Annotated in this window: 52 protein-coding genes and 1 tRNA gene; 5 read left to right on the top strand and 48 right to left on the bottom strand. The window is 35.5% G+C overall.

The window, feature by feature from the left end; genetic code table 11:
- Positions 1–469: 469 nt before the first annotated feature.
- From lysS to D1606_RS10955, 13 genes are all read right to left on the bottom strand, one after another.
- On the bottom strand, positions 470–1,960 hold the full coding sequence (gene lysS, locus D1606_RS11015; protein WP_119416061.1) for a lysine--tRNA ligase: 1,491 nt from the start codon (positions 1,958–1,960) through the stop codon (positions 470–472).
- A 262-nt stretch (positions 1,961–2,222) separates the two neighbouring features.
- Positions 2,223–3,251, bottom strand: coding sequence for a tRNA dihydrouridine synthase DusB (gene dusB, locus D1606_RS11010; protein WP_119416060.1), 1,029 nt, complete (start codon positions 3,249–3,251; stop codon positions 2,223–2,225).
- Positions 3,252–3,277: 26 nt separating this feature from the next.
- Positions 3,278–3,484 carry a helix-turn-helix domain-containing protein gene (locus D1606_RS11005; protein WP_119416059.1) on the bottom strand — a complete coding sequence of 69 codons (207 nt, stop codon included), beginning with the start codon at positions 3,482–3,484 and terminating at the stop codon, positions 3,278–3,280.
- On the bottom strand, positions 3,427–3,957 hold the full coding sequence (gene folK, locus D1606_RS11000; RefSeq protein WP_119416058.1) for a 2-amino-4-hydroxy-6-hydroxymethyldihydropteridine diphosphokinase: 531 nt from the start codon (positions 3,955–3,957) through the stop codon (positions 3,427–3,429). The genes D1606_RS11005 and folK overlap by 58 nt, the downstream gene beginning before the upstream one ends.
- Complete coding sequence (gene folB / locus D1606_RS10995; protein ID WP_119416057.1) at positions 3,954–4,322, bottom strand: dihydroneopterin aldolase; 369 nt, start codon at positions 4,320–4,322, stop codon at positions 3,954–3,956. The genes folK and folB overlap by 4 nt, the downstream gene beginning before the upstream one ends.
- A 49-nt stretch (positions 4,323–4,371) precedes the next feature.
- On the bottom strand, positions 4,372–5,199 hold the full coding sequence (folP, locus tag D1606_RS10990) for a dihydropteroate synthase (RefSeq protein ID WP_119416056.1): 828 nt from the start codon (positions 5,197–5,199) through the stop codon (positions 4,372–4,374).
- A gap of 472 nt (positions 5,200–5,671) precedes the next feature.
- Entirely contained in the window at positions 5,672–6,601 is a 930-nt protein-coding gene (gene cysK, locus D1606_RS10985) for a cysteine synthase A (protein ID WP_119416055.1), read from the bottom strand.
- A gap of 169 nt (positions 6,602–6,770) precedes the next feature.
- Positions 6,771–7,661 (bottom strand): Hsp33 family molecular chaperone HslO, encoded by an 891-nt coding sequence (gene hslO, locus D1606_RS10980; protein WP_119416054.1) that lies wholly within the window; start codon positions 7,659–7,661, stop codon positions 6,771–6,773.
- A complete protein-coding gene (locus tag D1606_RS10975) occupies positions 7,654–8,442 on the bottom strand; it encodes a type III pantothenate kinase (protein ID WP_119416053.1) in 789 nt (262 codons plus the stop codon). Before D1606_RS10975 ends, hslO begins: the two co-directional genes overlap by 8 nt.
- A gap of 114 nt (positions 8,443–8,556) precedes the next feature.
- Positions 8,557–10,578 (bottom strand): ATP-dependent zinc metalloprotease FtsH, encoded by a 2,022-nt coding sequence (ftsH, locus tag D1606_RS10970; RefSeq protein ID WP_119416052.1) that lies wholly within the window; start codon positions 10,576–10,578, stop codon positions 8,557–8,559.
- A gap of 131 nt (positions 10,579–10,709) precedes the next feature.
- Positions 10,710–11,252, bottom strand: a complete 543-nt coding sequence (hpt, locus tag D1606_RS10965) for a hypoxanthine phosphoribosyltransferase (protein WP_119416051.1) — start codon at positions 11,250–11,252, stop codon at positions 10,710–10,712.
- A gap of 30 nt (positions 11,253–11,282) precedes the next feature.
- Positions 11,283–12,695, bottom strand: a complete 1,413-nt coding sequence (gene tilS / locus D1606_RS10960; RefSeq protein WP_119416050.1) for a tRNA lysidine(34) synthetase TilS — start codon at positions 12,693–12,695, stop codon at positions 11,283–11,285.
- Positions 12,696–12,728: 33 nt separating this feature from the next.
- Positions 12,729–15,119: a SpoIIE family protein phosphatase gene (locus D1606_RS10955; RefSeq protein ID WP_119416049.1), complete on the bottom strand. Its 2,391-nt coding sequence runs from the start codon at positions 15,117–15,119 to the stop codon at positions 12,729–12,731.
- A gap of 186 nt (positions 15,120–15,305) precedes the next feature.
- Between D1606_RS10955 and D1606_RS10950 the strand changes: the two genes are divergently transcribed.
- Positions 15,306–15,379: transfer RNA gene (locus D1606_RS10950), tRNA-Met, on the top strand.
- 266 nt (positions 15,380–15,645) lie between these two features.
- Here D1606_RS10950 and D1606_RS10945 read toward each other — a convergent pair.
- The 7 genes from D1606_RS10945 to D1606_RS10915 form a co-directional block, all read right to left on the bottom strand.
- Entirely contained in the window at positions 15,646–16,077 is a 432-nt protein-coding gene (locus tag D1606_RS10945) for a S1 domain-containing RNA-binding protein (RefSeq protein ID WP_119416048.1), read from the bottom strand.
- 115 nt (positions 16,078–16,192) lie between these two features.
- On the bottom strand, positions 16,193–16,609 hold the full coding sequence (locus D1606_RS10940) for an FtsB family cell division protein (RefSeq protein WP_119416047.1): 417 nt from the start codon (positions 16,607–16,609) through the stop codon (positions 16,193–16,195).
- An 86-nt stretch (positions 16,610–16,695) separates the two neighbouring features.
- Positions 16,696–17,154, bottom strand: a complete 459-nt coding sequence (gene yabQ, locus D1606_RS10935) for a spore cortex biosynthesis protein YabQ (RefSeq protein WP_119416046.1) — start codon at positions 17,152–17,154, stop codon at positions 16,696–16,698.
- Entirely contained in the window at positions 17,151–17,450 is a 300-nt protein-coding gene (yabP, locus tag D1606_RS10930) for a sporulation protein YabP (protein WP_119416045.1), read from the bottom strand. Before yabP ends, yabQ begins: the two co-directional genes overlap by 4 nt.
- A gap of 176 nt (positions 17,451–17,626) precedes the next feature.
- The gene (locus D1606_RS10925) at positions 17,627–17,917 is read right to left on the bottom strand and encodes an RNA-binding S4 domain-containing protein (protein WP_119416044.1); all 291 of its coding nucleotides are present in this window, start codon (positions 17,915–17,917) and stop codon (positions 17,627–17,629) included.
- A 17-nt stretch (positions 17,918–17,934) separates the two neighbouring features.
- On the bottom strand, positions 17,935–19,392 hold the full coding sequence (yabN, locus tag D1606_RS10920) for a bifunctional methyltransferase/pyrophosphohydrolase YabN (RefSeq protein ID WP_119416043.1): 1,458 nt from the start codon (positions 19,390–19,392) through the stop codon (positions 17,935–17,937).
- 9 nt (positions 19,393–19,401) lie between these two features.
- A complete protein-coding gene (locus D1606_RS10915; RefSeq protein ID WP_119416042.1) occupies positions 19,402–21,024 on the bottom strand; it encodes a putative polysaccharide biosynthesis protein in 1,623 nt (540 codons plus the stop codon).
- Positions 21,025–21,236: 212 nt separating this feature from the next.
- On the opposite strand from D1606_RS10915, the gene D1606_RS10910 reads away from it, so the two are divergent.
- Complete coding sequence (locus tag D1606_RS10910) at positions 21,237–21,554, top strand: hypothetical protein (protein WP_119416041.1); 318 nt, start codon at positions 21,237–21,239, stop codon at positions 21,552–21,554.
- A gap of 62 nt (positions 21,555–21,616) precedes the next feature.
- On the opposite strand, the gene spoVT is transcribed toward D1606_RS10910, so the two are convergent.
- From spoVT to D1606_RS10870, 8 genes are all read right to left on the bottom strand, one after another.
- Positions 21,617–22,153 carry a stage V sporulation protein T gene (gene spoVT, locus D1606_RS10905; protein WP_119416040.1) on the bottom strand — a complete coding sequence of 179 codons (537 nt, stop codon included), beginning with the start codon at positions 22,151–22,153 and terminating at the stop codon, positions 21,617–21,619.
- Positions 22,154–22,239: 86 nt separating this feature from the next.
- Positions 22,240–25,767 (bottom strand): transcription-repair coupling factor, encoded by a 3,528-nt coding sequence (mfd, locus tag D1606_RS10900; RefSeq protein WP_119416039.1) that lies wholly within the window; start codon positions 25,765–25,767, stop codon positions 22,240–22,242.
- A gap of 83 nt (positions 25,768–25,850) precedes the next feature.
- On the bottom strand, positions 25,851–26,078 hold the full coding sequence (locus D1606_RS10895) for an anti-sigma-F factor Fin (protein ID WP_102693377.1): 228 nt from the start codon (positions 26,076–26,078) through the stop codon (positions 25,851–25,853).
- A gap of 60 nt (positions 26,079–26,138) precedes the next feature.
- The gene (gene pth / locus D1606_RS10890; protein ID WP_119416038.1) at positions 26,139–26,696 is read right to left on the bottom strand and encodes an aminoacyl-tRNA hydrolase; all 558 of its coding nucleotides are present in this window, start codon (positions 26,694–26,696) and stop codon (positions 26,139–26,141) included.
- Positions 26,697–26,899: 203 nt separating this feature from the next.
- Positions 26,900–27,499, bottom strand: coding sequence for a 50S ribosomal protein L25 (locus tag D1606_RS10885; protein ID WP_119416037.1), 600 nt, complete (start codon positions 27,497–27,499; stop codon positions 26,900–26,902).
- 230 nt (positions 27,500–27,729) lie between these two features.
- Positions 27,730–28,689 carry a ribose-phosphate diphosphokinase gene (locus tag D1606_RS10880; RefSeq protein WP_119416036.1) on the bottom strand — a complete coding sequence of 320 codons (960 nt, stop codon included), beginning with the start codon at positions 28,687–28,689 and terminating at the stop codon, positions 27,730–27,732.
- A 23-nt stretch (positions 28,690–28,712) separates the two neighbouring features.
- On the bottom strand, positions 28,713–30,083 hold the full coding sequence (glmU, locus tag D1606_RS10875; RefSeq protein ID WP_119416035.1) for a bifunctional UDP-N-acetylglucosamine diphosphorylase/glucosamine-1-phosphate N-acetyltransferase GlmU: 1,371 nt from the start codon (positions 30,081–30,083) through the stop codon (positions 28,713–28,715).
- A gap of 158 nt (positions 30,084–30,241) precedes the next feature.
- Complete coding sequence (locus D1606_RS10870) at positions 30,242–31,375, bottom strand: cysteine desulfurase family protein (protein ID WP_119416034.1); 1,134 nt, start codon at positions 31,373–31,375, stop codon at positions 30,242–30,244.
- 255 nt (positions 31,376–31,630) lie between these two features.
- Between D1606_RS10870 and nadC the strand changes: the two genes are divergently transcribed.
- Positions 31,631–32,488: a carboxylating nicotinate-nucleotide diphosphorylase gene (nadC, locus tag D1606_RS10865; RefSeq protein WP_119416033.1), complete on the top strand. Its 858-nt coding sequence runs from the start codon at positions 31,631–31,633 to the stop codon at positions 32,486–32,488.
- Positions 32,489–32,507: 19 nt separating this feature from the next.
- Positions 32,508–33,587 (top strand): quinolinate synthase NadA, encoded by a 1,080-nt coding sequence (nadA, locus tag D1606_RS10860; RefSeq protein ID WP_119416063.1) that lies wholly within the window; start codon positions 32,508–32,510, stop codon positions 33,585–33,587.
- Between the two features lie 79 nt (positions 33,588–33,666).
- Here the strand turns inward: nadA and spoVG are convergent, their stop codons facing one another.
- From spoVG to metG, 11 genes are all read right to left on the bottom strand, one after another.
- Positions 33,667–33,954: a septation regulator SpoVG gene (gene spoVG, locus D1606_RS10855; protein WP_119416032.1), complete on the bottom strand. Its 288-nt coding sequence runs from the start codon at positions 33,952–33,954 to the stop codon at positions 33,667–33,669.
- 244 nt (positions 33,955–34,198) lie between these two features.
- Positions 34,199–34,570 carry a RidA family protein gene (locus tag D1606_RS10850; protein WP_119416031.1) on the bottom strand — a complete coding sequence of 124 codons (372 nt, stop codon included), beginning with the start codon at positions 34,568–34,570 and terminating at the stop codon, positions 34,199–34,201.
- 2 nt (positions 34,571–34,572) lie between these two features.
- Positions 34,573–35,400 carry a pur operon repressor gene (purR, locus tag D1606_RS10845; protein ID WP_119416030.1) on the bottom strand — a complete coding sequence of 276 codons (828 nt, stop codon included), beginning with the start codon at positions 35,398–35,400 and terminating at the stop codon, positions 34,573–34,575.
- Between the two features lie 56 nt (positions 35,401–35,456).
- Complete coding sequence (gene ispE / locus D1606_RS10840; protein WP_119416029.1) at positions 35,457–36,323, bottom strand: 4-(cytidine 5'-diphospho)-2-C-methyl-D-erythritol kinase; 867 nt, start codon at positions 36,321–36,323, stop codon at positions 35,457–35,459.
- A 223-nt stretch (positions 36,324–36,546) separates the two neighbouring features.
- A complete protein-coding gene (locus D1606_RS10835) occupies positions 36,547–36,711 on the bottom strand; it encodes a small, acid-soluble spore protein, alpha/beta type (protein WP_255416313.1) in 165 nt (54 codons plus the stop codon).
- 152 nt (positions 36,712–36,863) lie between these two features.
- Positions 36,864–37,127, bottom strand: coding sequence for a biofilm formation stimulator Veg (gene veg, locus D1606_RS10830; RefSeq protein WP_119416027.1), 264 nt, complete (start codon positions 37,125–37,127; stop codon positions 36,864–36,866).
- A 147-nt stretch (positions 37,128–37,274) separates the two neighbouring features.
- Positions 37,275–38,156 carry a 16S rRNA (adenine(1518)-N(6)/adenine(1519)-N(6))-dimethyltransferase RsmA gene (gene rsmA, locus D1606_RS10825; RefSeq protein WP_119416026.1) on the bottom strand — a complete coding sequence of 294 codons (882 nt, stop codon included), beginning with the start codon at positions 38,154–38,156 and terminating at the stop codon, positions 37,275–37,277.
- Positions 38,149–38,718, bottom strand: coding sequence for a ribonuclease M5 (gene rnmV, locus D1606_RS10820; protein ID WP_119416025.1), 570 nt, complete (start codon positions 38,716–38,718; stop codon positions 38,149–38,151). Before rnmV ends, rsmA begins: the two co-directional genes overlap by 8 nt.
- Before the next feature lie 171 nt (positions 38,719–38,889).
- Positions 38,890–39,861, bottom strand: coding sequence for a 3D domain-containing protein (locus D1606_RS19245; protein ID WP_199670735.1), 972 nt, complete (start codon positions 39,859–39,861; stop codon positions 38,890–38,892).
- A 138-nt stretch (positions 39,862–39,999) separates the two neighbouring features.
- Entirely contained in the window at positions 40,000–40,770 is a 771-nt protein-coding gene (locus tag D1606_RS10810) for a TatD family hydrolase (RefSeq protein ID WP_119416024.1), read from the bottom strand.
- Between the two features lie 387 nt (positions 40,771–41,157).
- Positions 41,158–43,116, bottom strand: a complete 1,959-nt coding sequence (gene metG, locus D1606_RS10805; protein ID WP_119416023.1) for a methionine--tRNA ligase — start codon at positions 43,114–43,116, stop codon at positions 41,158–41,160.
- Between the two features lie 355 nt (positions 43,117–43,471).
- Here metG and D1606_RS10800 point away from each other — a divergent pair, with 355 nt between their 5' ends.
- Positions 43,472–43,750 (top strand): transition state genes transcriptional regulator AbrB, encoded by a 279-nt coding sequence (locus tag D1606_RS10800; RefSeq protein WP_102693395.1) that lies wholly within the window; start codon positions 43,472–43,474, stop codon positions 43,748–43,750.
- Between the two features lie 173 nt (positions 43,751–43,923).
- On the opposite strand, the gene rsmI is transcribed toward D1606_RS10800, so the two are convergent.
- The 9 genes from rsmI to tmk all read right to left on the bottom strand — a co-directional run bounded on the left by rsmI (position 43,924) and on the right by tmk (position 49,603).
- Positions 43,924–44,799, bottom strand: a complete 876-nt coding sequence (gene rsmI, locus D1606_RS10795; RefSeq protein WP_119416022.1) for a 16S rRNA (cytidine(1402)-2'-O)-methyltransferase — start codon at positions 44,797–44,799, stop codon at positions 43,924–43,926.
- The gene (locus D1606_RS10790) at positions 44,796–45,065 is read right to left on the bottom strand and encodes a GIY-YIG nuclease family protein (protein ID WP_119416021.1); all 270 of its coding nucleotides are present in this window, start codon (positions 45,063–45,065) and stop codon (positions 44,796–44,798) included. Before D1606_RS10790 ends, rsmI begins: the two co-directional genes overlap by 4 nt.
- Positions 45,049–45,798 carry a tRNA1(Val) (adenine(37)-N6)-methyltransferase gene (locus D1606_RS10785; RefSeq protein ID WP_119416020.1) on the bottom strand — a complete coding sequence of 250 codons (750 nt, stop codon included), beginning with the start codon at positions 45,796–45,798 and terminating at the stop codon, positions 45,049–45,051. Before D1606_RS10785 ends, D1606_RS10790 begins: the two co-directional genes overlap by 17 nt.
- A 65-nt stretch (positions 45,799–45,863) precedes the next feature.
- On the bottom strand, positions 45,864–46,223 hold the full coding sequence (yabA, locus tag D1606_RS10780; RefSeq protein ID WP_119416019.1) for a DNA replication initiation control protein YabA: 360 nt from the start codon (positions 46,221–46,223) through the stop codon (positions 45,864–45,866).
- Positions 46,224–46,245: 22 nt separating this feature from the next.
- Entirely contained in the window at positions 46,246–47,064 is an 819-nt protein-coding gene (locus D1606_RS10775; RefSeq protein ID WP_119416018.1) for a PSP1 domain-containing protein, read from the bottom strand.
- Complete coding sequence (gene holB, locus D1606_RS10770) at positions 47,057–48,061, bottom strand: DNA polymerase III subunit delta' (protein ID WP_119416017.1); 1,005 nt, start codon at positions 48,059–48,061, stop codon at positions 47,057–47,059. Before holB ends, D1606_RS10775 begins: the two co-directional genes overlap by 8 nt.
- 60 nt (positions 48,062–48,121) lie before the next feature.
- Positions 48,122–48,559 (bottom strand): YaaR family protein, encoded by a 438-nt coding sequence (locus D1606_RS10765; protein WP_119416016.1) that lies wholly within the window; start codon positions 48,557–48,559, stop codon positions 48,122–48,124.
- A gap of 17 nt (positions 48,560–48,576) precedes the next feature.
- Positions 48,577–48,906, bottom strand: coding sequence for a cyclic-di-AMP receptor (locus tag D1606_RS10760; RefSeq protein ID WP_119416015.1), 330 nt, complete (start codon positions 48,904–48,906; stop codon positions 48,577–48,579).
- Between the two features lie 70 nt (positions 48,907–48,976).
- On the bottom strand, positions 48,977–49,603 hold the full coding sequence (gene tmk / locus D1606_RS10755; protein ID WP_119416014.1) for a dTMP kinase: 627 nt from the start codon (positions 49,601–49,603) through the stop codon (positions 48,977–48,979).
- Positions 49,604–49,710: the final 107 nt, after the last annotated feature.

The following is a 49,710-nucleotide window of genomic DNA, read 5'->3' as shown; positions in this document are numbered from 1 at the left end:
TTTTGTCTTTGTTAAAAAAACAAAGTTTATTGATTAACATCTTGCTTGTTCAGTTTTCAAGGTTCATGTTCAATCGCTGTCAGCGACTTAATTATTATATCAAACAACTTATTTTTTGTCAAGAACTTTTTTTAAAAAGTCTTTGCTAATCTATAGTTGTCATTGATTAATTTTCATCGTTTCTAAACGACTTATATATTATATCAAAATGATTTTTATTTGTCAAGATTTTTTAAATCTTTTCTAAAAGAAATGTGTTAATTAAATTAACAGCTCAATTAATATAACACAATATCATTGTATGTACAAGCTATTTCAGAAAAATAAACTTAGCTTTTCTAAAATAATATTTATTCACAATCTAATATTCATCAATATAATGATATTAGAACATTTTATATGCTAGGAAAGTAAACAAAAGCGACGTTCTCTTTGTCCAAGTGAACGTCGCTTAAGGTATTCTTATAAATTAGTCACGTGCTCGCATTAATGGGAATAATAATACATCACGAATAGATTGAGAGTTTGTCAAAAGCATAATCATACGGTCAATACCAATACCTAAGCCACCAGTAGGTGCCATACCATATTCTAAAGCTTCTAAGAAATCTTCATCCATTTCATGAGCTTCATCATTACCTAGCTCTTTTTCACGCATTTGCGCTTCAAATCGTTGACGTTGATCGATAGGATCATTTAGTTCAGTAAATGCATTTGCATGTTCGCGACGTACGATAAATAATTCGAAACGGTCAGTGAATCGTGGATCTTCAGCATTTTTCTTAGCAAGTGGAGAAATCTCAACTGGATGTCCATAAACAAAAGTTGGTTGGATTAATGTTTCTTCAACTTTTTGCTCGAAGAATTCATTGATGATATGTCCCACTTCCATACTATCTTTAATATCAACGTGATGTTCACGAGCAAGAATTTGCGCTTCTTCTTTCGTCATTTCTTTCCAGAAGTCTACTCCTGTAGCTTCTTTAACTGCATCTACCATGTGTAGACGTTTCCAGCCTTTAGAAAGATCAATTGTATTTTCACCATATTGAACTTGAGTTGTTCCAAGCACTTCTTGAGCAACATGTCCAAATAAGTCTTCAGTAAGGTCCATTATGTCATGGAAATCTGCATATGCTTCGTATAATTCAAGAAGTGTAAACTCTGGGTTATGACGAGTAGAAACACCTTCATTACGGAAAACACGTCCGATTTCATATACCTTTTCAAGACCGCCTACAATTAAGCGTTTTAAGTATAGTTCAATTGCAATACGCATATACATTGTTGCATCTAATGCGTTATGATGTGTAACGAATGGACGAGCTGCTGCTCCTCCTGCTACAGAGTTTAACATTGGAGTTTCAACTTCAAGGTAACCCTTGTTATCTAAGAAATTGCGGATAGAACGAATGATTTGACTACGTGTAATAAATGTTTGTTTACTATCTTCATTCGTAATTAAATCTAAATAACGTTGACGGTAACGTTGTTCTACATCTTGTAAGCCATGGAATTTCTCAGGTAATGGTCGTAAAGACTTAGATAGGAAAGTGAATTCTAATGCTTTAACAGTTAGTTCACCTACATGTGTTTTAAAGATTGTACCTTTAATACCTACGATATCTCCAAGATCAGCGTGTTTAAAGATATCATACGCTTCTTCACCAATTGCATCTTTTCGTACGTAAATTTGGATTTGACCACCAAGATCTTGGATATTAGCAAATCCAACTTTGCCTTTACTACGTTTTGTCATAATACGTCCAGCAATGATCACTTGTTCTAGATGATCATTTTCTTCTAACTCTTCTTTTGATAAGTCAGCATATTGTTCTTTTAATTTGTTGGAAAGATGTGTGCGTTCAAAACGTTGACCGAATGGGTCTAAGCCTTGTTCTCTTATAGAATCCATTTTTTGGCGTCTCACCAAAAGTTGGTCATTTAATTCTTCTGCCACGATTTTCACTCCTTATATTTGTTCCGCTAAGCAGTCCATAATGTATTTATTGTACACAATTTTCTGTGATGAATCACGTCTTTCTACTCATTTCTCTGCTAAATCTAATATTATATATGACATAGAGAATAAGAAGTGATTCAAAACTACGTGTAAATAGTATTAAAAAAAATAATACCTTAAGTTGTTATAAAGTAAGCATTAGAGGGTGTCTTAAAGCACTTTCCACTTGTAAGACACTCTCTAAAGGCATTTATCTCTATCACACGATTTCAATTGATTGAGCAGTTTCTTCGCGTCCTTCAACTTCCTCAACAAGTTCGTTCAAAATTGCATGTAGCTCTAATGCAGATTCTGCCTGATTGATAAGGTTTCTTGCCTTGCCATTTCCACGTACCCCTTTTAAATACCAAGAGGCATGTTTGCGCATTTCACGCACAGCAATTTTTTCTCCTTTAAGTTTCATCAAACGATCAAAGTGTAAGAGGCAGACATCTATCTTCTCACGAATTGGTGGTTCAGGCATAAGTTTTCCTGATTTTAAATATTCAACCGTACGATAGATCATCCATGGATTTCCAAGCGCTGCACGACCAATCATAACACCATCAGCACCTGTATATTCTAAAAGGCGTTTAGCATCTTCTGGTGTTTCAACATCACCATTCCCGATAAATGGAATATTAATGTTTTCTTTTACTTCTTTTAAAATATCCCAATTCGCTTTTCCTTCATACATTTGAAGGCGTGTGCGACCATGCATTGCAATGGCAGAAGCCCCTGCACGTTCTGCAGCCTGTGCATTTTTTACGGCGAAGACATGATCTTCGTCCCAACCAATACGCATTTTACAACTTACAGGTTTATCGACAGCATCTACAACTGCTGAAACCATTTCATAGATTTTATTTGGATCTAGCAACCATTTAGCTCCCGCTTCACATTTGATAATCTTATTAACTGGACATCCCATATTGATATCAATAATATCAGCTGTCGTATATTTATCTACATATTGCGCAGCTTCAACTAATGTTTCCTTGTTACCGCCAAAGATTTGAAGCGAAAGAGGGTTTTCACGTTCATCAATATAAAGCATATTCATCGTTTTACTATTACGTTGTACAATCCCTTTATCGGATATCATTTCAGCATATACTAAACCTGCTCCAAATTCTTTAACTGTAAGGCGAAATGCTGAATTACAGACACCTGCCATGGGAGCAAGTACAACACGGTTGTCCATGATTATATCGCCAATTTTAAACGGTTTGTCGTTAGTTAATGTCACCGTTTATCCTCCTTCGTAGGCGAATATTAAATTTCACCTTTAAGTTCGTTTATATTTATCTTAAGATTTTTTGCTATAATTTTTAGTTCATCTTCAGTTGCCTGGCGTTCTCCCCTTTCGATTTTCCCTAAAATCGAAAGGGGTATACCTGTTAATTTAGCAAATTCGTCTTGATTTATCCTTTTGAGTTTTCTGAAAGCACGAATTCTGATACCCCAGTGACTGTTTTCCATCGTCTAACGCCTTCTTTTCCAACTAGTTCAAGCATCGTTCTTAATGCCAGGCCTGTAGGAGGGTATATTAGATTTGGATCAATCTCAAGTAAAGGTACAAGAACAAAGGCACGTTCATGCATACGAGGATGCGGAACGATCAGTGTCTCCGTCTCAATATTGTCATGATTATAGAACAAAATGTCAAGGTCTATCGTTCGTGGCCCCCAACGAATAATTCTCACTCTTTTTAATGCCTGTTCAATTTTTTGACATTCCTCCAACATCTCTTGAGCAGGTAATGTAGTGCGCACCTGAACTACCATATTCAAAAATAAATCTTGATTCGTATATCCTACGGGGTCGGTTTCATAAATTGATGAAAGTTTAACAACTTCAATTTCCTTCTGTTGTTGCAATAGTTGCACAGCATGACGCAATGTTTCCTCTTTATCCCCCATATTGGATCCTAATGAGATATAGACTTCGTTCATGCAAACACTCCTCTAGTTATTTCAACAGATACTTCTCTGTAATGACCAGGAATAGGCGGATCTGGTTTAATTATTTCTACTCTAATCCCTTTCACACTATCAGGATAAGCATCTCTTATTTCTTTTGCAACCGTTTCTGCAACAGTTTCAATTAATTTATATGGTTTACCTTCAACAACTTTTTTGCAAATATCATAAACCTCTGCATAACTTACTGTATGTTCAAGGTTGTCCGTTTCACCTGCATGTTGTAAATCTGTAGCTATAGCTAATGTGACACGGAATCTTTGGCCAAGCTTCGTTTCTTCTGGTAACACTCCATGATAACCGTAGAATTCCATATCTTTAACATGAATATAATCCATTACGTTCCTCCTCGTAACATTTCAATAACATTTCAAACTTTAACCATAATTACTTTAATGCATCCATCATTTTCATCATTCTTGCAATTGGTTTTACATCATGAACGCGTACCATATGACAGCCTTTGTCGACTCCATAACAACATGTAGCTCCAGTACCTTCCATACGCTCTTCTACTGGAAGATCAAGTACTGTTCCAATCATACGCTTACGAGATGTTGCTAGTAATACTGGGTACCCCATATCTACAAGGTTCGGTAATGCCTTCATCATTTCAATATTTTGCTCATGCGATTTCGCAAAACCAATACCAGGATCTAACCAAATATATTCATCTTTGACGCCAGCTTCACTTGCAATTTGAATACTTTTTTCTAAATCACTTTTGGCATCCGCCCAAAAATTATTGCTGTAAGCCTCATCTTTACGATTATGCATTAAGATAATTGGTACGTTAAGTTCTGCAGCTACTTTAGCAATTTCCGGGTCATATTGAGCACCCCAAATATCATTGATAATATGTGCACCTGCTTCAATAGCAGCACGTGCAACTTCCGATTTAAATGTATCAACTGAAATTAATACATCCACTTCGGAGCGAATTGCTTTAATAGCAGGAATAACACGTTTTAACTCTTCCTCTGCAGAAATAGGTGTATGACCTGGTCGTGTAGATTCACCACCAATATCTATAATATTAGCACCATCGGCAACCATTTCTTTTGCATGTTTAACCGCATTATCGACAGAGTTATACTTACCACCATCCGAAAAAGAGTCAGGTGTAACATTTAAAATACCCATAACAAACGTTTTTTTAGCAAAATCCAATCTATGACCATCTATTGTTAGTACTTTATACTTTTCAAGATTCATTTTCCTACTCCCTTTCAAATTAGATAATATATCCTTTTTATAAATACGCTTTACCCTTTATAGCTAATTTTCTTCTTACCATTATTCCTTTTATATCTAGCAAAGCTAGCTATCGTAATCGTTGGAGCGACCATTGATGTAAATAAACCATCTATTATTCCCCAGAAAATAAAGAAAGCTCCCCCTATTCTTAAATAGCTTGTCGCTAAAGTAGAAACTGTGCTCTATACAATCTTTTTTATCTCTATTATAGCATTCTTACATATGCTGAAAATGTACATAAGAATTCTAAACACACTAATCTTTCTTCAGTATAACAACACCTATTCATGAAACATAGATATAGAATTTATCAAAAGTACTCCCTAAGAATGTCCAATTTGAATATATTTACATTAACAAGCTAAATTCATCTCAACAAAAAGAGCATCCGATATTTTCGGATGCTCACTTTAAATATATAAATTTATGATTAATCGTCGTAACGATATAATGGTGTACTAAAGTAACGTTCACCAGTATCAGGAAGAAGCGCTAAAACATTTTTGCCTTTTCCAAGACGTTTTGCTGTTTCAATTGCTGCATACATAGCTGCACCTGCAGAAATACCAGCTAATACACCTTCTTCTCTTGCTACTTTACGAGCTGTTTCAAATGCATCTTCATTTTCAACTGGGAAAATAGAAGTGTAAGCTTCAGTGTTTAATACTTCTGGTACAAATCCAGCACCAATACCTTGGATTTTATGTGGACCTGGTTTACCACCTGAAAGAACAGGAGAATCTTTTGGTTCTACCGCGATTACTTCAATGTCAGGGAATTTTTCTTTTAGTACTTCACCAGTACCTGTTACTGTACCACCAGTACCAACTCCTGCGATAAATGCATCTAAGCTTAAACCATCAAATGCTTCAATAATTTCAGGACCAGTAGTTAAACGGTGTGCTTCAACATTTGCTGGATTTTCAAATTGTTGAGGTACGAACCAACCATTCTCGTTTGATAACTCTTCCGCTTTAGCAATTGCACCTTTCATGCCATCTGCTCCTGGAGTTAAAACTAATTCTGCACCATAAGCACGTAATAAATTTCGGCGTTCAACACTCATTGTATCAGGCATTACAATTACTGTTTTATATCCTTTTGCAGCTGCAACCATAGCAAGACCGATACCAGTGTTTCCACTTGTTGGTTCAATAATTGTACTACCAGGTTTTAATTTACCTTCTTTTTCAGCCGCTTCGATCATGGCTGCTGCAATACGATCTTTAACACTACTTCCTGGATTAAAATATTCTAGTTTTACATATACATTAGCATCATTAGGACCTGTTACATGATTCAACTTTACAATCGGTGTATTACCAATCAATTCTACTACTGAGTTTACAATTTTACTCATTTACCATTCCACTCCTAATCCCTAGTAATTTAATAAGCTTTATAGTTTTTATATTACAACTTTTAAAAATAGTTTGTCAATAAAAAAACAGCTTATATTCCAAATAAATATAAGCCGTTCTTTCTACTCAATTGTATCAAAGATTTTGGTATCCCTGTATCAAATTGAATTACTTATTTTGAGCATGAATTTCGTCGATAAAGCCTTCTAATTCTTCTTTAGAATAAAGGTATTTTTCTTCACAGAAATGACAATGTGCCTCTGCCATGCCATCTTCGTCGATCATATCTTGGATTTCTTTTACACCTAGACTAAGAATTGCAGCTCCAAAACGTTCTTTAGAACATGTGCATTGGAATCTCACTGGCATTGTATCTAAAACTTGTACATTTTCTTCGCCAAGCACCGCTTCTAAAATTTGTTCTGGTGTATATCCTTTTTGAATCATCTTAGACACTGGTTCAATTTTTGATAAATGTTCTTCAATCTCTGTAATAGTTTCATCATCTACTCCAGGCATTACTTGAATAACAAAACCACCTGCTGCAAGAATTGTATTATCTGTATTCACTAATACCCCTAATCCGACAGATGATGGGACTTGTTCAGATTTTGCAAAGTAATATGTGAAATCTTCAGCGATTTCTCCAGATACAATTGGTACCTGTCCTGTAAAATGATCACGTAAACCAAGGTCTTTCACAACTGTTAAAGTACCTTCCGTACCTACTGCACGTCGAACATCCAGTTTACCTTGTGGATTTAAATCAAAATGAACTTGAGGATGTGTAACATATCCGCGCACTTCCCCATTTGCATTTGCACAAACAACCATAGGACCGATTGGACCATTTCCATCTACTTTAACAGTAATTGAATTGTCACCTTTTAACATAGCACCCATCATAACAGATGCAGTCATTGTACGACCAAGTGCTGCTGAGGTTGTAGGCCATGTATTGTGACGACGTTGTGCCTCACCTATTGTATCCGTTGTACAAACAGCAAACGCACGAACACTACCATTAAATCCAAGTCCTCTTACTAAATAATCAGCCATTTTTCTTCCCCTTTTCTTCCTGATTTCGTTTATAAATTAGATATAATCCTTTTAATGTTAAGAATGGATCAGTAATATCGATTACGGTTGATTCTTTCGCAACCATATTCGCTAAACCTCCTGTTGCAATAACTAGTGCCTCTTCTCTACCTTGTTTACGCATTCGGCTAACAATTCCTTCTACTTGCCCAACATAGCCATAAACGATTCCAGCTTGCATAGACGAAATTGTATTCTTACCTATAACATTTTGAGGTGTGGCAATTTCTATTCTTGGTAACTTAGAACAATGTGTGAAAAGGGCCTCCATAGATATTGAAATTCCTGGGGCAATTGCACCCCCCATATAATCACCATTCTCATTAATATAACAATATGTTGTTGCTGTACCAAAATCGACAACTATTAATGGCGAGCCATACTCTTGTATCGCTGCAACTGCATTTACAATACGATCAGCACCGATTTCTCTTGGGTTTTCACATTTTATGTTAAGCCCTGTTTTTACTCCTGGACCAACTACAACTGGTTCGATTGAGAAATATTTACGACACATCATTTCAAGTGAGAACATGATTGGCGGAACTACGGATGAAATAATAATTCCTTTGATATCTTTAAAGGATAGACCTTTATGTAAAAACAGAGTATTGAGTTGCATAGCATATTCATCTTCTGTTTTTAATGTGTCTGTTTTCATTCGCCAATGGTGTTCAAGATGTTCTGTATTATAAATTCCTATTGAGATGTTCGTATTCCCTACATCCATCACTAAAATCATAAATATTATCCTCACTTATATGTAATTTCTCCATGAATCATAACATATATGCATAGATGAAAAAAGCCGACTACCTTACATAGAGTGAGGAGTCAGCTTTTACTTTTACATTGCTTAACGTTCTTCTTGAATACCGTTGTTTCTTTGTTCGCCGTTTGAATCTTTAGGTAAATCACTAGCTGTTGGATCAGCATTACCTGTCATATCCACTTTTGTTTCTTGAACAATCTTAGCATCTGTAGATTCACTTACATTTGCATCGGCTTCACTTCCAGCTTTATGGTTCTTTTTGTCATAAGAACGTTCTGGTAGTTTACCGTACTTTTCTAAGTGTTCGATTTGTTCGGCATCTAAAGTTTCTTCTTCAAGTAAAGTTGTTGCAATGAGGTTTAGAAGATCACGACGTTCTGTCAAAATTTTCTTCGTACGTTCATATTGTTCTTTGACCATTTGTTGCATTTCTTGGTCTATTTCATAAGCAATTCGATCTGAATAATTTTGTTCAGAGTTCAAATCACGTCCTAAGAATACATTTCCACCTTGGCTAGAGCCAAATTGCAATTGTCCAAGTTTATCACTCATACCGTATTCAGTAACCATAGAACGCACAATACTTGTTACACGTTGGAAGTCATTGTGAGCACCTGTTGAGACTTCACCGAAGACAATATCTTCTGCTACACGACCACCAAGTAAACCGGAAACTTTATCAAGTAATTCTGGTTTTGTCATGAAATAACGATCTTCTTTAGGAAGCATAACCGCATATCCACCAGCTTGACCACGAGGTACAATTGTTACTTTATGAACTTTTTCAGCTTCATCTAGTGTAAGACCTACAACTACGTGTCCAGCTTCATGGAATGCCACAATTTTACGTTCTTTTTCTGAAATGACACGACTTGTTTTAGCAACCCCTGCAATAACACGGTCAGTTGCTTCATCAATATCGCCCATATCAATTTTCTTCTTATTTTCACGAGCTGCAACTAATGCCGCTTCGTTTAATAAGTTTTCTAAATCTGCACCAGAAAATCCTGGCGTACGTTGTGCAATTGCTTTTAAGTCTACTGTTTCATCTAATGGTTTTTTACGAGCGTGTACTTTAAGTACAGCTTCACGACCTTTTACATCTGGACGACCTACAGTAATTTGTCGGTCAAAACGGCCTGGACGTAATAACGCAGGGTCTAGAATATCTGGTCGGTTTGTTGCGGCGATAATAATAATTCCTTCATTTCCACTGAAACCATCCATTTCAACAAGTAATTGGTTCAATGTTTGTTCACGTTCATCATGACCGCCACCTAAGCCTGCACCACGTTGACGACCAACTGCATCAATTTCATCGATGAAGATGATACATGGAGCATTTTTCTTAGCATTTTCAAATAGGTCACGTACACGAGAAGCACCGACACCGACAAACATTTCAACGAAATCAGAACCACTAATTGAGAAGAATGGAACGCCAGCTTCACCAGCTACCGCACGGGCTAATAAAGTTTTACCGGTACCTGGAGGTCCTACTAATAGGATACCTTTTGGAATACGTGCGCCAATCTCATCAAACTTCGTATGATCTTTTAAGAAATCTACAACCTCTACAAGTTCTTGTTTCTCTTCATCGGCACCTGCAACATCTGTAAAACGAATTTTTTTCTTTTGGTCATCGTACAATTTTGCTTTGCTCTTACCAAAGCTCATCATACGGTTACCGCCACCTTGAGCCTGATTCAACAAGAAGAAGAACAGGATGAAAATGACTACAAAAGGAATAATTCCAGTAAAGAATTGAATCCAGCCATTCGATTCAGGAGCCTTTAAAAAACTAATGTTTGAATTTTTCTTGGCCTCATCACGAATTTCATCCATCAATCCTTGGTCTTCACGGGGTATATTCGTAACGAATTCTTCGCCTTTTTTATACCCTTCCATCTTACCCTTTACGACAAATACTAACTGATCAGGTTGAATACTTGCTTCAGTAATTTTGCCATTCTCTAATGCTTTAACGAACTCGTGATATTGTATCTCTTTAGTAGGTTGGTTCGCATTATTAAACGTACCAAAAATCCCGATAATCACGAGGAAAATTAATAAATAGAATATGGTGTATCGAAATATTCGATTCATCCCCAGCCTCCTCACAAGATAAACAGAAAAACTATAGTAAATCTTAACATATGAATTTTTTATCGTACAATGAAAAGCTTCTCATTCAAAATGTTTCCTGCTAATAATTGTCTAAAAATTAAACACTTATCTTAAAATGAGTAAACGGATGGCTTTAAGACGCCAATGTACGGTAAGTTTCTATATTTTTCTGCGTAGTCTAAGCCATAACCTACTACAAATGCATCTGGAACTTCAAAACCTACATAATCTGCTTTTAAATCTACTTTACGACCAGATGGTTTGTCTAATAAAGTAACGATTTTAATAGATTTTGCTTTACGATATTTAAATAAATCTACAAGATAGCTTAAAGTTAAACCACTATCAATAATATCTTCGATGATAACGATATCACGACCTTCAACACTTGTGTTTAAATCTTTTAAGATTTTCACTTCACCTGAAGAAACTGTTGCATTACCATAACTTGTAACGTCCATAAAATCGATTTCAACATAAGAATCAATTCGTTTCATCAAGTCTGCCATAAATGGCATTGCACCTTTTAGTACCCCAATAAGCAATGGAAATTTATCTTGGTATTCTGTAGTTAGAGATTCCCCAAGCTCTTGAATCTTATTTTGTAACTCTTCTTCTGAAATTAATACTTTCTCGATGTCCTTCTGAAGCATCTTTAGTTCCTCCTTGATTGTATATAGACACTACAAAGTTTGTTGATCAATAATGAATATCATATCATCATTTAATCGTTTGCTATTCGAAAAATAGCTACTTACACGGAGCCCTGGGACGGCAATGACCTCATTATCATTTGTCACAATAATTGGCCATTCTTCTCTAAGCGCCATTGGAATTTTTTCATCAATAAAAAGACGGGAGATTCGTTTTTGTATATTTGCTCCAAACAATTGGATGCGATCTCCATCCATTCTGCCACGAATATGTAGTGGTAATGCAAAACATGTTGTATTTACAAAGTAGCATTTAGCGTTTGATGATAAATCTGACGGAATTTCCCCATCAACTTTTCCTATATAAACTCGTAAATAGTTTGGTAACTCATTCCATTGTTCAAATTGTAATGTCTTTGGCATTGTTTGAGTCGTATTTACTTGCTGCTTAACTAGGATTAAATCACCGTATTGACGAATTGCCTTTGCTCCTTTAGGTAAATCTATGGTCGCATTTCCATCTGTTGTTTGTACCAGTTTTAGAATAGAATTCCAAAGGGTGTAACTTTGTATAATGATTGTATCTTTATAAAGATATTTTAATAGTAGTAGAATGATTCTTCTTTGTAAAGCAAGCGGTTTATTTTGGAATGTATTTATATTTATTTTCCATAAATCACTTTGTTTTTCAACTAATACATCTTGTAATGCTTTCTCCGCTAATGAATCTAATAATTCTTCATCTGCTTGTACTTTTTCAGTGTAGTGCATAACTGCTTCCGCTATCTTTGGATTTTCATTTCTTAAAAGCGGAACAACATGATGTCTCATACGGTTTCGAGTGTAGGAATCCTTTTTATTACTAGAATCCTCTCTATATTCTTGTTTATTGGCTTGTAAATACTCTAGAATATCAGCTCTAGTTATCGAAAGAAACGGTCGGATTAATAGTCCATTTCCAAATGGACGACATCGAATAATACCTTGCATTCCCGTATCGTGCGATCCTCGGATTAATGCCATTAAAATACTTTCAACTTGATCATCCGCATGATGCGCCACGACTAATTTTGAACTTTTTGATTCTAACATAGCTTCCTTAAAGTAGGCGTAGCGCTCTCTTCTACAAACTGCCTGCATATTGCCCTGTTCCGCTTCTAAAATTTCTGGAATTGGAATATTAGTGGCATATACCGGAATACTACGTTCCTTACAAAATGATTCTACAAAGAGCCGATCACCATCTGCATCTTCTCCTCTTAACATGTGATTAACATGCACTGCTGCAACCGAAACGCCCAATCTTTTTTGCTCGTGATGCAGAAAATGGAGTAAGGCCATGGAATCAGCTCCTCCAGAACAAGCTACAAGAAGACGATCTCCCGCATGACACAACTCATATTGTTGTATATATTCATATACTTTTTGTTCGAGTTTTGTCATTATCTCACCTCATCATTATTTTACCATTCTTTCTTAAGCATTTTCCTGTAAAGTAGGCTTAAATAATGACCAATTTACTGTTTTATGTTGAATCTCAATACACACGATCGTACAATCGTCCATTGGCTGGCTATTATTACGGAATGTATTTAATATTTGTGGACAAATTTCTTGAATAGGAAGACTTCTATGTTGTAATAAGCTATTACGTAGAAGCTGTTCTTGTTGTTCCCATGGCATATTCTCGAAGAACAAACCATCTGTACACATGAAGATAATATCCCCTGCCTTTAATGACCGCTGTTCAGCTTCAACCGAAAATGACGTAAACAATCCGAACGGTTCACTGGCGCTTTCAACCCTGGTCACTTTCTTTCCTCTCACTAAATAAGTTGCCATACTTCCTGCTTTCCATGACCAAAGTTTTCCGTGTTGTAAATCGATTAAAGCAAAGTCCATTGTTGCATACATCTCTTCATCTTGCTTTAATGACATAACATAATGAAGCGTATGCATGGCAGTTTCCGGTGACATTTGGTGATTCAAACATTCACGCATTAAGCGTATTAACTTTCTACTTTCCTTATGTGCTCGTTTATTATGTCCCATTCCATCGGATAACATAATGGCAGTTAACCCCGGATTAAGTGAAAATACAGCATGTGAATCTCCTGAATACATCGTATTATTTTTTGACATTGATAATACATCGTATTGCATCTCAAATCGTATAGCTGATTGGAATGTAATTTGCAAATGTGCATAAGGCTTTGTTTTCTTAATCGTTTGGTGAATTTCAAAAGGCTCTTTAAATACTTCTTGAAGAACAGGTAATATCAACCGTTCTGCAACCATTTGGTCTGTTTCCCATTGTGATTTTTTATATGGAATACAACATACTACCTTTCGATTGCCAGGATCATTCGTCAAAATATCAATTTGGAAGAAGTCAATTCCAATATCTTTAAAACGGTTTGCTAATATTTCTTCTTGCTGTTGAAAAGAAACGGTATCATTTGTCATATCCTTCATCACTTGATCAATATGTGTAGACATGTCCTTTAACTGTAAGGCGATCATTTTCTTTCCATGGTGAAATTGGCCACTCAATTGTTGTTTTGAAACATGCTCTGCTAATGCATTTAAAAATAGCGATGAACGCACACACTTATTACGAATCTTTTCATCATATTGTATTCTAGAACCATTATTACCAACTGTTTGCGTCATTAACCATTGTTTCATCAATGGTTCCATTTCCATTCTTCCTTCTCCCCAACATTTTTCAAATCGATAGCAACTTTCACAAGGTGATAATGGTTTGGCTTCTAATTCGACTTCTTGTTGTTGGTCAGCCACGCTAAGACGATCATTTACGAGCTCTTTCATAAAAACAACAAAGTCATTAAAATTCGTTAGTTTCGTAGTCACTTTTTCAGTGAGCCAACGTTGTCTTTCCAAAAGCACTTCTTCATGATTCGGATAAAGTTGTCGTTGCCAATATTGCAACCAACTTCTAGGCATCGTAAAGAATAGAATAGATGCGATGCCTAATGCAACATAATATGTCTTATCAATTGGTAATGTCGCATCATAGAGTACAAAAAATGCTGTTGCAATTGCACTTCCTATTACGATTCCAAAACGTCCTAGTTTTCTACATATTCCTGCGCATAAACCTGTTAAGGCATATACAGCAATCATTCCACTAAAAGATAGATGAGCGAGACTAATGATTGTTCCCATTAAGACTGCAATAGCAGTTGATAGCGTAACCCCTCCCACAAAAGCTGATGCTAATATCACAAACTGTAACGCTATATAAGTTGGGGATAATACCTCCCAAACAACGTTACTTGTAGCTGTAAGCATAATGGCAAGTACAATTAACGCTGCCCCCATTCTTTCTAAAGACCATGACGCTTTCCATAAAGCCGGCATTGGCAATAACAGCTGCATTAAAAATAAAGTCATGAAAATCGATAATATACTTTCATAACCAACATATACTAGAATCATGGTTGGTAGCTCACCATGATACGAAATAAGTTGCCATACAAATTGAGAAACAAATACTGACATTCCAACTACTATTGAAATAGACCATTTACGTATAAACGTCTTCATAAGCAATAAAAAGAGTAATAATTCTATACTATGGATAGACAAATCGCCTAGCCCTAATGTAAAACTGCCAATTGTACCTCCAATAAGTGCCCATACAAAATACTCTCGATGATTTACAAACACTACTGCCATCATTGGCAAAAAGAATGGAACAATTGCTTCAAAAAGAACAGCTTTTGATAAGAAAAATGCGGCGAAACATAACATCATTGAAAAGATTACAGGATATTTCTGTTGTAAATTTACAGTTACTTTTGGCATTAATAGTTTGTTTGGTTGGTCGAACGCTTTTCTCATGGGACAGAACCTCCAATTTATAGCATTTCTGCTAGTATACCTAGAAATTTGTGTAAAGTTTGTCTGTTCCTGAAGGTTCGTTCGAAAAATCGTTCGACGATAAATCACATAGTTTATAATTTTTTAACAAAAATCGCTTGACACCTCAATCTATCATCTTGTAATATGAATTGTGTTGTTCAAAAAGGCGGCGTAGCTCAGCTGGCTAGAGCGTACGGTTCATACCCGTGAGGTCGGGGGTTCGATCCCCTCTGCCGCCATACATTGTATGATTATAAGATTTCGGGCTATTTGTAGAACAAACACTAAAAGAAGCTATCAATTATGATAGCTTCTTTTTATTTGTCGATATTTCATCATTATATTCCTAATATACTTGTTTAACATGGATAACACTATTTACTATGTCTTGTTTACGGTGATTTCTACCAATACAAAAGAGACTGTTATAAAGTATAGCTACACTTTATAACAGTCTCTTAATTATTAACAAAACACTTTTTCTACGATTAAAATAGCCAGCAAGTTATCCTCTTCTTGCGCCACGGCCACCGCGTTTAGAATCTTGTGCACGTTTTAATGTTGCAAGACGATCTTCACTGTCTTTTAGGAATCGCGCCATTTTTTGTTCAAAGTTTTCTTTAGGTTGACGATGTTCACCACGGTCATTTGAACGATGGTTGTTATGGCGTGGACGTTGAGGACGCTCTGGTCGTTCAGCTTGAGGTTTTGCTTTACGGATTGATAAACCAATTTTACCGTCAGCTCCAACGTTCATAATTTTTACTTCAACCATTTCCCCAACTTTCAAATGGTCATTAATATCTTTTACATAGTTGTCAGCAACCTCGCTAATATGAACAAGACCTGTTGAGCCATTTGGCAGCTCCACGAATGCTCCAAAATTTGTGATACCTGTTACTTTACCTTGTACCTTGCTGCCTACTTCAATTGACATAAAAAAAATGCTCCTCCTTAAAATTTAAGCGACTTATAAGTCTTAAAATCAATTTGTAAAACTTTAGTGATTCTTACCTTTTATTATAGCCAACAAAAAAAGAGTGTCAATAAGACTACTCTTTTGAATCTGTTTTTTTCTTATCTTTTTCTGATGCTTTAGGAATTGAAAAAATAATCTCTCCATCCTCAGATAAGAATAAATCCTTTCGTGCAAGCTTAGCGATGTAGTCGTCGTCTTTTAATTTAGCAATTTGAATTTTTAGATCATCCTGTTTTTCTTTTTGCTTTGCTAAATCATGTTGCAATTCAATTTTTTGTTTTTCTTTATCTGCCAATACGCTCTTTTGTTTAATCAACATAACCATGAGGGAACCTGCAATTAGAGCAAATATTATTGTCATTACTGTAAGTCTACGACGTAAGCGAATTTTACGTTTGCTATTAATCATATTTTTACGTATTTCAGTTTTTGCATAATCAGTTGGCATTTGTGTAGTCTTTTTAGAAAGTTGCTTAGATGTTAGTGGCATGTTAGGTACCCTCCTTTGAGTATGATTAAATGCAACGTTTAACTAATTACCATTTACATATCAATCCTATTATATCTAACTTTTACCTATTTTTTAAGCTTTATCTTTCTAATTTTTTCGACAGCAAATCGAATAGGAAATGTAAAAAATCTGAAAATAGAAGTAATTAACCGCATGATTTGTCGTATTAATTTCAGTAAAAGATGAAATATAAAAAATATAGGTTGTATGATTAATCTATCAATCATTCGCCCTGCAAAACGAAATACATCCTGTAGAAACAATTGATAAAGACAAAATCCTAGTAATTGGGATAGGAAATCAACAAAATGCCATTCCCCATCCCTTACAATCATTAATAATAGAAATGTACCAATTCCTAATAGAACCCATGTAGATAATTCAAATATGATGTAGCCTTTTCGCCAAAATGATTTCGGTGGCGCATAATGACTGAATGTACGTACTAAATCAATACAAGCTGCTCCTATAACACCACTAGCAATTAGTGTTGCTATACTGAGGAATTGTTCAGAAACTGTCATCCAAATAATTTATGCAAAATACTGCGGGATAGTCCACTGTCCTCTTCATCATATTGAAGATTCTTCACTGTACCTTCTAAAGTGAGTAATCCCTTATCTACATCTAAATGGACAATTCTTAAATCTTCCCCACGAATTTGCAAATGACCTTGAGAGGTGAGTACAAAAAACTCCTCTTGATCAAAGCGTTCAATTGATTTTACAGATGTAACATCCATTCTTTTGCGATTACGAACCGTTAATAAATGATCTCCTGTTGGAATTGTATAAGTGGCATTATCCTGTTGGAATGTCATCTTCTATTCCCCTCCTTGTCCTGTCTATTAATCTATATGTTTGGACAATCTAATATATGAAGATAAATATAAAAATAAAACCACTATCAATTAATATTTTGATAGTGGTTTTATTTTAGACTACAAAAGCTTTCGAATTTTAAAATGTACTATAAACTAAAAACAGCCGCTATTACTTAGGCCTCATCATCGATAAATTGAGGTTCGACTCTATCTAGTTTTTCCTCTTTTAAGATGGTAAACATTTTAGCAGCCTCTTCTTTACGGACGACGTCTTTTAATTCTTCAATTCGAACAGTTACTATTTTTTGACCAAAACGAATAGCTAACTCGTCGCCCACTTTTACAGCACTACTAGCTTTGACAACTTTACCATTAATGGTAATGCGTCCTTGATCAGCTACTTCTTTAGCTAATGTTCGTCTTTTTATTAATCGAGATATTTTAAGAAATTTATCTAATCGCATTCGTATACTCCCTTTTCTTATTGTTTTGCATCTTGCCAAAACTTATCTAATTCTTCGAGTGAATAGTCTTTAAAATCCTTTCGGCCAGCTATAACTTGTTGTTCTACATAGCCAAATCTCTTTGCAAATTTTGCATTTGCGTGAAGCATCGCATCTTCTGCAGAGATTTTATATACTCGCGCCAAGTTTACAAGTGTAAACAATACGTCGCCAAATTCATCTAGTCTAGTTTCTTGTGTGCCATTTTCTATTTCTTGGCGGAATTCTTGCCATTCCTCAGCTACCTTTTCCCAAACTCCATCAATATTAGGCCATTCAAACCCCACTTTAGCTGCTCTACGTTGATAGTTATAGGATGTTTGCAACGAAGAAGTTGCACGATATTCACCTTTTAATAACGGTTCTGCATGATCATCATTTTGATGTTCTTTTTTCTTTATTTTTTCCCAGTTGGCATTGACATCTTCTACACTTTCAACCTGTACATCACTAAAGACATGAGGATGGCGGCGTATCATTTTCCCTGCTACCCCAGCCAAAATATCTTCTAAATTCCAGTACCCATCATCTTCTGCAATTTGTGCTTGCATAAATACTTGAAGTAATACATCGCCAAGTTCTTCAATCATATGCTCATCATCTTGTTCATCAATAGCTTGTAAAAATTCATGTACTTCTTCTAACATATAACGTTTTAGACTTTCATGCGTTTGAGCTCGATCCCAAGGGCAACCACCATCAGGACTTCTTAATGTTTTGATAATTTCACGGAATGTTGACCATTCACGAAGCGCATCCTTTTTATCTTTCACAGGTGGAACATACACTGTTGTTAAATTATTTATTTCTGCAACATGATCTAACTCATGTAAAGGTACAGTACGAATCATTTCATCTTTTGATCCTGCAGCAGTTACAATTTTGATAGGATAATCTGGATGATACTTTTCCAATAAAGTTAATTTTACTTCTGAAGCGCTGAATTGATCATATACTTGTGCAATTAATAAATGCTTGTACATGTTCACTTGATGGATAGAAAAAGTTGTACCATTAACAAGTTCAAACCCATCAATTGGATCAATACGAAGAGCTCCGAAAACGGCATCTAAGAAACTTTGTCCACCTTCAATTTTAAGTTGGACTTGACCTTTCTTTTCGGCTTCAATCAAAAGTTGTACAGTCATTTCAGCCATCAAAGGGTGCCCAGGAACGGCATATATTACATCTTCAGATTCTATATATTTTAATAATGTCTCTACAATTTCTTCATATACCGGTAAAAAATCTTCATGTTTTTCATACATTGCATCGAAACTTTCAAATTGAATACCTTCGTTTGCTAATTCATCTAATACAGCATGTTCTTTAGTACGTACACATATTTTCTTTGCTTGTTTTAACTTTCTATAGACACCTATTGGGAGTTGTTCAAAATCTCCTGCGCCTAGTCCAATGATTGTAAGTTGATGCATATTCTTCACCTAATTTTGTTTATTTTTTCGTTGTAAAGCAAGTTGATAGCTTGCCATACGACGTCCGAAAGGTAATAGATACCAATCTCTTATAGATAATATTTTCAGCTTGGCAAGCATTGTTAAAAATACAAATGCACCTATTGCAGCTTTAGAAATACAAAGTACCAACGCTCGTGCGCGCCCCGCTATGGAAGGAAAAATCATTGGTTCTGCAAGTATTGTAAATAGCACTACAACTAATATCATCGCGAGCAAAGCGAGCGACGCACCAAAATAAAACCGCGGCAGCGCTAATTGAATTTTTTCCTCTTTTTTAAAATACCATATAAGACCAATTACTGTTATAAAAAGCGCTAAATTTCCTGTCCAAGCAGCTCCAGCTATTCCAAATTGCAAAATGAATAATTTATTAAAAAACAGTTTAACGAATACACCTAGAACTAATAAGAGAGCGGGTATTTTCAAATAATCTAAACCTTGTAGCATCGCTGTTAATGTCAGAATAAGTGATAACCAAATGATTTGTAATACAAATACAGATAGAACATTTGACAAATCTGTTGTTTCAAACAAGGTCATGTTAATATTCGGCATAACAAGTATTAAACCAACAGCTGCTGCAAGACCAAATAAGAGAGCTGTACGGTATGTTAGCTGTATATAACGTTCAGCATTGTGCCCTTGGTTTCGTTTAGAAGCATGTGCAACTAATGGAACAATTGCAAGTGAAAGAGACGACGCTATCACTAAACCAACTTGTACTAACGGTTGGCCTCGATCATAAATCCCTTTCGTTTCCATTGCCCGAAGAGGATTCATTCCACTTTCTTTTAACGTACTATAAATTGTAAATGAATCGATTAATTGAAATACTAGTAAGACTAAACTGCTCATACTAACACTTATACTTAATACGATTAATTTTTTTAATATTCCCCAAGTGGCCAGCTTCCTTTTTCCGACTCTACCCAATTTAATATCGGTTGACTGTTTCTTTATATATACAGCTAATAATAGTATTCCTGCAAATTCCCCTACAACTGTCCCCAATAAGGCTATTTTCCCCGCACCATATAAAGATTCAGTGGTAGACATGATGATATACGTACCACCTAAAATAACTGCTACTCGCACTGTTTGCTCAACAATTTGTGCATATGCAACTGGCTGCATAATACCTACTGATTGGAATACCCCTTTATAAATTGCTAATAGTGGCATACTAAAGGCAACAAATGATCCGATTCTAAGTAAACCAGCTAGTTTTATATCGCCCATCCAATATGCAAAAAATCGTGCACCAAAGTATAAAATACTAAAACAGACTATTGATAGAACCACTAAAAAGATGAAAATAATCAGTAATACTGTACTTCTTTCACCTTCATCACTAGTATCCTCTATATCTGCAAGGATTTTAGAAATTGCCACTGCTAAGCCACTAGCCGTCCATGTAACGAAAATTGCTATAAACGGATAAACTTGCTGATAAATATAAAAGCCATGATCCCCGACTAAATTTTGAAAAGGCACACGGTATACCATGCTCAATATCTTAACAACAAGGGCTGCTATAGTAAGAAGAGCAACGCCTTTTAAATACGCTTTCATCCCCCATTTTTCGGACATGATAATCCTCTTTCCTTTAATTCATCAATTCATTTTCTTTACAAGATTTTAGAACAGTATAGCATATTTATCCTATACTTCGATATTTCCACAGCGTTATAGCAAAGGAATTGATTATTAATAAATAGTGTTGGATATTCAATCTATTAATATTAAATTCCAGAAAATTCAGTCGATAAAAATGGTATAGATAGCAACGAGGAGGGGTTTCTATGAAATTCTCTGTTTCAAAAATAGATACATTCCAAAATACTGCTAAATTCAAACAGTCACCTTTTACACAAGAAAACTACCTAAAAGTTGAAGGAAGATTTAAATACAAGTATCCTCGTATGATAATGGAAAGAAAAAATGGTTTTGTTCGTAAATACTTATTAAAGGCAAATGGTACGAAAACTTTAATCTCCGAATTACGGATAAGTGAAGCGGAATCTTCTCTAATACCCTCCTCACCTAAAAATAATACGAGGGAAATGTTAGATCTTCTTAATGCATCATCTGCTCTAAAATCGATTCGTTTAAAGGATTAACTTTTCCTATATAAAAAACCATCCCCTATTGAGATCCTTCAATAGTCGAATGGCTTTTATTTTTAATCTTCCATTTGTTTTGCTAAAAAATGTGCTGCTGTTTCAGCTACCTTTTGTTCAGTATCACCGATAAAATGCATCTTAGACAAAATATAAACAGCACCTATTGCATCCCCACTAACTACAATTGGAGCTATACAATAAGATTTAATCTGCTCAATTTGCCCAGGTACAATTTCAACAGAGTTTTCATGTTTTTCAACAATAACAGTTCTTTGTAGAATACAATCTTCTGCAAAAGTAGATATTTGGCGATTCAAATACTCTTTTTTAGATACACCTGCTGCAGCAATAATTTCATCTCGATCACTAATGAGTGCACTCGTGCCCAATGTTTCAAATAATGTCTCAACATAAGATAAAGCAAAATCACTCAACTCATTAATAGGAGAATATTTTTTTAATATAATTTCCCCTTCACGATCGGTAAATATTTCTAATGGGTCACCTTCACGAATGCGTAAAGTTCTTCGTATCTCTTTCGGGATAACTACGCGTCCTAAATCATCGATTCGGCGCACAATGCCTGTTGCTTTCATTCGTGTTGCCTCACTTTCGACAAATTTTCAATATTGTACTTGCCGTTAGTATGGAGCAATCAAATAAAAAATATACATAACAAAAATTAGTCTCTTATCTCTACCTTTTGATGAATGGCTGTTGGTAATAACTTCATCAATGTTTCTAGAATATCAAATGGAGATTGTCTCTCTGCCTTTTTCTCATCAATGGTTAAGACTAATCGTTGTCCTTCTAATTGGAACCCTACCGCACGCCCAAATTGCATAGATTCTGAAACGACTTTACCTCCATCTAGACTAGCTGTTCCTTCTTCAGAAATATCAATAATTATTATTTTATTTTTTGTTTTAATCGAATCGACACCAACCCTTTTAGCCCATACTTTTATCCGTGCAATTCGAAGTAATCGCTCAGTTTCAGTTGGTAAATCTCCAAAACGATCTTGTAATTCTTCTAAAATTTCGTAGTAGTCTTCCTCTTCATCCATTCCTTTAATACGTTTGTACATTTGTATTTTTTGATAACCATCTGGAATATAAGCATCAGGTATATATGCATCGTAAGGGATTAAAATTTCAATATCTTTTTCTTCCTCTTTCTTCACACCTGTTTGACGCTCAGAAATTGCTTCCTCTAGCATTTGAGAATACAGATCAAACCCAACTGAATCGATAAAGCCATGTTGTTGCGAACCAAGTAAGTTTCCTGCTCCACGAATAGATAAATCGCGCATAGCAATTTTGAAGCCTGAACCAAGCTCTGTAAACTCTTTCACCGCTTGTAAGCGTTGTTCTGCTACCTCTGTTAATACTTTATCTCTTTGATACATGAAATAAGCATATGCTATACGATTAGAACGCCCAACTCGCCCTCTTAATTGATAAAGTTGTGAAAGGCCCATCCTGTCCGCATTGTTTACAATTAATGTATTTACATTTGGAATATCAATACCTGTTTCGATAATTGTTGTTGTTACTAAAACATCATAGTCACCATCTAAAAAACGTAGGATTACAGATTCTAATTCAGACTCTGTCATTCGCCCATGGGCAAACCCTACTCGAGCATCTGGTACAAGCATTTGAATTTCTTCTACTTTACGGGCCATATCGTCAACACGATTGTGTAAATAGAATATTTGCCCTCCTCGGGACATTTCACGTTCAATTGCTTCACGTACAAGGGCTCCATTATGCTCCATAACATACGTTTGTACGGGGAATCGATTAGCAGGTGGCGTTTCGATAACAGATAAATCTCTCACTCCTACCATTGACATATGCAATGTACGAGGTATCGGAGTTGCTGTTAACGTTAATACATCTACATTTGTCTTTAAATGCTTAATCTTTTCCTTATGGGTAACACCAAAACGTTGTTCCTCATCGACTACTAATAATCCAAGGTCTTTATAAACAACGTCTTTTGATAACAATCGATGTGTTCCAATAACAATATCTACAGATCCATCTTTTAGCCCTTTTAATGTTTCATTTTGTTGTTTACGTGTGCGGAAACGACTCAAAAGGCCAATTGAAATAGCTTGATCTTGGAATCTTTCCTGGAAAGTTTCAAAATGTTGTTGAGCTAAAATGGTTGTTGGTACTAAAAAGGCTACTTGTTTACCATCCATAACAGCTTTGAATGCAGCACGAATAGCGACTTCAGTTTTCCCGTATCCAACGTCCCCACAAACAAGACGATCCATAGGACGCTCTCTTTCCATATCTATCTTCACTTCTTGGATTGTCCTCAGTTGATCTTCTGTTTCTTCATAAGGGAATGCCTCTTCAAATGCACGTTGTTCATCACCATCAGGAGAGAATGCATAACCTTTTTCCGCCTCACGTTTTGCATATAGTTTGATTAAATCATCTGCAATATCTTGTACTGCTGATGATACCTTACTCTTTGTTTTTTTCCATTCTGTTCCGCCTAATTTGTGAAGTTTTGGCTCTTTATCTTCTGATCCAACGTATTTTTGGATTAAATCGATTTGATCGACAGGAACATAAAGCTTATCGTCCGCACGATATCGGATATGTAGATAATCCTTATGCTTGCCATTGACCTCTAGCGTTTCAATGCCGATATATTTCCCTATACCATGATGAATATGCACCACATAATCGCCAGGTTTTATCTCTGTGTAACTTTTTATTCTTTCAGCATTGGTCATTTTTTGAGGTCGACTTTTTTTCTTCTTCGTCTTTTGTTTAAAAAGCTCTTCCTCAGTGACAATAGCTAAACGTTGCAAAGGTAATTCAAAGCCTGCAGATAATTGGCCAGAAATAGCAAAGATACCTTCTTTTCTAGGTTCACCAATCTGTATATGAATATCGTAATCTGCTAAAGTTGTTTGTATGTTTGATAGACGTTCTTCATTTTCTGTTACAAATAGGACAGTGAATTTTCCTAGTTGCCAACGTTCTACTTCATTTTTCAACAAAGGCATTTGACTATGGAAATGTTGCATAGGTTTACATGAAAAACTTGTCGTCTTTTTAAAACGAATTCCTGAAAATGATCTCGCAAATAAAGCGAAATAAATTGACGGTAAATGTATCATTGCAATGATTTCTTTTAAAGAATATGAAGGTTTAACAGCATGCACTAATTTTCCTTCTTCAATTAGGGATAGATACCATTCTTTCTCTTCCTTTTCCCAAGCTTCCATAACTTCTTGAATACGTCCTAGCTCATCATATACAACAAGACCATCTTGAGCAAAGTAGTCCCCTAGAAACGAAGGTTGGTCATATAATAACGAACCATATCTATTTATAAATTCAGGCAATTCTCCTTGTTTGAGTAGCTCTATATCCGCTTGAATGTGTTGATAGAGTTGTTCTTGTATTTCCTTCTTTTTCACCTTTTTTAGACTATCTGCTAAAGCCTCATCCAACTTTTGCGCAACATGTAGCCGCTGTTCTCTCGTCAATACAAACTCTGAGGCAGGTAAAATATGAATCTGATCTAACTTTTCAATTGAACGTTGGTCATCCGCTGAAAATGTTCGAATCGAATCAACCTCTGTATCAAATAATTCAACACGAATTGGATTTTCAATATATGGAGGATAAATATCTAAAATACCTCCACGTAAAGCAAACTCACCAGGCGTTGTTACCATGTGGCTTCTTGTATACCCCATAGTCACTAGATTTTGAAGCCACTCTTCTACTATCAGTTCTTCTCCGACAGTTGCATTTAAATGTAAATTTAACCATTCCTCTTTCGGAGGCAAAACTTTACGCATACCTGCTACAGGAATTATATAGATACCTTTTTGTTGATGTAACATATGGTCCAATGTTTCAATACGCTGGGCACGTAATTCTGGGCTCGCTGTTGCCATATCAGCAGCGATAAACTCATCGGCTGGATAATAGTGAACATAATCTTCACCTACAAGTTTCACTAAATCATCAAAGTTTTTTTGTGCTTGCAGTAAGTTTGGTGAAATTATGTAAATAGGTTTTTGAATATAATCATAAATTGTATCTAAAAATGCAGGTCTTGCACTCCCCGAGAGACCAGTAATCAGTTGTGCATCTTGACCACTTTTAATCTCTTCTAACAACCGTTGTACATGTGGGTCTTGCATTAACAATTGACGTAATATCTTCATAACGTCCTCCCTTCTTTGGTAAATACAATATATATTGTAAAATCTACAGAAAAAGGCCTTGGACGCCTAAGCGCCAAAGCGATTTACTGTAACCAATTTTTTAATGCATAATAATTTGGGAACTTCTTCAGTGAGTCTTCGCAATGTTCACAAATACTTTCTACTGTTGTATCACCATTTTGCTCATGACGGATAAATTCCTTAGCATCTTGTTCATTTAGTTGATGAAGTTTACGAATACTTTCTTCAGAATCAAATGGCAATACGCCTATTTCCGTGTTGCAATGACGACATCTGTAACGAATAGCCATAAGCATGCCTCCCTTTTATAAAAAGTATAGACAGCTTTGGTTCCTTTTATGCTTCACAATTTAGTTAAATCGATTCATCACTTCTGTGAATGGCTTTTCTAACCAATATTCACAGGCATCTGCTGCACGATTAAAGGCATCATGCATTAATGGTTGCTCTTCCTTCGAAAATTTTGAAAGTACATAGTCTGGTACCTTCATGCCTACTGGTGGTCGATTAATCCCTACACGGATTCTGTTAAAGTTTTGCGTGCCAACGTGCTGAATCAGAGATTTAATTCCATTATGACCACCTGCGCTTCCTTTTTGACGAAGGCGTAATTTCCCCTTATCTAAATCTAAGTCATCATAAATAACGACAATATCCTCTACATCAATATCAAAGTAATCCATCATAGGACGTACAGCTTCCCCAGATAAATTCATATATGTAAGAGGTTTCATCAACATTACTTTACCTTCTGGACGATGAGCAGTGCCGTACATAGCGTTGAATTTTTGTTGATTTAATGGAATATTCCACTTTTGTGCTAATAAATCTATTGTATCAAACCCAACATTGTGGTGAGTATGTTCATATTCTTTCCCAGGATTACCCAATCCAATTATTAACTTCATATTTGACATCTTCCTTTTCTAACTAATCCTTGTTATTTTAACATACGCCATAATGATTAGAGAAAAGATTTAAGCTGATAGATTAGTCAATTTCCATAGTATTATGCAGTTTACTTAACATTATTACTAGAAAAAATAGCTACAATATATTAAAAACCTCACGTTTTCATTTATAACGCAAGGTCCTGTTAAGGTAGAGTTAGTTATACCGCTTCTTCTGGTTGATCCGTTATTTCAGTGTCTAAATCCATTCTTACAGTTGGTGTTGATACAACTACTAATGTTACTTGATCGTCACCTGAGATTGTATACTTTACTTTTTTTCGAATATCTCCAATAGTTAAAGCATGACCAATAGCTAAGTTGGACACATCAATCTCAACTTTTTCAGGGATTTCATTTGGCTTTACGATTAACTTCATCAATCGAAGAGGTTGATGTAATACACCACCTTCTTTAACGCCAATAGGTAATCCTTTTAATACGATTGGTACTTCAATACCGATTAACTTAGACATGTCGACTGACAAAAAGTCTACATGAATATACTTTTCTTTAGTAGTATCTTTCTGGAACTGAAACACTACCGCCTTTACTTCTTTACCTTCAATGTTTAGAGAAATGATGCTATTTTTACCCTCTTTACTTAATAATCTTTCAAATTCTCTTTCGTTTACAGCAATTGGTATTGGTTCTATTTGATATCCATATACCACAGCTGGGACAAAACCATTTTTTCTTAAGGTTGACAATACAGATTTCTTTCCGACCTCACGTTTTTTTACATGAACTACAGTATTCATAAATATGTTGTCTCCTCCTTTGTCATCTACTTTGCTAATTGTTCAAAGATCAATCTACATTAACAAAGTAAGAAATAGAATTACCACATTATCAAATGTGTCCATTTCTTCAAGGAATGAAACAATTATTTAAAAATAAATTTATATGTTTATAGTCGATATCTCTATTTTAAACAATTATAAAAGCCCTACATCTGTTTCTAGATGTAGGGCTGAACTTACGTTAAAAATTAATCAAATAATTTACTTACAGATTTATTTTCATAAATACGAACAATCGCATCAGCAAGTAATGTAGCAACTGATAATTCTTTAATTTTTGGTGTTTTCTTTTCCTCAGGTAATTGAATTGAGTTTGTAACAACTAATTCTTTAATTACTGAGTTTTCAATACGATCAATTGCTGGACCTGACAATACAGGGTGTGTACAGCAAGCATAAACTTCTTTTGCACCACTTTTTACAAGAGCTTCAGCGCCGATTGTAATTGTACCAGCTGTATCAATAATGTCATCGATTAAGATACAAATTTTTCCCTCAACATTACCAACAATGTTCATAACTTCTGCTACATTTGGTTTTGGACGACGTTTATCGATGATAGCAATTGGTGCCTTTAGTCGTTCTGCCATTTTACGAGCACGAGTTACACCACCATGGTCAGGTGATACTACTACAACATCATCTGGATTGAATCCTTTTTGTTTGAAATGATCAGATAACAAAGGTACACCCATTAGGTGATCGATAAGAATATCGAAGAAACCTTGAATTTGTGGAGCATGTAAATCTAGAACAACTACACGAGTTGCACCAGCAGTTTCTAATAAGTTTGCCACTAATTTTGCCGTAATCGGTTCGCGTGAGCGTGCTTTACGGTCTTGACGAGCATAGCCATAGTAAGGCATTACTACGTTTACTGTGCGTGCAGATGCACGTTTCACAGCATCAACCATAATAAGCAGTTCCATTAGATTTTCATTTACTGGAGCTGAAGTTGACTGAACAATAAATACGTCACAACCACGAATACTTTCCTCAATACTGATTTGAATTTCTCCATCACTGAAGTGTTTTACAGAACTTTTTCCTAATTCTACACCCACTTCTTTTGCAATTTCTGTAGCAAGTGGTTCATTTGAATTTAGTGAAAAGATTTTTAAATTTGAGTTAGCATATTGATACGGCATGATGGCCTCCTGTTAATTTTTAATTATTTTAAATTTAATTTGTTAACATAGTTTTCTTTGTTTTCTTGTCGAGAACGACCGATAGCAAGTGCATTTTCCGGTACATCTTTTGTAACAGTTGATCCAGCAGCGACAAATGAATTTTTGCCGACTTTGACAGGAGCTATTAAATTTGCGTTGCAACCAATAAAAGCATGATCTTCAATTACTGTTTGATACTTATTTTTACCATCATAATTAACGGTAATCGTACCACAACCAATATTGACGCTGGCACCAACTTCTGCATCCCCTAAATAAGTTAGATGAGAGGCTTTACTACCTTCGCCAAGTGTCGTTTTTTTCAATTCTACAAAATTACCAACTTTCGCATGATTACCAACATTTGATGCTGGGCGTATATGCGCAAACGGACCAATTGCAACATCATTGCCAATTTGGCTATCTTCCACAACAGAAGAATGTACAGAAGTACGATCCCCAATTTGGCTATGTTGAATATGACTATTCGGTCCTATTAAACAGTCTTCACCAATGACAGAATCCCCATCAATCATCACACCTGGTTGAATAACGGTATCGCGACCAATTTTTGCATCAACGCTGATATAAGTATTTTCGGGATTAATAATTGTAACCCCATTACGCATATGATTTTCGTTAATACGCGCACGCATAATACTTTCAGCTTGAGATAAAGCTACTCGATCGTTTACTCCAAGTGTTTCATAAAAGTTTTCTGTAACATTAGCTGCTATAATTTCGCCTTGTTTTTGCAAAATTTCAATCACATCTGGTAAATAATATTCACCTTGTGCGTTATCATTATTCACTAGTTTCAATGCAGCGAACAAAGCTTTGTTATCAAAGCAATATGTCCCTGTATTAATTTCGGTTACTTTTCTTTGTTCAGGTGTTGCGTCTTTTTGTTCGACGATTTGAGCTACCTGACCATCCTCTCCGCGTATAATGCGACCGTAACCGGTAGGATCTTTAGCTATAGCTGTTAAAATTGTGGCCTTTGCATGATTGGCTTCGTGATATTCATATAGCGCTTTCATTGTCTCAGGGCGAATTAAAGGTGTATCACCACATATAACAATTGTTGTACCATCTAGATCACCAAGGATTGGTTCTGCTTGTTGAACTGCATGTGCTGTACCTAATTGTTCAGCTTGTAATACATATTCACTTTTGTCCTTCAATTGTTCTTGAACCTTTTCAGCACCATGACCAACAACTGTCACGATACGTTCAACATTCAATTCTTGAATATGGTCTACCACATGTTCAACCATCGGCTTACCACAAACCGGATGAAGAACTTTATATAATTTGGACTTCATACGCGTGCCTTGGCCAGCTGCCAAAATTACGGCATAAATATTCGTCATTTCTTAAGTCCTCCAATTAAGCAGATTTTCTCTTTTGACTATAAAGCAAATTTAACTAATTTTCAAGACTTTACGGCTTGACAAAACAGTGAAGTTCAAATTAATATTATAAATTTTGTCTATTTTATTTTTGTAAAATTTTCTAGAGTGATAAAAATTTACAATTCCATACTTTTTGTACAATTCACAATCTCAATTAACCCTTCAGCAACCTTCTTTATATCTTCACTAGTTGTCTGACTACTAAAAGAAATTCGAAAGAACTGTCGTGCTTCATCTATATGATATCCCATCGCTATTATTGCTTTCGTTCCAACAGAACTATTCGCATCGCATGCGCTACCTGTTGAAATATAAATCCCACGTTCATTTAAGTGCAACATTATATATTGTCCTTCTAATCCTTTTATTTGCATGCCACAAATAGCTGGGTATTGCACTTCATTGGGTGCCTCAACAAATTGATAAGGACTATCTGCTAATAGTTCTTTCAATTTGTTTCGTAGTGTTGATAAATGAGATAAGTTTGTTTGTTCTTTAGTTTCTATTGCTGCTACTGCAAAAGCAGCGATTCCTGGTACGTCTACAGTGCCCCCACGTAATCCCCCTTCATGTGTTAATCCCGGAAATAGAAGAGAAGCTTTACATTTTGGGTGAATATATACTGCTCCACATCCTTTTGGTCCACCAACTTTATGTGCAGAAAATACCATTGCATCTACTTTACTCGCAAAACTATCTAAGGGAAACTTCGCAAACGATTGAACACAGTCTACATGACAACGGATCTGATATTTTTTTGCTAATTTAATAATTTGTTCAATAGGCTGAATCGATCCTATTTCAGGATTAATATGCTGAATCGAAATAAGTATGGTCTCATCACATATTGCCTCTCGGATTGCTTGAATACTAACTTGCCCATTTTGGTTGAAAGGTAATCTGGTAATTTGAAATCCTTCTTGTTCTAGTGTATTCATAGCAGCATGCACAGAAGTATGTTCCGCAGCACTAGTAATGATATGTTTTCCTTTCTGAGCATTAGCTCGAGCAATTGATAGTATAGCAATTAGATTTCCCTCTGTTCCACTTCCTGTAAAGTAAATCCCCTCAGGCACAACACCTGCACAATGTGCAATCATACGTCTTGCATTTTCTAATATTTGTTTTGCGTTTGTTCCCTCATTATGAGGACTTGATGGATTCCCATAAAACCTTTTAGCAATATCCTTGTACGTTTCTATAGCATATTCACTCATTGGTGCTGTTGCTGAATAATCAACATAAACCATAGGTCTTCCTCCTTTCTCAATTACAATACATAAAGCCTTAAAAGTAAGATTATATTTAGCAGAGTTATAGCTTTAAAACGCTTGTTTTAATCAGTATTTTATGTCAATATATGTGACAAGACAACTGTAAACTAGAATATGAAAAAGCAGAGTTATACAGTTGTCTTATTTAAAGTATTGGGATTACAGCACTTTAATTAGCTCACATTATTATTCAAAATCTTTAAATTACAAAGCGATAAAGGGGTGTATGGCATGAATCAACTAAAGCTCGAATCCATGCTTAAAAGATTTTTTTTAGAAGATATTGGTGATGGCGATATCTCAGGTGAACGTCTATTTGCAAAAAACACAATAGGAACTTTCTCATTCCATGCAAAGGAAGAAGGGATTTTCTGTGGGGAAGATATTATTACAATCGGATTTTCTATGTTCAATAATGGGGTGAAATGCAATCTATTAAAACACGATGGAGACTTATTAAATAAAGGCGATCTCATCGCAGAAATTGAAGGACCTATTCAAACGCTACTCGCTGGGGAAAGAGTTATCTTAAATTTAGTACAACGTATGTCTGGAATTGCTACCGCTACTAAACAAGCTGTTAATCAAACCGTTCATTCTACAGCGAAAATTTGTGATACACGGAAAACAACACCAGGTTTGAGAATGCTAGAAAAATATGCTGTACGAATGGGAGGTGCATTTAATCATCGAAACGGGCTTTATGATTGTGTAATGTTAAAAGATAATCATATTGCATTCGCAGGGAGTATAACAAGTGCGGTAAATACAATAAGGTCGCGAATCGGACATACTATTAAGATTGAGACTGAAATTGAAACAAAAGCACAATTGATTGAGGCAATCGAAGCAGGTGTTGATATTATAATGTTTGATAATCGTACCCCCGAAGAAATTAAAGAATGGCTTCCACTTGTACCGCTACATATTACAACAGAAGTATCTGGTGGTATTCAATATAATCAAATTAAAGATTACGCGGCAACTGGAGTTGACTGGATTTCACTAGGCTCTTTAACACACTCTGTTAAAGCACTTGATATAAGTGCACTCGTACAATTGAAAGGAGTTACCCAAATTGCTCACTAATCCTACATTATTCGAAAAAATGTCGCAGTTGCCACCTCACTATAGCACGCTTACAAAAGAAGAGATGGAATTGCGTGTTTGGGAGATTAAAAAACAATTAGGTAAGAAACTTTTCATACCAGGGCATCATTATCAGCGTGATGATGTTATACAGTTTGCGGATGCTACAGGAGATTCCCTACAACTTGCTCAAATTTGTGCTAATAATGTGGATGCAAAACATATCGTATTTTGTGGAGTACACTTTATGGCTGAAACAGCAGATATGCTTACAGAAGATAGACAAATAGTTTATTTACCTGATATGCGTGCAGGTTGCTCAATGGCAGACATGGCCAATATCCATCAAACTGAAATTGCTTGGGAGGCACTTCAAAAACTTTTTGGTGATACAATTATCCCTCTAACTTATGTAAATTCAACGGCTGGTATTAAGGCTTTTACAGGCCGAAATGGTGGGGCATGCGTTACTTCATCTAATGCGAAGTCAATGGTAAGCTGGGCATTTACGCACAAAAGGCGACTACTTTTTTTGCCAGACCAACATCTAGGTAGGAATACAGCATTTGACATAGGAGTTTCATTAGAACAAATGGCTATTTGGGACCCCCTAAAGGAAGAATTAGTTTTCGACGGGGCACTAGAAGATATCAGCGTAATATTATGGAAAGGGCATTGTTCAGTACATGAAGGATTTTCCGCTTATAACATCAACCAGGTACGTGATGAACATCCTGAAATGCGTATTATTGTGCATCCCGAATGTAGGCATGAAGTCGTCGCCGCAGCTGATGATAATGGATCTACCAAATACATTATTGATACTATTAAAGCTTCTCCTTCTGGTTCCTCTTGGGCAATAGGAACAGAAATGAACCTTGTTCGTCGAATTATTCGCCAGTATCCTGACAAAAATATTATTTCATTAAATCCAAATATGTGCCCTTGTATGACCATGAATAGAATTGATTTACCGCACCTCCTATGGTCCTTAGAGCTAATTGTAGAAGGAAAGAAGGGGAATATTATTACTGTCGACGCTAAGACGACTAAAGATGCTAAATTAGCATTACGACGTATGTTAGAACATGTTCAATAGTTTTCTTCTAAAAACTATCATGTCCAATAAAAATAGAGCCTGTTTCAATACATTATTGAAAGGCTCTTATTTTATACTTTTATCGTTGTTCTTCCAATATTTCTACTACTGCTTCCTCTGAATCGTCATATGCTGCTAATACAGATTCTTGAATCTTTGATCGTGTGCCCGAATTTATAGGATGTGCAATATCACGGAACTCACCATCAGGTGTTCTTTTACTTGGCATTGCTACGAATAATCCAGCATTTCCATCAATGACACGGATATCATGCACGACGAATTCGTTGTCCAGTGTGATGGAAGCAATGGCACGCATGCGGCCATCTGTCTCAACACGTCGAAGTCTTACGTCTGTTACTTCCATTTTTTCACCACCTCTCATCTTGGGTGTAAATTAGAATCTATTTACATATATTCAAGAAAAGTATATCTATTTCCTTCTTAATTTTAAACAATTTTTTCAAAATTTAAAAAATTATTTCGATTTTTATACAAAAATCCACTTAGATTACATAATATTTATTGATAAAGAGTTAAAAAAACAAGCCACGATAGAAAACGCGGCTTGTTTTTTAGAAAATTATTATGATTGATAGACTTTTACTATCCTAAACTAATGCAATGACTTCAATTTCCACTTTAGCATCCTTTGGTAGTCTTGCAACTTCGACCGTAGTACGTGCAGGTTTATGTACACCAAAGTGTCTTGCATATTCCTCATTCATAGCTGAAAATTCTTCCATATCCGAGATATATACAGTTGTTTTAACAACCTTGTCCAAAGAAGAACCTGCTTCTGCTAGAACTGCTTTAAGATTTTTGAAAACTTGATTTGTTTGTTCTGTAATATCACCATCAACAAACTCTCCTTCTGCTGTCAATGGGATTTGACCTGAACTATAAAAAAGGTTGTTAATAATCATGCCTTGAACATATGGGCCAATCGCTGCTGGTGCATTTTTTGTTGCTACTACATTCATTACTAATTTCCACCCTTCTCAAAATAGTTTCCTTCACATAAAGCTATGGTGTGATCTTTTTCATTGACTTCTTTTAATTTGACCAATGAATAATAATCATCCACAAGACGCTCATCGGGGTGTTCGGCTTCTACTAAAACAGCTATACCTGCTAAAGTACAGTCAAATTCCTCCAATAAGTTTTTCATTCCGTTCATTGTACCCCCGACCTTCATAAAGTCATCAGTAATAAGAACGCGTTGCCCACTTTTCATGCTTCGTTTTGATAGCACCATTGTTTGTATACGACGAGATGAGCCAGATACATAGTTAATACTAACAGTAGAACCCTCTGTCACTTTATTATCACGACGCACTACCACAACTGGCACATTTAAATGTCTTGCAATTGCATGGGCAATTGAAATTCCTTTTGTAGCTACTGTCATAATGACATCTATTTGTTGATCGCAAAAGGCCGAAGCAAACACCTTTCCTACACGGTTGATCAATTGGGGATTGCCCAATAAATCCGTCATGAATAGATATCCACCTGGTAACAAACGATCGGAATGACTTAACTCTCTAATCAACTCTGATATTACATCTTTAACAGCTATATCAGGGACTTTAGGTATATACTTTACACCCCCTGCAGCACCTGGGACTGTCACTAGAAGGCCAATCCCTCTTTCCTCAAATGTATCTTTAACAATCGACAAATCTTCACTTATAGAGGACTTTGCAGATTGATACAATTCTGCGAAAAATGTAAGGGGGATTAACTGTTGTGGATGCTCCATCAAATAATGCGTCATATCAACAAGACGCTCACTACGCTTCCATTTCATAAAATCCTCTCCTGAACACGAATATTTTATACAAAAAATAACACAAATATCTGTCTTTAATCAAGAACATCTAATTCGCCTAACATACGTACAGCAAATACTTCATCACAGAAACCTCTAAGACCGTTTACAATTCGGCTAACACGCGCCTTATTTTGTACCAGTCCAAACACTGTTGGTCCACTTCCGCTCATTAATACTGCATCCGCTCCGAAACGACTCATTTGTTCTTTAATAACAGATACTTCTGGGTGTAGCTTTAGTGTAACACTTTCTAATACATTACTTACTGTATCACATACTAGTTGGTAATTCTTATTTTCAATGGCTGCCTTCATTTGCATTGTATTTGGATGTACAACTTCATCCATATTCAAGCCACCATAAACAGCTGCGGTGGAAACGCCAATTGATGGTTTTGCTAAAACAACCCAACACGTTGGAGGTGTAGCAATATGTTCAATTTTTTCCCCACGTCCTCTGGCAATCGCAGTTCCTCCATAAACGCAAAATGATACATCTGATCCTATTTGTGCGCCCAAATCAGCCAGTTCATCGAGTGTTAAATTTAAATTCCATAATTGGTTAAGACCTTTTAATGTAGCCGCTGCATCACTACTACCACCAGCTAAACCCGCAGCTACAGGAATTTGCTTATCGATTGTTATAGATACGCCGTCTTGAATACTATATGTATCTTTTAATAATTTTGCCGCTTGATATGCTAGATTTCTTTGATCATCGGGAACAAAATTACTGCTTGAATGAATTAGAATCTGTCCATCATGACGGTTTTTCAAGCCAACGCGATCGGCTAAATCAACTGTAGTCATAATCATTTCAACCTCATGATAGCCATCTGGACGTTTATATAGTACATCAAGTGTTAAATTTATTTTGGCAGGTGCTTTTACGTAAAGCATATCTCCGCCTCCTTCCGATAAGTATAAAAAAACAAGATAAAGTTACTTCGTTCTTTTCACTGAATAATATTCTACCACAGGAAAAGAAAGTTGAGAAAAAACGTACATGAATCTTTAAGAGTTTTGCCACCCTTTATAAGTTATAAACAAAAAAAGCAGTTCACCTCTAAAAATATAGAGGGAACTGCTTTTGTCAGTTCGCTTCATATGATTTTAAGATTGCCTACTTTTGGCTATTGTCACTTGCTTGACCTCGTTCAGCCATTTCGATTGCTTTCTTCACCATATTTCCGGCATCCCGTGCTTTGATTCCGCCCCATCCTTCACGTTCAACAGTATCGTAAAAGCCTAATTCTTTAGCGATTTCTACCTTCAAACGATCGGACATCATTGACCTTCTCGCCAAACGAAATTCCTCCTTTAGCGACTGACGCTACTAGTATGTCCTCAAAAATAAAAAACACTCATAAAACATTCCTTTGGACAAAAGAATGCTCTACAAGCGTCCGAACAAAATATTCGATTATAATTACAACTTACTTATTTGGCGGCGGCAATTTGAGTTGCTTCGTCGTCAAATGTAATCTCTACTGCCTCTGTTAATATATCTGTGTAGCTGTAAGAAACACGCTCAAAAGCGTTTTCGTCTTGATCAAGATCAACTACAAATACTGCGCGATATGTTTCACGTAATATCCCAGCGCGCTCAATCGTTTTCTTGCGACCACCGTTTGCTTTTAATTGCAGACGTTTACCCAAATGACAATCTAACGACTTTTTAATGTCAGCTAAAGTTTTTGGCATTTTCGCTTACACCTCACTAATAACAAGTATACATAATACCGGTGTTTTTGTCAACATAAAAATTATATTTTAACAATGAAGCTTTGCTATGTCAATAACTTTTTATATTAAACTCTATTTTTTCTTATTATTATACTAATATATGGTTTATTTTTTGAAATATGGGTATAAAGCGTCTGCCAATTGACCAAATTCTACGATTGATAATGTTTCCCCTCGTCTTGTTGGATCAATATTTACTTTGGCCAATGCAGATAAGATATTTTCCTTCTTTTCTTTTCCATTTGGCAATTGGGATTGTAAATTATTTAATATCGTTTTACGTCTTTGTGCAAAAGAACTACGAGTTACTTCAAATAAAAATGACTCATCAATAACCTTTATAGGTGGTTCTGTATGACGTATTAATCGTAGAACAGCAGAGTCAACATTAGGCTGTGGCATAAATACCGTTTTAGGTACTGTCATAACAACTTCTGCACTCATATAGTACTGCACAGCAATTGACAACGAACCATATGCTTTTGTACCAGGGACAGCTGAAATGCGATCCGCAACTTCTTTTTGCATCATAACAACCATTCCGCGAATTGGTAGGCCTTCCATAAGAAGTTTTAATAAAATTGGTGTCGTAACGTAATACGGTAGATTAGCCACCACCATAATATCTTTGTAGTCATTTAGTTCTTCTGTAATAATTGAAGCAACATCTGCCTTCAATACATCTGAATGAACAACTTTTATATTTTCATATGGGCTTAATGTATCCTCTAGTACAGGTAATAATCGTTGGTCAATTTCAAAAGAAACAACCTTTCCTGCAGCACGGGCTAAATGTTCCGTTAACGCTCCTATTCCTGGACCTACTTCAATTGCTGCACTTTCTTTTGTTAAGTCAGCATAGCTTACAATGTTACGCAAAATATTGGGGTCTATTAAAAAGTTTTGACCTAAGCTCTTTTTAAATGAAAATCCATATTTTTTTAATATTTCTTGTGTGCGCAAAGGTGTGGCAATATCTTTATGCATTTTGTTCCTCCTGATTGATGTGTGCAATTGCTTTTCCAAATTGCTCTTCTGTAATTTGAAACATCCTTAATCTTTTTACGAGTTGTTTACCATTTGTAGAACCAATATTTAAAATTTCCCCTAATCGTTCACGTCTTTTTTTGGCATCGGGGTGTGATAGCAATTTAGCAGCTATTAAGTCGTCTAACGTAATTGTATCGGGTGAATCCTGACTGACTTTTTGTGGCGTATAAACTTTGGACAATGCATAACGAATATCTTCATCCTTCGCATGTTCAATACCCAAACTTTTACCATTCTTAGCAATTGTCTTTTTCTTTGGCAAAAATGCATGTTTCACACCTTGAACACGCGCTTCAATAATTGCGCGAATGCGGCGACCCGGATAGTCTGGATCCGTAAACACAATGACACCTCGGACATCTTGAGCATGTTGAATATTACGGAGGGTTTCTTCCGAAATTGCTGATCCATTTGTTTCAATTGTGTCTGCATTAACTGCCCTTTTTATTGCTGTTGTATCGTCTTTTCCTTCAACGACAATGATTTCCTTTATATCCACGGATATCGAATCCTCTTTTCTAAAAAGTTCCTTTGACCATTTTACTTTGATTCTACACTTATTGTACAGTAACGGTACAGAAAATAGATATAAGTGCAGTTTATTTGCTGTAAAAGTAAAAAAGCTTTCTTCTACCAGTATGGAGAAGAAAGCTTAAAAATTTTCATTTTTTTATTTTTGAACTGTAATTTTAACTGTACGGCGTCCCCAATTGTACGCTTGCTTTTTCGATGGCATGAAAACATCAATTTTACGTCCTTTAATAGAGCCACCTGTATCACCGGCAATTGCCAATCCATAGCCATTTACATATACCATTTTACGAAGTGGTATTACTCGAGGGTCTACTGCTATAACTTTTTTATATGGATTTTTTCGTAAATTAATACCTATAGTTGTTTTACCTGAGCATCCGTTACAGTAAGCTGTATACGCTGTCGATGTTACATACATAGATTTACCATTAAGGGAATTTGATACCTTTTTGACTGTGCCTGATCGCAAGTATGCTTTTGATACATACCCAGTCTTGCCACTATAGGATACTTTATACCATTTTCCTTTTTTACTTTTATATGTCACATTTTTACCCTTAGGTATTACTTTAATAACTTTGTATTTAGCTCCTGGACCTTTTCTCATATTTAGGTTACCAGTCGTGTGGTATTTTCTTGAACTACTAACTAGTGTAATTTTCTTGTTGGAATTTCTATTTGCATAAACTTTGGAGTCTTCCACTACATCGATGGCCTTTTCTACTCGAACGTCAGATGCAGCAGGGTCATTTATATTTTGCGTATCTTTACTTTCAAGAGTATCGCTATTTTCCTCTGACTCAACTGTAGGTTGCTTTAAAAAGTCAGCGACCGTAGTCGAAGTTTCTCCTGCTAAAATTTGAGATGTGTTGTTATTTTTCTGTTCGTATAAATTATTAATACTCAATGAGGTCGATTGGATAACATTGTTAATATATAAATTACTAACTACATTTCCCTGTTGTTTTCCTTCTGCTTTTACAGTAACAGGTTTACCAATAACGCTTAATATTACAGCAAAAGCTAATAGAATAGTTATAAAACCTGCCACTCTTTGCTGTTTCCTCAATGACTTTAAGAACAGAGTTTTCATGGAATTATTTGGCATGAAAAACGCCTCCTTATCACTCGTTGGATTATATAGACTCTTTTTTGATTGTCAACAGATAAGACTTTACAAATTATTAAAAAGAGAGTTGAAGATCCTTTTTTTGAATGTGGGAGACGTTTGTTTATTTCACTCTTTTTATGCTTCAATTTTAAAAAAACGATGCGCATTTTCGGTTGTTTTTTGCGCAACTTCTTCAACTGTTAACCCCTTCAATCGCGCTATTTCTTCAGCGACTAACGGTACAAACGAAGGCTCGTTTCTTTTTCCACGGTTCGGATGTGGAGCAAGGTATGGAGCATCTGTTTCAATCATCAAATATTGCAAAGGTATTTTCTCTGCTACTTCTTTCGGCTTTTTTGCATTTTTAAAAGTAACAGGGCCACCTAAACTAATCATAAAATTCATTTTGATACAAATTTCTGCGGTTTCTACGCTACCGCTAAAGCAATGCATCACACCACCAACATCTTCGGCGTGCTCTTCTTGCAAAATACGCACACAATCTGCAGTTGCTTCACGGTTGTGAATTACAATTGGTAATTTAACACGCTTTGCAAGCTGGATTTGTTTTCGTAACAACTTTTGTTGAGTCTCTTTTGGCGACTTGTCCCAATAATAATCTAGTCCAGTTTCACCAATTGCTACGACCTTAGGATGTTTTGCTAACTCTTCAATCCACTGCAAGTCTGATTCAGTACAATCTATTGCATCAACTGGATGCCATCCTATTGCCGCATATAGAAAGTCGTACTCTTCAATCAATTCCATTGCACGGTTGATCGTCAACCTATCAAATCCAACAACAACCATTTTTTTCACATTTGCTGCTAAAGCTCGATTAATTACTTCTTGTAAATCATCATTATATTGTTCTGCATTTAAATGGACATGCGTATCTATAAACATATTCATTCTCCTCACATGTTTAACATTTTAGCTAAATAAACCATTTCACAGTTCACAGAGAAATTACAAATATATTACAAACATTACATCTCACAATATACTTAATACCTACGAACTAACATCTCTCTTCAAAGGAACAGTCTATTATACCTATAATGATAAATCGTATTCACCAATTTTCAATCGATTTTTGTCTATTTTTTATATCAACAGATACAAAAACCTGCCGTCTATTTCCAGCAGGTTTTTTGTTACTAAATAGCATTGTATTTTACCAAATTATTCATTTTTTCTTCTTTTAAATAAATAAAATATCAAAAATAAAACATTTTAACTTTAACTATTGTTATTCACCATAATGTAATTGGCCATTTTAATGCCGTATTATTATTTAACCTTAGCTCCATTTTCTAATTTCTCGTCCACAGTCGCTAAAGTCAATACACCATTCTTACTTCCAGCTAAAATCATTCCTTGTGATAATTCACCACGAAGTTTTACAGGTTTTAAATTAGCTACTACGATAACTTTGCGTCCTATTAACTCTTCAGGTTTGTAGTGTTCCGCAATACCAGATACAACCTGACGTTGTTCATAACCCAAATCCAATTGAAGTTTAAGTAGTTTATCTGCCTTTGGAACTCTATCACAAGCTGTTACAGTTGCAACTCTTAGATCTACCTTCATAAAATCATCAATTGTAATTTCAGGAATTTCTTCTTTCTTTTCTTCCTTTTTCGGTACTTCAACTGTTTTTACAGAGCCACGCATTTGATCACGAATATATGTTACTTCTTCTTCGGTATCTAAACGAGGGAAAATAGGAACACCTTTTTCGATAACCTTTGTACCGTTTGGAATAACACTTTCTCCATTTAGAGTATCCCAAGCAAGTAATTCCTCTGATAAGCCAAGTTGACGGACAATCTCTTTAGGGGAGTTTGTCATAAATGGTTGAATCATAACTGCCACACGTCGTAGACTTTCAGCTAAATTATTCATCACTGTTGCAAGTTTTCCTTGCTGAGCCTCATCTTTTGCAAGTACCCACGGTTGTGTTTCATCAATATACTTGTTCGTGCGCGATACTAATGCCCAAATATCTGCTAATACAACGCTAAATTGCATTTTTTCCATATCAGCTTCATATTTTTCTTGTGTTTCTTTTGCTTGTGCATGAAGCGCTTCATCGAAATCTGTTGGTTCTAAATCTTCAGTTGGAATGATACCATCAAAATATTTATTCATCATTGAAACAGTACGATTTAGTAAATTACCAAGGTCATTTGCTAGATCGAAGTTTGTACGTTCAACAAATGATTCTGGGGAGAACACACCATCTTGCCCAAATGGTAATTCACGTAGTAAGAAATAACGTGTTGCATCTAAACCATAACGTTCGATCAACATTTCAGGATATACAACATTACCTTTAGATTTTGACATTTTTCCATCTTTCATCATGATAAAACCATGAGCGAATACTTTCTTAGGAAGTGGTAAATCTAAAGCCATCAAGAAAATCGGCCAATAGATCGTATGGAATCTGACGATATCCTTACCAACGACATGAACATCTGCTGGCCAATATTTTTTGTATTCTTCATCATTCTCTGTGCCATAGCCTAATGTTGTTAGATAGTTGGTTAAAGCATCAACCCAAACGTAAATAACATGTTTGGGATCTCCAGGAACTCGAATACCCCAGTCAAATGAAGTACGAGAAACAGAAAGGTCTTCTAACCCTGGTTTAATGAAATTATTAATCATTTCATTTTTACGTGATTCAGGCTCGATAAATTCAGGGTTTTCTTCATAGAATTTTAAAAGACGATCTGCGTATTTCTTCATATTAAAGAAGTATGATTCTTCTTTTACTTTGTGAACAGGTCTACCACAATCAGGACAGTTACCATTATCTAGTTGTGTATCAGTAAAGAAAGATTCACATGGTGTACAATACCATCCTTCATATTCACCTTTGTAAATGTCTCCATTATCTAAGAATTTTTTGAAAATTTTCTCTACAGTCTTTGTATGGCGCTCTTCTGTTGTTTGGATAAAGTCATCGTAAGAGATGTCCATTGTTTTCCAAAGTTTTTTAGCTGCTGCCGCAATTTCGTCAACATATTCTTTTGGGTGTTTCTTTGCTTCTTCTGCTTTTTCTTGAATTTTTTGACCATGTTCATCCATCCCTGTTTGGAATCGAACATCATATCCACGTAATCTTTTATAACGAGCCATTGTATCAGCAGCTACAGTTGTGTAGGCAGTACCGATATGGAATTTACCACTTGGGTAGTAAATTGGTGTCGTTATATAGAATGTTTTCTTTTCATTTGTCACGAAAACTTCCTCCAGTGCTATACAGTATACCTACTATTTTATCGAAGTACTAAATACCTTTCAATTAAAGTTTATTTTACATGTTTTTGTCTAAATTTGTCGAATAATATTCAGAGAAAAAATATCTAAATTTATAAGCAAAAAACCGTATAAAAGAACAAATTTTATGCAAAATAAATTAAATTCCTATGATGAATATCCTTAAAGAACGGAAATTTTTTGAAAAAAAGTTACTCATGTAGTGAAAAATAATTGACGGTTATGGAATTAGTTGGTATGATATAAAACAGAAGTAGAGTTTATGTCGAATTTTGACGAATAATATTATTATGAAAATATAGGAGGAACTCTTGTAATGAAATCTACTGGTATTGTACGTAAAGTTGATGAACTTGGTCGCGTGGTTATTCCTATCGAACTTCGTCGTACTTTAGGAATCGCTGAAAAAGACGCACTAGAAATTTATGTTGATGATGATAAAATCATCTTAAAAAAATACATGCCTAATATGACATGTGCAGTAACAGGTGAAGTATCTGATGATAACTTCCGTTTAGCTGGAGGCAATTTAATCCTTAGCCCTGAAGGTGCACAAATCCTTATGAAAGAAATCCAAGCTAAATTAAATAAATAATTTATTAAAATTAGCTACTCGAGCAACAAGATATAAAATAAGAAGTCATTTTTACTTTATTACCTTGCTTTCAAATGTGATTTTATATAAGAAAAAACCCATCCGAAATATTCGCCATTTCGGATGGGCTTTTTTATTATTTACTTAAAGATGTTGAGATAATTTCTCGCCATTTAGTTTTCAATATGATATTGTTGGTAGACTTCTCTTTTCGCTAATCCACGTACTTTAGCTACTTCTTTAATAGCCTCTTTCGAAGATAGCTTTTCGTTAGAAATTAATTGGTCGACATGTTCTATAATAGATAGCTGATCCCACCAATTCTCTTCTTCCTCATCTTCTCCATTTATATTTCCTTCAACAACTAAACAAAATTCTCCTCGAATTTCATTGTTATTTGCCCATTCGATTGCTTCATCTAAAGTTCCTCGAAGAAATTCCTCGAATTTTTTTGTTAACTCGCGAGCCATAACAACATGACGATTCCCAAATATCATTTGCATATCTTTTAGAGTATCCTTTAAACGATGAGGTGCTTCATAAAAAAGTATAGTTTCATGTCGTCTCTTCAATAATTCCAGCGAGTCACGGCGATCTTTTTTATGACGACTTAAAAAACCATAAAAGAAGAAAGGTTGTGGAGATAACCCAGAGGCAATTAAAGCTGTAATAGCTGCATTAGCACCGGGTATAGGTACTACTGCAAAATGTTCTTCAATAGCTTTTGCAGCAATATCTGCTCCAGGGTCAGAAATACATGGCAATCCGGCATCACTTACAAGCGCTACTGTTTTCCCTTCACGTAAAAATTGAAGTAATTTTTCTCCGCCTTGTTCTTTATTATGATCATGATAACTTACTAATGGTGTTTCTATTTCAAAGTAGTTGCACAGCTTTTTAGTATTCCGGGTATCTTCTGCTGCAATAATATCCGCTTCTTTTAATATTCGTATCGCACGCATCGTCATATCTTCCAAATTTCCAATAGGTGTCGCCACTAGATATAAGCAACTACCTTCTTCATGCATGGAACTTTTCTGTGATTTCACTCTTCCTCGCTCCTTGTTACGATATAGTTTATCTTCTGCTGTCTTGTTAGTCGTTTAAAATAATATTCTGCACTCATTGCATCATGCTTGTTTTCAAATACTTCAAAGTAAATACAATGTACAGGTCTTCTTGCTCTCGTATATTTTGCACCCTTACCAGAATTGTGAACAGCAATACGTTTTTCTAAATTATTCGTATAACCAGTATAATATGTGCCATCGGAACATTCTAAAACGTACATAACATGGTTATTGCTTGTCGCCATATAGCATTTCTCTCACTTCAGATGTATATTCATCATCTGCTCCATAAACATATAATGGAGGCAGAATTTTTAAATCTGGTTTTCCATCTTTAATTCCTTCTATTAATAAGGTGTTTGCTTCTTTGCCTTCCTTTGGGTAGACAAAGCGAATGCGTTTTGGTTCAATACGGTTTGCACGCATTGAAGTTACAATATCCAGTAATCTTCCTGGGCGATGGACAAAAGCAGCCTTTCCACCCTGTTTTAAAAGTTTACTTGCTGAGAAAATCATTTCATCTAGTTTTAAATAGATTTCATGTCTTGCAATAGCAACATGTTCCTTTAAATTTTTTTCACTCGCCTTATGTGCAGGAAAATATGGTGGGTTACATGTCACTACATCATATTTCTCAATACCTAGTGTTGGAGCAATTGTGCGAACATCACCTTGCATAACTGTAATCTGCTCTTGCAATTGATTGTATTGCACACTCCTACTAGCCATATCAACAAGTCGATCTTGTAGTTCAACGGCAGTAATATGCCCTTTTGTTCGAGCACTTAAAAACAGTGGAATTGCACCATTTCCCGCACATAAATCTACAATATTTCCTTTTTGATAAGGTACACTTACAAATTTAGATAATAAAACGGCATCCAATGAAAATGAAAAGACTGACGGACTTTGAATAATTCGCAAATCCTCTGCTAGCAAATAATCTAATCTTTCATCTTCTTTCAACCATTGTTTCATTCATTTACCCTCCAACATAGCAAAAGACTGATCTCCACTTTTTAATGGAATCAGTCTTCTTTCAATTATTGTTTATTTAAAAATGATAGGCAGAATAAACAATCTTCGCCTTTTCGCGAACTACCGAAATGGACATGACAAACATGAAACCCTTCATGATATAACCGAGCTAGATTATCATATCCTTCTCCTACATCAACAGTCTCCTGTTTTTCTTCCTTAGCATTGGACTTAACAGATTTTTCTTGCTTCGTAGAAAGAAGTTCCTCTAAACGCGTTCGAAGATGATGATTCTCCATCTGTAGTGTTTGATGCTCTTCCATCATGAGTGCAACAAATTTCTTCAATGCCTCAAATTGTGTTTGCATCGATTCAAGCTGTTGTTCGAACTCCATAACAGTGTCTAAGAAATTACGGTCCTTCACTCAAGCCACCTCATTATTTCTTCTATTGAACAGAACTATTCTCATATTGTAATAATTCATCCAATGTATATTCTAAGATTCGTTGTTCTTCAAATATTTCAACTTGAAGCACGCGTTCTAATATGTTCAGACCAATCACTTTTCCTCTACCATCTGGAGTTGTAATCGTTTCACCTAAATCTGGCATTTGTACTCGTGCTTCTTCATATTCATCATTTTCATATTTTAGACAGCACATTAAACGTCCGCATAATCCTGATATTTTTGAAGGATTTAATGATAAATTTTGATCCTTTGCCATTTTAATAGATACTGGTTCAAAATCCCCCAAGAATGTGGAGCAACATAACATTCTTCCACAAGGTCCAATACCGCCTAACATTTTAGCTTCATCACGGACCCCAATCTGTCTAAGCTCAATACGCGTTCGAAAAATGGCCGCAAGATCTTTTACTAATTCACGGAAATCTACTCGTCCTTCTGCTGTAAAATAGAAAATAATCTTATTACGGTCAAATGTATATTCAACATCTACTAACTTCATTTCTAAACCATGTTCTAATATTTTACTTGTTGCCAGGTCAAAAGCACGCTTAGATTCCAATGCATTTTCATCAACTTGAATACGATCCCGTTCATTTGCAGGACGTACTACTTGCTTAAGTGGCAAAACAACATCATTTTCCCCAACCTGTTTCATAGGGACGACGATTCTTCCATACTCAATGCCCCTGGCAGTTTCTACAATTACATATTGACCCTTTTCAAGCAAATACTCTCCAGGGTCAAAATAATATATTTTACCCGCTTTTTTAAAGCGGACACCTACTACTTTATACAAAGGATTTTCCCTCCTGCAGATTCAGCATCAACTGCTCCATCATCAACGTCTTGTTCATATTACTCTGCAATTGTTTTCGTGCATTTAATATTGCTTGCAACTGCGCCGATAACTTATTGAAGGTTGTGTGAAGTGCAGCATCCTTCCATGTTGGAACTAGATCAGGATACGTACACATCGCTTCTGGGTTTGCTTTAACGGCTACTATATCTCGAAAGGCAAATAACAATAGATCTAATGCCATTTCAACTTGCTCTCTCTCTTTGAAAAGAGGTAACCAATCTTCATGTACTACTAGCATTGCTTCATGTACATTTTTAAAGGTTGCTTCTACCAATTTTAACACTGTCTTTCTTGACAGTGCAAACGCATCATCTTTTGCAAGAGAAAAAGCTTCTTCCAAATCACTCGTCATCATACTTACAGTAGCTGCCATAGATTGAGTTATACCACTATCAACCAATGTTTTCACCATAACATCTCGTTGGATTTCTCGAAATTTAATATGCTGACAACGTGATCGAATCGTTGGTAAGATTGCATTAATATTTTGTGTGACAAATATTGCAGTTACAATCCCTTCAGGCTCTTCTAAGAATTTCAGTAGCGTATTAGCTGATTTAACATTCAGTCTTTCAGCACTATGAATCACATATATTTTGCGTCCAGCTTCTAAACCTGTTTTGCTCATCTCATTTAATAATTTTTCAATAGCATCTACTTTGATAAATTGCCCTTCAGGATATACTTGATGAAAATTAGGATGATTTCCTGACTTAATGCGTTGACAGCTTCGACATGTTCCACATGGAACATTATTTTTAGGATTTTCACATAATAATAGCTGAACAAAGAAAAGCATCATCTCTTCCGTACCAGTACCCTTACCACCCTCGAATATGTACGCATGCCCTACCCTGTCTTTCTCAAAGATCATCTGTAGTTGCTTCATCACTACTGGTTGTAATTTAAGTAGTTCTTCAGCTGTATGCATCATCCATCACCTTTTCATTGTTTGAAAAAATCCCGTGCTTCGGAACACCGAAAGACACGGGTTTTACGTATAAAGGTTGATTAACAATCCTTTAATCTCACCTATTTTAGCTAATAAATCGACAGAATCTTTTTCTTCATTTAAAACGTCTTCTGTTAACTCAATCAGTTTTTCGTCAATTGTATCTACTATTTTCAAGCGACGACCTTCTCCAAAACGATTCCATGTATGAGATTGTTTTAACTCCATTCCATAGGAAACAGCTTCTTTTAAAAATCTCTTAACCAGCATTTTAAACTTTGCTAAATCTCGTAAATTTCTAGATTTTGCAATACGATCACCTGCAGTTGAGATATCGCCTAATAATTTTGTTATTTGTTCTGTTTGCATGCGTTGTCCGGACTTAACAACTAATTCACCAAAGCGTGTTGTTGTTTGGTGAACCGGCAATTTCTGTCTAGTTGTATCCAACCCTATACGCAGGTCTTGATTTATTTTCACCTAATTGTCCCCCATCTTTAAAAATGATGAAACTGGTCTATTGGTAAAACAAAAACAGTTGCTCCTCCTACCTCAACTTCTACTGGATATGGAATATATGCATCTGCATTTCCGCCCATTGGTGAAATAGGTGCCACCATTTGTTCACGAGAACGACAATTATCTCGAATTATATCTAATACCTTTTGGACTAGTGAATCTTCAGTACCTATCAAGAAAGTTGTATTTCCTGAACGAAGAAATCCTCCTGTACTGGCCAACTTTGTTGCGCGAAAATTATTTTTCGTCAAAGCGTTTGAAAGACGGTTACTATCCTGATCTTGAACAACAGCCACAACTAATTTCATCGGCATTCACCCCTTAATATATAGGTTCACTTATAATTATAACATATTTCCTATTAGCACTTCATTTACTTTATATTGCTCTTTTCAAAACTTTCCAGACATTTAGAAAAACTTCTTCTAACGGTTTGCTGGCATCAATTACATAAATTCTTTCTGGGAACTTTTCCGCAAGTTTTAAATATGCTTCCCTCACTTTTTGATGAAATGCCAAGCTCTCAACATCTAGGCGATTTATTTCTCGATCTTTATGCGAATTTATTCTCTCTAATCCTATTCTAGGATCTAGATCAAAAAGAATAGTCATATCTGGCATTCTTTTACCGATTGCAAATTCGTTAATTGATTTTACTCCTTCTATCCCTAAAGAACGACCAACACCTTGGTAAGCTAACGATGAATCGATAAATCGGTCGCAAAGAACTACTTTTCCTTGTTTTAATGCTGGTTCAATTTTTTCAACAAAATGTTGACTTCTAGCCGCAGCATATAATAATGCCTCTGTTTTTGCATCCATTTCTGTATGGGCTGGGTTTAAAATCACTTCGCGGATTTTTTCAGCTATCACGCTACCACCTGGTTCACGTGTTGCGATAACTTCTTTTCCTTCCTCTTGTAATTTATTTACTACCATTTTTAGGACAGTTGTTTTACCTGCCCCTTCTGGACCTTCAAATGTAAAAAATAATTTATTCGTCATGATTAAACCCTTTCCTATATACTATGACATTTATTATACATGATTGACTTGATATGATGCTTTAAATAAACTATTTATCTAATTAGAAAGTACATTTACCCTTCATA

The sequence above is a fragment of the Rummeliibacillus sp. POC4 genome, from assembly GCF_003576525.1.
Taxonomy (GTDB): domain Bacteria; phylum Bacillota; class Bacilli; order Bacillales_A; family Planococcaceae; genus Rummeliibacillus.
This window is presented reverse-complemented; position numbering and strand designations above follow the sequence as displayed.

Coding starts and splice junctions, on each gene's coding strand:
- D1606_RS11005 (WP_119416059.1), bottom strand. CDS start 3,484: ATGGAAAACAGTCACTGGGGTATCAGAATTCGTGCTTTCAGAAAACTC.
- folK (WP_119416058.1), bottom strand. CDS start 3,957: ATGAACGAAGTCTATATCTCATTAGGATCCAATATGGGGGATAAAGAG.
- folB (WP_119416057.1), bottom strand. CDS start 4,322: ATGGATTATATTCATGTTAAAGATATGGAATTCTACGGTTATCATGGA.
- folP (WP_119416056.1), bottom strand. CDS start 5,199: ATGAATCTTGAAAAGTATAAAGTACTAACAATAGATGGTCATAGATTG.
- cysK (WP_119416055.1), bottom strand. CDS start 6,601: ATGAGTAAAATTGTAAACTCAGTAGTAGAATTGATTGGTAATACACCG.
- hslO (WP_119416054.1), bottom strand. CDS start 7,661: ATGGCTGATTATTTAGTAAGAGGACTTGGATTTAATGGTAGTGTTCGT.
- D1606_RS10975 (WP_119416053.1), bottom strand. CDS start 8,442: ATGATTTTAGTGATGGATGTAGGGAATACGAACATCTCAATAGGAATT.
- ftsH (WP_119416052.1), bottom strand. CDS start 10,578: ATGAATCGAATATTTCGATACACCATATTCTATTTATTAATTTTCCTC.
- hpt (WP_119416051.1), bottom strand. CDS start 11,252: ATGCTTCAGAAGGACATCGAGAAAGTATTAATTTCAGAAGAAGAGTTA.
- tilS (WP_119416050.1), bottom strand. CDS start 12,695: ATGACAAAACTCGAACAAAAAGTATATGAATATATACAACAATATGAG.
- D1606_RS10955 (WP_119416049.1), bottom strand. CDS start 15,119: ATGAGAAAAGCGTTCGACCAACCAAACAAACTATTAATGCCAAAAGTA.
- D1606_RS10945 (WP_119416048.1), bottom strand. CDS start 16,077: ATGTCAATTGAAGTAGGCAGCAAGGTACAAGGTAAAGTAACAGGTATC.
- D1606_RS10940 (WP_119416047.1), bottom strand. CDS start 16,609: ATGCCACTAACATCTAAGCAACTTTCTAAAAAGACTACACAAATGCCA.
- yabQ (WP_119416046.1), bottom strand. CDS start 17,154: ATGACAGTTTCTGAACAATTCCTCAGTATAGCAACACTAATTGCTAGT.
- yabP (WP_119416045.1), bottom strand. CDS start 17,450: ATGACATTCCAACAGGATAATGCCACTTATACAATTCCAACAGGAGAT.
- D1606_RS10925 (WP_119416044.1), bottom strand. CDS start 17,917: ATGCGATTAGATAAATTTCTTAAAATATCTCGATTAATAAAAAGACGA.
- yabN (WP_119416043.1), bottom strand. CDS start 19,392: ATGCATCAACTTACAATCATTGGACTAGGCGCAGGAGATTTTGAACAA.
- D1606_RS10915 (WP_119416042.1), bottom strand. CDS start 21,024: ATGTCCGAAAAATGGGGGATGAAAGCGTATTTAAAAGGCGTTGCTCTT.
- D1606_RS10910 (WP_119416041.1), top strand. CDS start 21,237: ATGAAATTCTCTGTTTCAAAAATAGATACATTCCAAAATACTGCTAAA.
- spoVT (WP_119416040.1), bottom strand. CDS start 22,153: ATGAAAGCAACAGGCATTGTGCGCCGAATCGATGATTTAGGACGCGTA.
- mfd (WP_119416039.1), bottom strand. CDS start 25,767: ATGAAGATATTACGTCAATTGTTAATGCAAGACCCACATGTACAACGG.
- D1606_RS10895 (WP_102693377.1), bottom strand. CDS start 26,078: ATGGCTATTCGTTACAGATGTCGTCATTGCAACACGGAAATAGGCGTA.
- pth (WP_119416038.1), bottom strand. CDS start 26,696: ATGAAGTTAATAATTGGATTGGGTAATCCTGGGAAAGAATATGAACAT.
- D1606_RS10885 (WP_119416037.1), bottom strand. CDS start 27,499: ATGAATACTGTAGTTCATGTAAAAAAACGTGAGGTCGGAAAGAAATCT.
- D1606_RS10880 (WP_119416036.1), bottom strand. CDS start 28,689: ATGCCGTATCAATATGCTAACTCAAATTTAAAAATCTTTTCACTAAAT.
- glmU (WP_119416035.1), bottom strand. CDS start 30,083: ATGACGAATATTTATGCCGTAATTTTGGCAGCTGGCCAAGGCACGCGT.
- D1606_RS10870 (WP_119416034.1), bottom strand. CDS start 31,375: ATGGTTTATGTTGATTATTCAGCAACAGCACCAATGAGTGAATATGCT.
- nadC (WP_119416033.1), top strand. CDS start 31,631: ATGAATCAACTAAAGCTCGAATCCATGCTTAAAAGATTTTTTTTAGAA.
- nadA (WP_119416063.1), top strand. CDS start 32,508: ATGTCGCAGTTGCCACCTCACTATAGCACGCTTACAAAAGAAGAGATG.
- spoVG (WP_119416032.1), bottom strand. CDS start 33,954: ATGGAAGTAACAGACGTAAGACTTCGACGTGTTGAGACAGATGGCCGC.
- D1606_RS10850 (WP_119416031.1), bottom strand. CDS start 34,570: ATGAATGTAGTAGCAACAAAAAATGCACCAGCAGCGATTGGCCCATAT.
- purR (WP_119416030.1), bottom strand. CDS start 35,400: ATGAAATGGAAGCGTAGTGAGCGTCTTGTTGATATGACGCATTATTTG.
- ispE (WP_119416029.1), bottom strand. CDS start 36,323: ATGCTTTACGTAAAAGCACCTGCCAAAATAAATTTAACACTTGATGTA.
- D1606_RS10835 (WP_255416313.1), bottom strand. CDS start 36,711: ATGTCCGATCGTTTGAAGGTAGAAATCGCTAAAGAATTAGGCTTTTAC.
- veg (WP_119416027.1), bottom strand. CDS start 37,127: ATGCCAAAAACTTTAGCTGACATTAAAAAGTCGTTAGATTGTCATTTG.
- rsmA (WP_119416026.1), bottom strand. CDS start 38,156: ATGCATAAAGATATTGCCACACCTTTGCGCACACAAGAAATATTAAAA.
- D1606_RS19245 (WP_199670735.1), bottom strand. CDS start 39,861: ATGCCAAATAATTCCATGAAAACTCTGTTCTTAAAGTCATTGAGGAAA.
- D1606_RS10810 (WP_119416024.1), bottom strand. CDS start 40,770: ATGTTTATAGATACGCATGTCCATTTAAATGCAGAACAATATAATGAT.
- D1606_RS10800 (WP_102693395.1), top strand. CDS start 43,472: ATGAAATCTACTGGTATTGTACGTAAAGTTGATGAACTTGGTCGCGTG.
- D1606_RS10790 (WP_119416021.1), bottom strand. CDS start 45,065: ATGGCGACAAGCAATAACCATGTTATGTACGTTTTAGAATGTTCCGAT.
- D1606_RS10785 (WP_119416020.1), bottom strand. CDS start 45,798: ATGAAACAATGGTTGAAAGAAGATGAAAGATTAGATTATTTGCTAGCA.
- holB (WP_119416017.1), bottom strand. CDS start 48,061: ATGATGCATACAGCTGAAGAACTACTTAAATTACAACCAGTAGTGATG.
- D1606_RS10760 (WP_119416015.1), bottom strand. CDS start 48,906: ATGAAATTAGTTGTGGCTGTTGTTCAAGATCAGGATAGTAACCGTCTT.
- tmk (WP_119416014.1), bottom strand. CDS start 49,603: ATGACGAATAAATTATTTTTTACATTTGAAGGTCCAGAAGGGGCAGGT.